A 57146-nucleotide genomic window follows, 5' to 3' on the forward strand; every position below is an offset into this window, starting at 1 on the left:
AACCACAGTCTGGCCCGCGCCATCTCGGACGCGGCCTGGCGGCAGTTCCGCACCATGCTGGGGTACAAGGCGCGCTGGTACGGCCGCGACCTGGTGGTCGTGGACCGCTGGTTCCCGTCGACCCGACGGTGCTCCGCGTGTGGCGAACTGGCTGAACACCTGCCGTTGACGGTCCGGTCGTGGACCTGCCGGTGCGGGCAGGCCCATGACCGGGACGTGAACGCGGTCCGCAACCTTCTCGCGGAGGGGCTCTCCGTGACTGCCTGTGGAGGCGGTGTAAGACCTCACCGGGAGTCCTCCTCTCGGACGGGGCGGTCGTCGGCGAAGCAGGAACCCCCTGGGGCGACCCAGGGAATCCCCGTTCCTTCAGGGCGGGGAGGAAATCAAGCCGCCGACTCCATCGACTCCGGCGCCACCGGGTCCTGCTCCTGGCCCAGCTCGGCGAGGACCGCAGAATTGTGCCGGTAGGCCACCGCCACCTCGCCGACCAGAGCCGCCTCGGCGGTGACGTCCAGCGGCAGGGCGTCCAGCCGGGCCCGGTACGCGTTCTTGTATCCGCGCGCATCGTCGATGCCGGCGAAGTGGTAGAACGCCACGCCGCCCTTTCCAGTCAGTTCGTACGTCTGCGCCACCTGACGGCCGATGAACAACCCGCCGGACAGGTCACCGAGGTACCGGGTGTAGTGGTGGGCGATGAACGCCGGCGCGAAGGTGAAGCAGACCTCCTGCATCCGGGCGACGTAGCGGCGGGTCGCCAGGTTCGGGGCGATCCGGCCGGCCCAGTCCGGGCCGAGCAGGTACGCCAGGTCGGCCTCCAACGCCGGCAACCGGGTCAACCGGTCGTCGACGAAGCCGCCGGCCAGCGCATCGTCGCGCATCGCGTCGGCCGCCTCCTCCAGCACCTGGTAGATGAAATAGTGCTGGGCGACCAGGTCGGCGTACCGCCGCCGGGGCAGCTCCCCGGCGACCAGCGCGGAGACGTACCGCTGGGACTCGGCCGCCTGGTGGTCCTGCCAGCTTGCCGCCCGGAGCCGGGCGGAGAAGGTGTCACTCATGTCGGGGGTTCCTTTCTTGCCGGGTCGGGTGCTGCCGTCGCGGAACGACCAGCGGAAGTCCGGTCTCGGGGTGCGGCAACACCTCGATGTCGTGCCGGTACACCTCGCTGAGCAGCGCACCGGTGAGAACCTGGTCGGGTGGTCCGACGGCCCGCAGCCGGCCGGCCGACAGCAACGCGATCCGGTCCGCGTACGCGCCGGCCAGGCCGAGGTCGTGCAGCACCACCACGACGGCGTCACCGGCGGCGGCCCGCTGCCGGGCGAGCCGCAGCACCAGCTCCTGGTGGTGCAGGTCGAGCGCGGCGGTCGGCTCGTCGAGTAGCAGCGCGGCGGCCCGCTGGGCGAGCACCCGGGCCAGCGCGGCGCGGGCCTGCTCGCCGCCGGACAGCGAGGTGAAGGTACGGTCCGCGAACTGCGCCATGTCGGTGGCGGCCAGACACTCCTCGACGATCGGGTCGTCGGACTCCTCGGCGGGCAGCCCGGCCCACGGTGCCCGGCCCATCCGGACCACCTCGGCGACGGTGAACGGGAAGGACAGCACACTGCGCTGGGTCAGCACCGCCCGGCGTAGCGCCAGCTCGGTCGAGGTCCAGGCGGACTGCGGCGCGCCGTCGATCCGGATCACGCCGGCGGCCGCCGCGACGTCACCGCCGATGGCGGCGAGCAGCGTCGACTTGCCGGCACCGTTGGGACCGACCAGGGCGACCACCTCGCCAGTGTGAACCACCAGGTCGACCTGGTCGAGCACCGCCCGCCCGCCGAGTTCGACCCGCAGCCGGTTGATCTCGATCAGCGCGGTGCCGGCCGGCCGGGCGGCCGGCACCCGGCCGGGCGTGCGCCGGCCGAGCAGCCGCCCCGTGCGCCGGCCGAGCAGCCGCCCCGGTGCCGGGGTCATCCCCAACCTCCGGCCCGGCGCCGGGTACGGCGCAGCAGCCAGAAGAAGGCCGGTCCGCCGACCACTGCGGTGAGCACCCCGAGCGGCAGTTCCTGGTACTCGACCAGGGTCCGGGCGGCCAGGTCGGCGGCGATCACCACCACCGCCCCGCCGAGCGCGCTGGCCGGCAGCAGCACCCGATGCCCGGGTCCGGCGACCATCCGGACCAGGTGCGGCACCACCAGACCGATGAAGCTGATCACGCCGGTGAAGGCCACCGCGGCGGCACCGAGCAGCGCGGTGACGACGATCATGCGTACCCGCAGCCGTTCCACGTCCACCCCGAGGTGACGTGCGGAGCGTTCGCCGAGGGCGAGCAGGTCCAGCTTGCCGGCCGAGGCGAGCGCGGCGGCCAACCCGACGACCAGGCAGGGTAGGGAGACAGCCACCGCGTTCCAGTTGGCCTGGGCCAGGCTGCCGAGGTTCCAGAAGGCGATCGCCTGCACCCCGGCCGCGTCGGTGACGAACATCAGCAGCCCGATCGCGGCGCCGGCGACGGCGTTGACCGCGATGCCGGTGAGCACCAGGGTGACCACCTCGGTCCGTCCGTCGGCGCGGGACAACGCGTACACCAGGTAGGTGGTGGCCAGTCCGCCGGCGAACGCGGCGGCGGCCAGCGTCCAGCCGCCGAGCGCGGAGATCCCGGTGACGATGGCCAGGGCGGCGCCGACCGCCGCGCCGGAGGAGACCCCGATGACCCCGGGTTCGGCCAGCGGGTTGCCGAAGATGCCCTGCATGACGGCACCGGCGCAGCCGAGCGACGCGCCGACGATCGCGGCCAGGACGACCCGGGGGAACCGGACGATCCACAGCGCGTTCTCGCCGTGCGGGGCGGTCGGCAGCGCGCCGATCTCCAGGCCGAGCCGGTGCAGCACCGAGGCGACCACCTCGGCCGGGGCGATCTGCACCTGGCCGGAGCCGGCGGCGACCACACCGACGACGAGCAACGTGCCGGCGAGGCCGGTGAGTAGCAGCGGCCGGCGGGCGGCGAGCACCGGGGCGGTCACGCCGTCACCGGCATTCGTGGACGGCGCGGGCGAGAGCCTGGATCGCCTTGCCGGTACGGGTGCCGAAGTTGAGCAGCACGGTGTCGTCCATGTCGATGATCCGCCGCTGCTGGCCGGCCGGGGTCTGGGCGACGCCGGGCATGGCGACCAGCCCGTCCACCCCGCCGACCGATTCGAGCCCCTTGGTCATCACCAGGATGACGTCCGGCGCGGCGTTGATCAGACCTTCGCTGGTCAGCGGCCGGAACCGGGCCAGGCCGATGGCGGTACCGGCGTCCTCGCCGCCGGCCGCAGCGATCATCGCGTCTGAGCCGGCGCCTTCGCCGCCCATCAGGTACACGCCGGCGGTGCCGCGCAGGTAGAGGAAGGCGACCCGGGGCCGCTCGGCGTCGTCCGGGACGCCGTCGCGGGCGGCGGCGATCTCGCCGTCGACCCGGGCGACGAGTGCCTCGCCGGCGTCGGCGACGCCGAGTGCGGCGGCCACCTCACGGATGTGCACCGGTACGGCGGCCAGGCTCTGCTCGTCGCCGATCCGTACCACCGGGATACCGGCGGCGCGGAGCTGGTCGAGCACCTCGGGTGGGCCGATGCTGTCGTCGAGCAGCACCACGCTGGGGTCCAGTGCCATGACCGCCTCGGTGGACAGGTCGTGCCCGCCGGGGGTGACCAGCGGCAGGTCGGCGGCGGCCGGGAAGTCGGTGGAGGTGTCCCGCCCGACGACCCGGTCACCGAGGCCGAGGCTGAAGACGATCTCGGCGATGGAGCCGTACAGGTTGACCGCGAGGATGCGGTCGGCGTCGGTCACCGTGACCCGGTCGCCGGCGGCGTCGGTGACGGTGACCGGCAACGCCGGCTGCGGCGCCGGGTCGAGCGGGGTCACCGCGTCGTCGCCGACGACGGCGGTGACCGGCCCGCAGGTCGCCGGTTCCGGGGCCGCGTCGGGGTTGCCGGCGCTGTCCGCGCAGGCAGCCACCGGGCCGGCGAGCAGCACGGCGACGAGCAGCCCGACCAGCGTCGGGCGGTTCACGACCAGTTTCGGGCGGTTCACGACCGGCTCCGGCGGTGCCGGCGGCGGACAGCGGACAGCCCGGCCAGCGCCAGTACGCCGAGCGCCAGCAGGATCAGCGTGCTGCTCCACCACCGACCGGCCGGGCCGACGGTGCTGACCCGGGTGACCGCCAACCCGGTCGGGTCGGTGCCGGCGACGGCGGTCGGGCCGGCGGTGCCGTCGGTCGGTTGGCCGGTGGCGTCACCGGCAGCTGGTGCGGAGCCGCTGAGCTGGCCAGGTTCGCCCGCCTCGCCGGATGAGCCCGGGGAGTCGCCGTCGGTGTCGGACGGGTTCGTGGTGTCACCGGTTGCCGGGGCCGGTGGCGCGGTGGTCCGGTCCGGGTTGCCGGCCGCCGGGGCGGCGCTGGTGCGGGCGGGCGCGGCGGCGGCCGCGAAGCTGATTGGCACGCGTACGTCCTGACTGCGGTCGCTGGTCCGGGTGTGGTCGGCGCGGGTGACCACCGAGCAGGTGCGCACGGTGCAGTCGACGTCGCCGATTCTCGTGGTCAGCGGGATTCGGACCTGGAACGAGCCGCCTTCGCCGTACGGCACGGCGAGTCCTTCGCCGTACGACGGGGGGTTGCTGGAGATCCAGTGCGAGCTGCCGCTGCCGCCGGAGGTGTCCACCCCGCCGCCGCACGGTGTCGGCAGCGCCCCGTCGCCGTTGTCCACACAGAACCCGACGTAGATGCCCTTGTTGGTGTCGTACCCGGTGCCGGTCACCGTGACGGTCGCGCCGGAGCGGCTGATGCCGGTGGAGTCGGAGACGGTGAGTCGCTGGCCGCCGGATCCGGTGGCGGAGGTGTCCGCGTGGGCCGGCGACGCCAACGGCGGTGCGGCGAGTACGGCGGCGGTCGCGGCGGTGGCGGTGACGACCGCCAAGGTCGCGGTGACCCGGCCGCTGAGCAGCGGCGTTGGCATGGGTGATCCCTCCGACGATCGTCGGTTGAGTTTTGAATGAAGGTTTGCCTAACCTAAGTCATCGCCGCAGATCGGGACAAGGGTCCGACCGGTTCGAAGATCAGGTACCCCTGCTGGAGCCATATCTTGTTAGGTATGGCTAACCTAATCTCGATCACATGCCGTGTCCACGGCAGAAGTGGAACACGGTGAGTAACTATCCGGAAAGGACCAGTCGATGATCACATCCAGAGCTGGTGCTCTGGGGCGACGGTCGGTGACCTGGGCGGCTGCGGCCGTACTCGGTGCCGCGGCCGCACTCGTCGGCGCCGCGCCCGCAGTGGCTGCCCCTGCCGACATCACCGAGGGAAGCCTGAACTGGGGCTTCAAGGAGTCGTTCCGCAACTACGTGTCGTCCGGCGACGGCAATCCGCCAATCGCGGCGAGTGACGGTGCGTCGATCAACGCCGATGGAACGTTCGCCTTCCCGTCCACCGGCGGCAGCTACGACGCCGAGACCGGTGAGACGAACGCCACGTACGGCGGCACGGTCGTCTTCTCATTCCCGGCGCACACGTTCACCATCACCCTCGCCAACCCGACGGTGGCCGTCTCCGGCGGCACCGCCGTCCTCAAGGCCGACGTCGAGCTGGTGAGCACCGCGTTCCCGTCGGTCGACGTCACCCAGGCGGTCATCGCCGAGCTCACCACCACCGACGCCAACCTGGTGGCCGATGCGGACGGCATCACCGGCACCGACCTGGCCGCCACCCTGACCGCTGAGGGCGCCACCGCCTTCGCCGGCTTCTACCCGGCCGGCCAGGTCCTCGACCCGCTGTCGTTCGAGGCGGTCACCTCCGGCGGCGGTGGACCGGCCGCTCCGTCCGTCGACGTCACCCCGGATACCGGCGTCGACCCGGCCGGCGCCACCATCACCGTCGCCGGCAGTGGCTTCGACCCGCAGGCCAACGACGCCGCCGGGATCTACGTGTCGTTTGGCCCGAAGGTCGACGAACACTGGACCAACGCCAGCGTCCTGCAGGTCACCAAGTGGGTGAGCAGCACCAACGAGCCGACCGACGCCCGGGACACGATGAACCCGGACGGCTCGTTCAGCACCGCGCTGCCGATCAGTGCCCAGTACACCGACCGCAACGGCAACGCGGTCGACTGCACCGTCACCCAGTGCTATGTGATCACCTTCGCGGCACGCGGATCCGCCGACCGCAGCCAGGACACCTTCACCCCGATCAGCTTCGCGGCCCCGGCCGGCGGCGGCGACGCCAGCCAGCAGATCGCCGCGACCGTGCTGGGCGGCGGCCCGCTCACGCTCAGCGTGGCCGGTTCGTCGGTCACCCTGCCGGCGACCGGCAACGGCGCCGTCACCAGCGGTGAGCTGAACGCCGCCAGCGTGTCCGACCTGCGCGGCACCAACGCCGGCTGGAGTCTGGTCGGCCAGGTGGGTGACTTCGTCGCCGCCGGCGGCGCGGTCATCGCGGCGGACAACCTCGGCTGGGCGCCCACCGCATCCGTGGTGGACGACCCGCTGGTCGGGCAGAGCGGCACGGTCACCCCAGGCGCGGTGGCCGACCCGGGCGCCGGACTCGGCACCGCCCGGGCGTTGTGCACCTCGGCGGCCGGCGCCAGCGCCGGCAGCTTCACCTGCGGCGCGCAGCTCAACCTCGGCGTACCCGCCGCGGCGGCGCCGGGCGACTACACCGCGACCCTGACGCTGACCCTGTCCTGAGGATCAGCCCGACCGGCCGGTGCGGGGCCGCGACGGTCCCGCACCGGCCACCGGCCCGACTGGAGCGCCCGATGTCCGCCCCGCCCACCCGTCGCCCGCACCGCCGCCGCGCCGCCATCGGCCTGCTGGCGACCGGCCTGCTCGTGACCGGCCTGCTCGCGTTGCCCGGCGCCACCCCGGCCGCCGCTCAGTCGGCCGGTCCGGCCCCGGCCGACGCGGTCACCTGGGCGGTGCAGCCGTCCAGCGCGGACGGGCCGACCGGACGCAACTACTTCGTCTACGACCTCGCCCCGGGCGCGGAGATCACCGACCACGTCGCGGTGCGCAACCTCGGCGACCAGGACCGGACGTTCACCGTGTACGGCACCGACGGGTTCCTCACCGACGACGGCGCGTTCGCCCTGCTCCCGGCCGACGAACCGGCCACCGACGTCGGCACCTGGATCCACTTCGACCAGCGGGAGTACGCAGTGCCGGCCGGGGAACGGCTGGACATCCCGTTCCGCCTGACGGTGCCGGCCAACGCGACACCCGGCGACCACGCCGGCGGGGTGATCGGCTCCATCGCCCAGCTCCGTACCGACGCCAGCGGCCAGCAGGTCAACGTCGACCAGCGGGTCGCCGCCCGGGTCTACCTGCGAGTCGACGGCCCGGTCCGGCCGGCGGTCGACGTCGAATCGATGAGCATCAGCTACGACGACCCGGTCAACCCGCTGGGCGACGGTGACGTGGAGGTCACCTACCAGGTGCGCAACACCGGGAACATCCGTGTCGGTGGTACGGGCGCCGTGCTGCTGGACGGCCCGCTGGGCTGGGAGCTGGCCCGCACCGATCCGGTCGACCTGCCCGAACTGCTGCCCGGCAGCACCTTCACGGTGACCGAGCGGATCACCGGCGTACCGCCGGCGCTGCGGCTGACCGCCACCGTCGACCTGGCCCCGACCACGGTGGACGAGGCGTTGCCACCGGTCACCCGTACCGCCGGTGTCTGGGCGCCGCCGTGGTTGCTGCTCGCCGCGATCGTCGCCCTCGCCGGGTGGTTCGGGGTACGCCGCTGGCGTACCCGCCGCACGGTCTCCGGCACCGCCCCGACCAGCACCGCGCCGTGACCGGCCGGCGAACCTCGGCGTGCGCCCTGGCCCTGATCCTGGCCGCCGGCGCCGGCGGCCTGCCGTCGACACCCGCGACCGCCACCGCGCCCCAGGTCGCCGTCGCACCGGCCGCCGCCCTCGTCGGTGCGACGGTGACCGTCACCCTGGCCGGCTGGCCGACCGGCACCGTGCAGCTGGAGATCTGCGGTAACCAGGCCCGCCGGGGCGCGCTCGACTGCGCCACCGGCTCGGCCCGGCAGCTGTACGTCGCCGACCGGCAGCCGGTCTCCGCCCGGCTCACCGTCGCCGCGCCGCCGGTGGCCTGCCCCTGCGTGGTCCGGGCCCGGGCCCTCGCCCCTCCGGCGACCGACGAGGTGGCCACGGTCACGGTGACCGGCACGGCCGCGATCGACGTCACCGACCTGGCCGCGCCGGTCGCCCCAGCCGGGCCCGACCGGACGGGGCTGCGACTGGCCGGGGTGAGCGTGGCGCCGGCCGAGCGGAACTGGCCGGCCCTGTTCGCGCTGCGTGGCGAGATCCGCATCGACGTCGACCTGCGCAACGACGGCACCGCCGAGGTCGGTGCGGCGCAGCTGTTCCTGCTGACCGGCCGGCCCGGCCGTGCGACATCGGTGGTCGAGGGAACCGACATCGCGTCGCTGCCGGCGGGGCATGCCACCACCGTCCGGATCGTGGTGCCGATCGACGGCCCGCTGTACGGCCGGTACGCCGTACTGGGGCGGTTGACCCCGGCGGAGATGGTTGGCGGCTCCGACGCGGTGGAGTTCGAGGTGCGGACCGAGCGGTACCCGTGGGGCTGGGCCGCCCTGGCCGGCCTGCTGATCCTGGTGCTGCTGGTACGGCAGTTCGTCGGGTGGCGGCGCGACGGTCAGCCGGGCGACTGAGCTGGCCGGCGTCTACCGTGGACCGGCGGCCACCCACCGTCGTCGTGGCGGGTGGCCGCCGGCAGCCGATGTCGTACGGCGTGCGGACCGGTCAGCAGCGGTTGATGGTCGAGTTGTTCAGCGCGATGTTGCGGATCACGATGTTCTGCCCGCACGGGTTCTCGTTGATCTGCGAATTGGTCAGCGTCAGGTTCTGCAGGGTGATGTCGCGCGACACCGGGAACTCGGTGCGCGAGGCGATCCGCACGTCCGAGCCGTTGACCGAACCGGAGACCGCCGCGATGTTCACGTTGTAGCAGTTCTCCAGCAGGATCGAGTTGCTGCCGGTGCCGGAGATGTCGATCCGGTCGATGACCGCGCCGCCGGATTCCGAGACGCAGAAGATGCCCCGGCCGCCACCCCGGGCGATCACCGTGCCGACCCGGATGTTCGTCGGATAGCTGTTGCCGACCCGGCCGTTGCGGTTGGCCATCCGGAACCCGGCGTACCCGGTGCCGGTGCCGGCGCCCTGCGCGTCGACGGTGCCGACGGTCGCGTTGATGGTGTCGTTGAGGATCAGGCCGGAGTAGCCGGTGTTGCGGGCGGTGACGGTGCCGACCGTCAGCCCGTCGACCCCGTACGTCTCGACGCCGTGCGCGCTGGTGCCCTGCACGTACACGTTGTCGATTCGCACGTTGCGGGACCGCTGGCTGCGGTCGCCGTGGTTGTCGATCCGGATGCCCAGGCCGGCGGTGACCCGGATGTCGATCTGGCCGAGGGTGATGTTGTTGCCGTTGCGGATGAAGATCCCGTACAGCGGGTTGCCGGTGATGTTGAGCCGGGTCACCTCGACGTCGGTGACGCCGCGGGCGTACACCACCGCCTGGTCACCGGAGCCGGAACCGGTCACGTTGACCGTGCCACAGACCTCCAGGACCGTGTACGACGGCAGCGACAGCCGGGAGCCGGCGCTGATCGACCCGGAGCCGCGGACGATCACCTTCTGCTTGCTGCTGCGCCCAGCCGACAGGCTGTTCACCGCCGCCTGCATCGCCGACAGCATGCTGGAGCCGGTGTAGACGGTGCTGCCGCCGTTGCGCGCCGTCCAGGTCGACCCGTTCTGTACGGCTTCGGCGTTGAACGAGCCGGACCCGCAGCCGCCGGACGGCGGCGGGGTGGTCGGCGGCGGGCCACCGCTGTCGACCCGGACCATCTGCCACTGCTGGTTCCAGCCGTTGAGGTCCTGGTACTGGGAGATGATCCCGCCGTCGTCGGTGGACCACTCCCACACGTCCAGCACCTTGCTGGTGTGCCGGTTGACGAACCGGACGTAGCCGCTGTCCGAGTCCAGCACCCCGAAGTGCTGACGGGTGGTGCCGTTGTCGGCGTTCTGGACGAGCTGGGTGCCGTCGCTGGCGTTGGGCAGCTCCAGATACTTGCCGCTGTGCCGGGACCGGATCTTGTAGTAGCCGTTGCCCGCGTCGACGAACTGCCACTGCTGTACGGCCTGGTCGTTGCGCGCCCACTGGACGATCGGTGCGCCGTCGTTGGTTGCCCAGTTGTACAGGTCGATCGCCTTGCCGCTGTGCCGGTTGACCAGCACGTACCAGGCGTTGGTGTCGACGGTGGCAGCTGCCGCGTGCTGGATGCCGACCGCCGCGCCGGTGGCGACCATGGCGGTCGTGGCGAGCGCCACGACGCCGGTACGCCAGCGCCGCCATCTGGTGGCTGTCATGGTACCTCCTGGTTGTCGGAGACTGCTTGTGCCTGGTCGCGCCCCCACGGCGACGCGGGGAAAGGGTTTTCCCAGTGTTACGGCAATGTATCGACCCTGTTCGATGGAGTCAACAAGTCTGCTGTTTGCTGGAAAAGCTGACGCCGGATGTCAGGTTTTGCTGGCACCGTCAACGGCATGACCACACCACTGAACGGCAGGACAGCACTGGTCGCCGGGGCGACCCGGGGCGCCGGCCGGCGGATCGCCATCGAACTCGGCGCCGCCGGTGCCACCGTCTACGTCACCGGCCGCAGCACCCGGCGGCAACGTTCCGAGATGGACCGCCCGGAAACGATCGAGGAGACCGCCGAACTGGTCGACGCCGCCGGCGGCACCGGCGTCGCGGTACCGACCGACCACCTGGAACCGGACCAGGTCCGCACCCTGGTGCAGCGGATCGACCGTGAACAGGGCCGGCTCGACGTGCTGGTCAACGACATCTGGGGGGCCGACCATCTGACCGACTTCGAGTCGCCGATCTGGGAGCAGCCGCTGGACCGCGGCCTACGGACGCTACGACTCGCCATCGACACCCACCTGATCACCAGCCACTACGCGCTGCCGCTGCTGATCCGCCAGCCGGGCGGGCTGGTGGTGGAGATGACCGACGGCACCGCCGACTACAACGGCACCCACTACCGCGAGTCGGTCTTCTACGACACGGCCAAGAACGCCGTCATCCGACTGGCCTTCGCCCAGGCCGAGGAACTGCGGCCGTACGGCGCGACAGCGGTGGCGCTCAGCCCGGGCTGGATCCGGTCCGAGGCCATGCTGGACCACTTCGGGGTGACCGAGGCGAACTGGCGCGACGGCACCGCCAAGGACCCGCACTTCGCCATCTCCGAGACACCGGCGCTGGTCGGTCGGGCAGTGGTCGCGCTCGCCGCCGATCCGCAGGTGTCCCGGTTCACCGGGCGGTCGCTGTCCAGTGGGCAGCTGGCCCGCGAGTACGGCTTCACCGACGTCGACGGCAGCAGCCCGGACGCGTTCCGCTACATCGTCGAGGTCGTCGAGACCGGCCGGCCGGCGGACACCACCGGTTACCGCTGACCATCGGCGTCGCACCGCTGACCGGCGGCGTCGTCGTACAGCGCGGCGAGCCGGCGGGCGGCGTCGCGCATCCGGTCCCGCAGCGCGGGCGGGGCGAGTACCTCCACCTCCGGACCGAGCGCATGCAGTTGGCTGTACGCCACGTGGGGCGACTCGACCGGCAGTCGGGTATGCACCCAGCCTTGCCCGTCGGGTGGCCCGGCCGCCTCGCGCGCCGCCTGGGCGGCCGGCGCCTCCACCGCCCAGCGCAGCGCCCGCAGCCCGGCCGGACTCAGCCGTACGGTGACCTCGTCGACCAGGACGCTGCGGACGAAGTCGGCGGTGCCGGCCGCCCACACGTCGGCCAGGTCGAAGCGGTGGTCGCGGTCGAAGACGTCGCCGGTCGGGTCGACTGCGGCGACCCGGTCCACCCGGTAGATCCGGTGTCCGTCGTCGACCCGGTCTACGTCGGGGACCCGGCCAACCAGGTACCAGGTGCCGTTCTTCAGCACTAGACCGTACGGCTGCACCGTTCTGACCACCTCGGAGCCGCTCCGCCGGTAGCTCAGTCGGACCACCTGGTCCTGCCAGGTGGCGCGGGCCAGGTCGGCCAGCGCCGGCGGCGGATCGGCCTGCCGGAACCAGCCGGGCGCGTCCAGATGGAACCGCTGCCGGGCCCGGCCGGCGGCGTCGCGCAGCCCGACCGGCAGCGCGGCGGTCACCTTGAGCTGGGCTACCCCGAGTACGTCGGCGAGGCCCATCTCGTCGGCCGGTCCGGGCAGCCCGGACAGGAACAGCGTCTCCGCCTCGGCCCGGCTCAACCCGGTGAGCCGGGTCCGGTAACCGTCCAGCAGCCGGTACCCGCCGGCCCGGCCCTGGTCGGCGTAGACCGGCACCCCGGCGGCGGACAGCGCCAGCACGTCGCGGTAGATGGTGCGCTCGGAAACCTCCAGCTCGCGGGCCAGCTCCGCAGCGGTCATCGTCTCCCGGGACTGCAGCAACAGGACCAGGGAGATCAACCGGGCGACCCGCACGGTCAGCGCCCGGCGGGTGAGCGCAGCGGGGATCCGTCGGCCACCCGCAACTGGTACGCCCGGTGCGGCGCCCAGTTGGCGACCAGGCTGAACCGGTCGCCGCGGACGAACGTCTCCCGCCATTCGACGGGTCGCCCATCGGCCCGGCCGATCCGTTCGACGGCGAGCAGACCGACGCCCCGGCCGATGCCCAGCAGCCGGCGCTGCCCGGCGGTCGGCACGATGGCGTGGATGCGTTCCTCGCCGTCGGTGACCCGGACCCCGCGCCGGGCCAGCTCACTGTAGATGCCGGTGCTGGTCAGATCGGCGGTCAGCAGCGGCCGGGCCAGCTCGGCCAGCAGCCAGACCCGGTCGGTGGCCAACGGTTCGTCGTCGGCGAACCGGAGCCGCTCCAGATGCACGAAGCGGGTGTCCGGGTCCAGCCCGAGCCGGGCCGCGACGGCGACGTCGACCCGCAGGTCGCGGGCGAGCGCCTCGCTGCGCTGGCGCATTCCCCGCGCCTGCACCTCGTCGAAGAGTGAGTAGAGGGCGCCGAGCGGCTGCTCGATCCGCTGCTGGTGGACGGCGGTACGCCGGCCCCGGGCCGAGTCCAGCACCCCGGCCTGGCGTAGCCGGCGCAATGCCTCCCGTACCGTGTGCCGGCTGACGCCGTACTCGTCGACCAGCTCGTGCTCGCCGGGGAAGCCGGCGGCGAACCCGCCGGCGGTCAACCGGCGGACCAGGTCGTCGTGCAGCTGGGCCCACAGCGGCATCGGGCTGTCCCGGTCGACCGGCCGGGCCTGGTCAGTCATCGGCTACCTGATCGTCTCGCGTCTGCTGTCCGGTTTTCTGGTGCTGTCCGGTTGTCTGGACAAGAGTACGCCGCAGCAGGTACGTGTCCATGATCCAGCCCTTGCGGCGGCGGGCCTCGGTACGTGCGGTGACGATCCGGTCGGCGACCTGGTGCACCGGGCCGGCGATCAGGATTTCGTCTCCGGTGCCGAGGTACGCGCCCCAGTAGATGTCGATGCTGTCGGCGGCGGTGAACCGGGTGAAGGCGCACTGGGCGTCGAGCATCACCACCAGATCGTCCACGCCGGCCGGGAAGCCCTCGTCGGCGAGCCGCCGGCCGGTGGTGATCTGCACCGGGCGGCCGATCCGGTTCAGCGCGATCCGGTGCCGGGCGGTCAGCACGGCGACGCTGCTGATCCCCGGGATCACCTGATGGTCGAACTCGACGACGTCGCGTTCCCGCAGGTCGTCGAGGATGGCGAGGGTGCTGTCGTACAGCGCGGGGTCGCCCCAGACCAGGAAGGCGCCGCAGCCGCCGTCGGGTAGTTCATCGCGGATCAGCTCGGCGAAGCGGTCGGCGCGGCGGCGGCGCCAGTCCTCGACCGCGGCCCGGTAGTCCGCCGCGGTCCGGTCCCGCTCCGGGTCGGCGATCTCGACCGCCCGGTACGCCCCGGTGGTGTGCCGGCGCAGGATCTCCTGCCGCAACGCCGCTAGGTCCTGCTTGACCGCGCCCTTGTCGAGCAGGAAGAACACATCGACCCGACGCAGCGCCTCGATCGCCTGCACGGTCAGGTGGTCGGGATCGCCGGCCCCGATCCCGATGATCAGTATCTCTCGCACCCGGGGGAGTGTGCCGCACCTTGACCGGGCGGCGGTAGTCGCGGGCAGCAGCGAGCAGCGCAACGCGTGTCGGCGGGACTGCCGCCAAGATCCGCCCGTCTTAACCGTTTCCTTACGCCTCTTACGTATTTATTACCGATCATCACTGTATGTGGGCTAGTGGCCACTTGCGCGGTTCGATGGAGGGGAAGCGCACCGTCCTCCTTGGCCGGTGCCCCGACATCGAGAAAGGGGCAGTCATGCCACAGCGAGGTTCCGCCCTCCCGGCGACCCGCTCCCGGGCCAGCGCCGTGCGGCAACGCGGCATTCCCGGCACCGCCGCCGCTGCGGTCGGTACCGGACCGTTGGCCAGCCTGTCCGAGCAGGACAGACAATTGTTCCGCCGATTCGGCTACGGCCCTGCTGAGCCGATCGGCTCCACCCACATCCAGCACGCGATCGAACAGTGGGCCGTCCTCACTCCCGACACGGTCGCCGTCGAGCACCTCGACGAACGCATCAGCTACCGACAGCTGGACCGGCAGGCGGACCGTCTCGCTGCCCGGCTGATCGCCCACGGGGTACGCCCGGGCGACCGGGTCGGCGTGTTCATGCGCCGGTCGATCCCCATGGTGGTCGGCATCCTCGCCACCCTGAAGACCGGCGCGGCGTACGTGCCCCAGCACGCCGGGGTGGCCACCGAGGCCCATCTGCGGCACGTCACCGACACCGCCGGCATCCGGATCGTGCTGACCAGCACCGAGACGGCCAGCGAGCTGCCGCACCTGCCGGGCCAGGTGCTGATCGCCGTCGACGAACTGCTCACCGAGCCGCTGGCGGATTCGGCGTACCCGGTCGTCCCGGCCGGTCCGACCAGCCCGGACGACGGCTGCTACGTGCTGTTCACCTCCGGCACCACCGGCCGGCCCAACGGCGTGACCGTCACCCACCGCAACGTGTGCAATCTGCTCCTGACCGCCCCCGGCGACCTCGGCATCCAACCGGGATGGCGGGTCGGGCAGATTCTCAACATCGCCTTCGACATGGCCGCCTGGGAGATCCTCGGATGCCTCAGCCACGGCGGCACCCTGGTCGTCCGGGGACGGGACATCGCGGCGACGGTCGAGACGGTGGACGTGGTGATCGCCACCCCGAGCGTGCTGGGCACCGTCGACCCGGACCGGTGCCGCCGGGTCAAGGTGGTCGCCGTGGCGGGTGAACCCTGCCCACGGGAGTTGGCCGACCGGTGGGCCCGGCAGGCGGTCTTCTACAACGGCTGCGGACCGACCGAGACCACCATCGTCAACACCATGCACCGGCACGACCCCGCCTCCGTGCGGCTCACCATCGGCCGGCCGACCCCGAACAACACGGTGTACGTGCTGGACGCCGACCGCCGGCCCTGTGCGATTGGCGAGGTGGGGGAGTCGTGGGCGGGTGGTGACTGCGTGTCGGTCGGCTACCTCGGCGATCCCGAGCTGACCGGGCAGCGGTACGTGCCGGATCCCTTCCTCGGCGGTGGACGGATGATGTTCCGTACCCGGGATCTCGGACGCTGGACCCCCGACGGCGAGTTGGAGCATCTCGGCCGCACCGACGACCAGGTCAAGGTCCGTGGGTTCCGGGTCGAGCTGGATTCGGTCTCCGCCGTGCTGGAGTCGGTGCCGGGGTGCCGTCGGGCGGCGACGATCAAGGTCGACGACCGTACGCTCGTGTCGTTCGTCGCCCCGGCGACCGTGGACCCGACGGCGGCGCGGGACGCGGTCGCCCGGACCCTGCCGTACTACTGCGTGCCCGAGCGGGTGCACGCCATCGAGTCGCTGCCGGTGACCGACCGGGGCAAGATCGACAAGGCGGCGCTGCGCCGGGCGTTGCCTGACCGCCGGGCGTTGCCTGACCGCCCGGCGTTGCCTGACCGCCCGGCGCTGCCTGACCGCCCGGCCCCGCCCGACCAATCGGCCCATCCGGCTCTGCCCGACCTGCCGGCTCCGCTGCCGTGGCCGCGCCGGATCCTCAGCCATCCCCGACTGATGCCGTACCACCGGCTGGTGGCACTGGTCCTGGCCGGCAACGCCGCGCTGCTGTACTACGCGCTGACCAACGGCGGCTGGTGGCAGGCGGCCGACGACGGCCTGGCGAACCTGTCGTACGTCGCCCTGGCCAACGTCGCCCTGGCCGTGGTGATCCGCCAGCAGTACGTGATCAACCTGCTGTTCTGGCTGGCCACCCGGGCACCGACCCGGTGGCCGCTGCGCCTGCGCTGGGGGCTGGGCAAGGTGTACCACTTCGGTGGGTTGCACGTCGGTGGCGCACTCGCCGGCACCGCCTGGTTCGCCGGGTACGTCGCCGAACTGACCCGGCAGGCGCTGGCCGACCGGGCCGTCACCGCCGTACTGGTGCTGTCCTACCTGCTGGTCGCGCTGCTGCTGGCGATGGTGGCGACCGCGCTGCCGCCGGTCCGCGGCCGCCGGCACGACCTGTTCGAGCGGGTCCACCGGTTCGGCGGGTGGACCGCGTTGATCATCCTGTGGGCCCAGACGGTGCTCGTCGTCGACGGGGCCCGCGCCGGTACGCCGTTGGCCGCCGCGCTGCTCGGCTCGCCGACGCTGTGGACCCTGGCCCTGCTCACCGTGAGCGTCGCCCTACCGTGGCTGCGGCTGCGTCGGGTGCCGGTGCAGGTGGTCCGGCCCTCGAACCACGTGGCCCTGCTGGCGTTCGGCCACACCACCCCGTTCGCCGGCTCGTCCACCGCGATCAGCCGCCGCCCGCTGCTCGAATGGCACTCGTTCGCCAACGTGCCGGCACCCGGTGAGCGTGGCTTCCGACTGACCGTCTCCCGGGCCGGCGACTGGACCGGCGCGTTGATCGACGACCCGCCGAACCGGATCTGGGTCAAGGGCATCACCACCGCCGGCGTAGCCAACATCGAAACGCTGTTCACCCGGGTGGTGTACGTCGCCACCGGCAGCGGCATCGGGCCGGTGCTGCCGCACCTGCTGGCCGGCAAGGTGCCGGCGCACCTGGTCTGGTCCACCCGCAGCCCGCGGACGACCTACGGCGACGAACTGGTCGACGAGATCCTGCGGGTGCAGCCCGACGCCACCATCTGGGACACCGCACGGCGTGGCAAGCCGGACATGGTGGCCCTGGCCTACCAGGCGTGGCGGGCCACCGGTGCCGAAGCGGTGATCTGCATCGCCAACCAGAAGCTCACCCGGCAGGTGGTGCACGGGCTGGAGCACCGAGGCATCCCCGCTTACGGCGCGATCTGGGACTCGTGAACCGGGACCGGCCGACCCACCATCCTACGACCTGACTGGAGGAACCGACATGCACCTGACGACCGAGCGGGACGGTGGCGTGGTCACCGTACGGCTGCACCGGCCCGCGACCCGCAACGCGCTCAGCACCGCGCTCTGCGACGAACTTCTTGCGACCCTGCGACCGCTGGACCGGGATCCGGACATCGGCTGTTTCGTGATCACCGGGTCAGAGGGCTTCTTCTCCGCCGGTGCCGACATCCGGGAGATGGCGGCGACGAGCCCGGTGCAGGCGATGACGGCCGACCTCTTCGCCAGCTGGGAGGAGTTCGCTGCGTTTCGGACACCGAAGATCGCCGCGGTCGCCGGCTACGCGCTCGGCGGCGGCTGCGAACTGGCCATGATGTGCGACCTGGTGTTCGCCGCCGAGGACGCCCGGTTCGGTCAGCCGGAGATCACCCTCGGGGTGATTCCCGGGATCGGCGGCACCCAGCGGCTGACCCGGCTGGTCGGCACGGCGAAGGCGATGGATCTGATCCTCACCGGGCGGATGATGCCGGCCCGGGAGGCGGAGCAGTGCGGCCTGGTGTCCCGGATCGTGCCGGCCGACCAGCTGCTCGCCGAGGCCCGGTCGGCGGCGGCGGTGATCGCCGGGCACAGCCGGCTCGCGGTCACCGCCGCCCGCGAGGCGGTCCAGCGGTCGCAGGAGGTCGGACTGCGTGAGGGGCTGCTGTTCGAACGGAGGGTCTTTCACGGACTGTTCGCCACCGCCGACCGGGCGGAGGGGATGTCCGCGTTCCTGGAGAAACGGGCGCCGCGGTTCACCGGCAGCTGAGCCTGCCGGCCCGCTGCGACGGACGGATCCGGCGGGATTTGATAGTTATTGTGCGTACGGATGAGGCGCGGGCTGGCTGAACCGGCAAGGATCGGCATATGAAGGTTCTCTTCCTGGGTGGCCCGTGGCATGACCAACGTCGCGAGGTGACGCCCCGCCGCCTCGCCGCTGCCGCGGACACCTTGCCAACGCAGTACACGGTGCCGCTCCGACCCGGGGTCGAGCCCGTCACCTACACCCGCCGTTACGCCCGCAGTCAGGGCGAGCGGCTGCCGGTATACGTCGCCCCCGACTATTCCGGCCCGGCCCGCGCCTGACAACTGCGGCGCCGATGTTCGAGCCGGCCGCCGTCACCGGTCGAGCCCTCGCAACCGGTCGGCCAGCTCTCGTTCGAAGAAGTCCAGGAAACCGTCCGGGTCGGGCCCGGCGTTCTGCAGCACGATGTGGTCGAAACCGGCGTCGACGTACGGTTCGACCGCTTCGAGGTGCACCGCCGGGTCCGGCCCGACGCTGAAATGCGCGGCGATGTCGTCGGCGTCGACCATCGCCGAGGCCGCCTCGAAGTTCACCGGGTTGGGCAGCTCGCTCATCACCTTCCAGCCGGTCAGCGCCCAACGGCTGGACTCCCAGGCGGCCTTGATCGCCTGCTCCTCGTCCACCGCCCAGGCCATCGGCACCTCGGCGTAGCGCGGCCCGGCGCCGCCGGCCCGCCGGTAGTGCTCGACGATCGAGCCCTTCGGCTCGGTGGCGAACAGTCCGTCGCCGAGTTCGGCGGCGAGCCGGGCGGACTCCGAGCCGCTGGCGGCCACCGCGATCACCGGCGGGGTCGGCGGCAGGTCGAACACTCGCGCGTCGTCGAGCTGCAGGTGCTTTCCCTGGTACGTGTGGTAGCCGCCGGACCAGAGCAGCCGGATGATCTCCAGCGCCTCGCGTAGCCGCTCGTGTCGCCCGTGCACACTCGGGAACGGCTCCCCGGTGACGTGCTCGTTGAGGCGTTCGCCGGCACCCACCCCGAGGGTGAACCGGCCATCGGACAGCAACGCCACGGTCGCCGCGGCCTGGGCCACGATCGCCGGGTGGTAGCGCAGGCTCGGGCAGGTGACGCCGGTGGCCAGCCCGATCCGGTCGGTACGGGCGGCGATCGCGCCCAGCACGCTCCAGGTGAACGGCGAGTGGCCCTGGGAGTCCAGCCACGGGTGGAAGTGGTCGCTCATCTCGACGAAGTCGAACCCGGCCTGCTCGGCCCGTACCGCCTGGGCGATCAGGTCGGCCGGTCCGAACGCCTCGGTCGCCAGCTTGTAGCCGATCCGCATGTGTCTGCCCTCCCGGAATGCCGCTGACAGCCCGGTCGAGTCCGCCGCCGGGCACTCTCACCGGGTTACCCGGAACCGGCCGGGCCATGCGGGGCCGAGCATCGACACCCGCCTGCCTGGTAGTGCCCACGGGCTTGATGCACCTGTGGCATCAAGATGCCACAGGTGCATCAAGCCCGTGCAGTGTCATTGGTCCGGCACCGGGTCGACGGACACCGGGGCACCCGACGCGCAGCCATCACTCCCAGTCCTCGTCGCGGCGCAGCACCAGGGCGCTGTTGAAGCCGTCGAAGCCACGGGCGGCGACCAGCGCGGCGTGCCCCGCGCACTCCCGTGGCGTACGGACGAAGTCCAGGTCGCAGCCGGGGGCCGGGCGGCGCGGCGCGGCGGTCGGCGGCAGCAGCCGGTACCGCAGCGCCAGCAGCGCCGTCGCCACGTCCACCGCCGCACTGCCCTGGTGCGCCCGCCCGGTCAGCGGCTTCGGCGTGGTCACCGGCGGCGGCGCCGGGCCGAAGACCGCCCGCACCGCGCCGGCCTCGGCCCGGTCGAAACGCGGTACGCCGAGCGCGTCCGGCAGGCAGACGGCCACCTGGGCCGGAGCCACCCCGGCGGTCGCCAACGCCCGACGCATCGCCCGGGCGTACTGGTCGACATCCCCGCCGGTGTGCCGGTCGGTGTGCCGGGCGTCGTGGCTGGCACCCCAGCCGGCGACCTCGCCGTAGATCACCGGGGCGCCCCGGGCCAGCGCGTGCCCCAGTTCCTCGACGACCAGCACCGCGCCGCCCTCGCCCGGCAGGTAGCCGGCGGCGTCAACGTCGAACGGCAAGTACGCCGACTCCGGGTCGGTGCCGGTGCTCAACAGCCCGCTACGCAGCTGACAGGCCAGCGCGTACGGGCTCAGCGCGCACTCGGTGGCACCGGCCAGCACCACGTCGGCGCCCCGGCGGATGGTCCGGGTGGCGTGCGCCAGGCTGTCCAGCCCGCCGGCCGCCTCGGCGACCAGCACTCCGCAGGCGCCCTTGAACTGGTGGGCGATGGAGAGCTGGCCGACGCTGGCGGCGTAGAACCAGGCGATCGACTGGTACGCCCCGACGGTACGGCCGGGCCGGCTCCACAGCCGCTGCAGCTCGCGCTGGCCGAACAGGTTGCCGCCGGACGAGCTGGCCAGCGCCACCGCGTACCGGTCGGGGTCGTCGGCGGTGTCCGGCAGCCCGGCGTCGGCCAGCGCCAGCCGGGTGCCGGCGAAGCCGAGATGGGTCCACCGGTCGGTCTGCACCACCCGCCGGTTGTCGGTCCACTGCAGGGCGTCGAAGTCGGCCACCTCGCCGGCCAGGGTGACCGGGTACGGCTCCGGGTCGAACAGGGTGATCCGGCCGGTGCGTACCTGCCCGGCCAGGGTCGCCTTCCAGTGCGCGTCGGCACCGAGTCCGGTCGGCGCCACCACGCCGATCCCGGTGACCACCGCCCGCCGCCCGGGTGCAGCGGCCCGCTGACCGGGCACCGCGGCCCGGGTGCTGTCGGCGTTCACCGTACTGTCCTGTCCGGTCGGGCGAAGACCATCGCCGACTGGAACCCGCCGAATCCGCTGCCGACCGACAACGCGACGTCGACCGGTAGCTCACGCGCGGTGTTCGGGACGTAGTCCAGGTCGCATTCCGGGTCCCGGGTGCGCCAGTTCGCGGTCGGCGGGACCACCTCGTGCGCCATGGCGAGCGCGCAGGCCGCCATCTCGATCGAGCCGATCGCGCCGAGTGAATGCCCGATCATCGACTTGATCGAACTGACCGGCACCCGGTACGCCGCGTCCCCGAGCGCCCGTTTGAACGCGGCCGTCTCGTGCCGGTCGTTCTGTCGGGTGCCGGAGCCGTGCGCGCTGACGTACGACACGTCGTCCGGGTTGAGCCGGGCCTGGTCCAGTGCGTCCACGATGGCCAGTCCCATCTCCGCGCCGTCCGGGCGCAGCCCGGTCATGTGGTAGCCGTTGCTGCGGGTTGCGTACCCCCCGATCTCGCAGTAGATCCGCGCGCCGCGCCGCCGCGCGTGGCCCAGCTCCTCCAGCACCAGCACGGCGGCCCCCTCGGCGAGCACGAACCCGTGCCGGTCGTTGTCGAACGGCCGACTGGCGTGCGCTGGGTCGTCGTTGTCCGGGCTGGTCGCCCCGATCGCGTCGAACGACGCGACGGTGACCGGGGAGATCGGCGAGTCGGCGGCACCGGCGAGCATCACGTCCGCGTCGTCGTCGACGATCAACTGGTGGGCGTAGCCGATCGCGTCGATGCCGGAGGTGCAGCCGGTGGAGATTACCTGCGCCGGCCCGTGCAGGCCGTGCCGGCAGGCCACGTCGGCGGCCAGGCTGCTGGGCACCAGCGCCTGATAGAGGTACGGCATGGTGCAGTCCGGGTCGACCAGCCAGCGGCTGCCCGCGTCACTGGCCACCACGTACTCCTGCTCCAGGGCCACGGTGCCGCCGACCGCCGAGCCGAGCGCGACCCCGGCCCGCTGCCGGCCGGCGTCGTCGAGGCGCAGCCCGGCGTCGGCGACCGCCTCGATCGAGCAGGCGAGAGCGAACTGGACGTACCGGTCGGCCCGTCGTCGTTCGCGCGGGCCGAGCCCGGCGCCCGCCGGGTCGAAGTCGCATTCGGCGGCGATCTGGGACCGGAACGGGGCCGGGTCGAAGAAGGTGATCCGGCGGGTCGCCGTACGTCCAGCGGTGATCGTCGCCCAGAACGCGTCCCGGGTGGCACCGCCGGGGGCGACCACCCCGACCCCGGTCACGACGGTACGCCGGGGCGACCCGACCCCGGTCACGGCCGGTGCCCGTTGGGTGTGGTGGTCCGGGTGCGCGGCACCGGTCGGCGACCGGGCCTGGCGGCGTCCGGACGGGGGCCGCCGGCGTCCGGACCGGGACCCAGCACCGCCGGTCCCTCGGTGTCGACGTGGCCGAGTTCGGGGCGCGGCGCCAGCGGGCTGAGGTGAAAGACCACTTCAGCCGGCCCTCTGCTGACGTTGCGCAGCCGGTGCCGGGTGTTCATCGGCACGAACAGCCCTTCGGCGCGGCGTACCGCCACCGGCAGGTCGTCCAGGTCGACGACGATCTCACCGCGCGCGACGTAGAGGAACTCCTCGCTGTACGGATGGTAGTGCTCGGCGATGCGTTCACCGGGGCGCAGCACCGCCAGACCGAGGAAGCCGGAGGTGCTGCCGACCGTCCGTGGACCGAGTAGGACGCGCAGTTCGCCGCCGCGTCGACGGTCGGCGGCGAGGTCACGGGCGGCGACGAGCCGTGGATCGTTCATCGGGTTCCTCCGGCGGGGTCTGCGGTGCGGGCCAGGGTTTCGATCCGGTCGCGAATGATGTCCAGCTGGATCCGGCTGTTGGTGTTGATCCGTTCGGTCATGCCGGCGTTGTCGAGCGGCGCGGTCGGCCGCATGGCGAAGTCCTGCACCCAGGTCATCCGGGTGCCGCCGGGAACCTCCGCGTAGTCCCAGCGGATCCGCATGTACTCGAACGGTCCGGTCTCCACCCGGTGGGCCAGCACCCGGCGACGGTCCCGGTCGGCGGTGCGTTCGCTGACCCAGCTCCAGACGGTCCCGTTCTCGTCCGGGTGCATGGTCAGCCGGAACCGCACGGTGTCCCCGTGCCGGTGCACGATCTGCACCGACGCGTACTCGGTGAACAGGTCGGGCCAGTGCTCGACGTCGTTGGTGACCGCCCAGACGAGATCCACCGGGGCGGCGATCACCACGCTGTTCTCGGTGTGTCCGGGGGGCGGCCCGGTGGCGTCCGCGTCGGCCCTGGCGGCAGGGCCGGTGCCGGTGGCCGAGGTGGCTTCGCCGGCGATTTCGTCGGCGACCAGCTCGGCGATCTCGACGATGGACAGGTCCACGCTCTCCGGCGGGATCCGCACCTGGTACCGGTCGGCCACCACGGCCTGCAACTCCAGCAGCGCCAGCGAGTCCAGGCCGAGTTCGGCCAGGGACGCCGCCGGGGAATCGGCGGCGCCGGCCGGGTCGAGCCCGCAGTTGCGTACCAGGATCGCGGTGATGTCCGCGGCGGTGACCTTCGGCTGATCGTCGGTGATGCTCATCCGCTCCTCCTCGGGCGTGTGTGGTCAGGCCGTACGGGTCTGCGACGGCTCGTCGAGCAGCCGGCCGACCAGGCCGGTCGAGAGCCGTCCCTTGCGGAACATGGCGTCGTCCAGCACCCGGCGCAGGAACGGCACAGTGGTGTGGACGCCGGGTCCGCGTACGTCGAACTCGCTCAGCGCGCGCTCCATCCGGTTGAGCGCCTGCTCCCGGTCCGGCGCCCAGACCACCACCTTGGCCAGCAGCGGGTCGTAGTGCGGTCCGACGACGTACCCGGTGTGGCCGTGGGTGTCGACCCGGGTGAACGGGCCGCCGGGGATCTCGAAGCGGTCCAACCGGCCAGGCGTCGGGGTGAACCCGCGCTGCGGGTCCTCGGCGTTGACCCGGCATTCGACCGCGACGCCTCGGGGCCGGATGTCCGGCTGGCGCAGCCGCAGCGGCGTGCCGCAGGCGATGTGGATCTGTTCCTGCACCAGGTCCACCCCGGTGATCATTTCGGTGACCGGGTGTTCCACCTGAATCCGGCAGTTGATCTCGATGAAGTGGAACTGGTCGTTCTCGTCGACCAGGAACTCGAAGGTGCCGGCGCCGACGTAGCCGACCGCGAGCGCGCCGCGCAGCGCCACCGAGGCCATCTCGTCGAGCATCGCCGCCGGCAGCGTCGGTGCCGGACCCTCCTCGATCAGCTTCTGATGCCGCCGCTGCACCGAACAGTCCCGGGTGCCCAGGTGCACCCCGTTGCCATGGCCGTCGCAGAGCACCTGCACCTCGACGTGCCGGGCCTGGGTGAGGAACCGTTCCAGGTAGACCCGGTCGTCGCCGAAGACCGCCCGGGCGGTCTGCCGGGTCCGGTGGTACGCCGGTGCCAGGTCCGCTTCGTCGGTGACCACGGTCATGCCCCGCCCACCGCCGCCGGCCGCCGCTTTGATGATCACCGGATAGCCGATCTCAGCGGCGACTGCGGCGGCGTCGGCGCTGCTGGTCACCGGCTCCCGGCTGCCCGGCGACAGCGGCAGGCCGGCCGCGCCGAGCACGTCCCGGGCCTTGGCCTTGTCCCCGAGGGCCAGCATGATCTGCGGCGGCGGGCCGATGAAGACCAGGCCGTTCTCCGCGCAGATGTCGGCGAAGTCGGCGTCCTCGGAGAGGAATCCGTATCCGGGGTGGACGGCCTGCGCGCCGGTGCGCCGGGCCGCTTCGACGATCGCCGCCGCGTTGAGATAGCTGGCGCGGCTCGGCGGCGGGCCGATCTGCACCGCCTCGTCGGCGAACCGGACCACCGCCGAGTCGCGGTCCGCGGTGGAGTGCACCGCTACGGTCCGTACGCCGAGTTCCCGGCAGGCCCGGGCGACCCGCAGCGCGATCTCTCCCCGGTTGGCGATCAGGATCTTCTCGAACACGGTCACCGCCTCCTCAGCCCGGTGCCACGGTGATCAGCGGCTGGTCGAACTCGACCGGTTCGCCGTCGCCGGCCAGAATCTCCACGACGACCCCTGGCCGGTCGGTGGTGATCTCGTTCATCAGCTTCATCGCCTCGACGATCCCGATCACCTGACCCGGCTCGATCGAGTCGCCGACCTCGACGAACGGTGTTCCGCCGGGCTCTGCGGCCCGGTAGAACGTGCCGACGATCGGCGACCCGATCCGGTGCCCGGCCGCCGGTGCGGCCTGGTCGGCCGCTGGGGTCGGTCCGGCCGCCGGCGTGTCGGCCGGGGACGACGGTGCGGCCGCGACCGACGTCGTCCGGTCGTGCCACTCGATCTCGATCACCGTGTCACCGTGCCGGACCTGGACCCGGCGCAGCGGACCGGCGAGTTCACCGACCAGCGTCCGGGTCTGCTCGGCGAGCCGGCGCAGCTGACCGGCCGGCTCCGGCCCGGCCGGGGTTCCGTTTGCGGCGGCAGTGGTCATCTCGGCATCACCTGGATCGTCCGGTCGGTGTCGGGCTGCGGTGCGCGGGCGTCGACGGTGCCCGCCCCGTACCGGCGGAACCGTCGGGAACGTCGACGCACCAGGTCGGCAGTGGGTACGGCGAGCAGGTCGGACAACGCGGCGGTCAGCGCCGCCCGTACCCGGTCTGCGGCGCCGGCCGGGTCGCGCTGCGCGCCGCCCGGCGGTTCGCCGACGATGCCGTCGGCGACGCCGAGGCGTACCAGGTCGGGCGCGGTGAGCTGGAGCGCGGCGGCGGCCCGGGGCGCGGCGGCCCGGTCGTGGAACAGGATCGCGGCGCAACCCTCCGGGCTGATCACCGAGTAGACGGCGTTCTGCAGCATCAACACCCGGTCGGCGACGGCCAGTGCGAGCGCTCCGCCGCTGCCGCCCTCGCCGGTGACGACGGCGACCACCGGGGTGGGCAGCCGGGCCAGGGTGCGCAGGCAGGTGGCGATCGCGGCGGCCTGGCCTTGTTCCTCGGCGTCGACCCCCGGGTGCGCTCCCGGGGTGTCGATCAGGGTGACCACCGGCAGTCCGAGCCGGGCGGCGAGCCCCATCACCCGCAACGCCTTGCGGTAGCCGGCCGGGCTGGCCATGCCGAAGTTGCGGGCGAGCATCTCCCGGGCGTCGTGGCCCTTCTGCTGCCCGATGACGGCGACCGGCTGGTCACCGAGCCGGGCCAGTCCGGCGACGATCGCCGGGCAGTCCGCGCCGAGCCGGTCGCCGTGCAGTTCGACGAAGCCGTCGAACGCCGTCCGCAGATAGTCCAGCGTGGTAGGTCGGGCCAGGTCCCGGGCGGTACGCACCGACTGCCAGGCGGCCGGCGTCGCGTCGGCCCGGTGCGTCGGCCTGGGCCGCGGAATCGGCCCGGTCCCCGCCACCGTCGGCCCGGCCGGCGGCACCGTATGCCCGGCCGGCGGACCTGCTCCGGCCCGGTCACCCGCGGCCAGCGCGAGCAGGGCGCGCAGCCGAGGGCGTAGGTCGTGGCGTTCGACGACCATGTCGACCTGGCCGTGCCGGAGCAGGAACTCCGCGGTCTGGAAACCGGCGGGCAACGCCTGGCGGATCGTCTCCCGGATCACCCGGGGGCCGGCGAACCCCATCCGGGCGCCGCGTTCGGCGACCACCAGGTCGGTGTTGGTGGCGAACGAGGCGGCGACGCCGCCGTACGTCGGATCGGTGACGACGCTGACGGTGAGCAGCCCGGCGGCGCGCAGCTCGGCGATCGCGCAGCTGACCATCGCCATCTGCATCAGCGACAGGACGCCCTCCTGCATCCGCGCCCCGCCGGAGGCGGTCACCAGCACCAGCGGATCCCGGGCGGCGAGTGCCTCCTCGGCGGCGCGGGAGATCAGCTCGCCGGTGGCGCAGCCGAGGCTGCCGCCGAGGAACCGGAAGTCCATCACCGCCAGGACGGCGCGCAGCCCGCCGATCCGAGCGGTGCCGCACACCACGGCCTCCGCCAGGCCGGTCGCGGCCCGTGCCTGGGCCAGCCGTCGCCGGTACGGCATCGAGTCGACGAACCCCAACGGGTCCGCCTCGGCGGCTCGGTCGGCGAGCGCGGTGAAGCTGTCCGGGTCGACCAGCTGTCCGATCCGTTCCGCTGCGGTCAACCGCTGGTGGTGTCCACACTCGGGGCAGACCTCCAGGTTGCGGCGCATCCGTCGTCGGTAGACCAGTGCGTGGCAGGCGCGGCAGCGCAGCCAGCGGTTGCGGCCCGGGGCCGCCACGGCGGTCATCGGGGCCGACCGGTGGGTGCGTCCCAGTGGTAGAACCGGTGCGCCATCGCGTCCCGGGGTGAGCGCCAGGTCGCCAGGTACGGGCTGATGTAGCTGGCGAGCCGGCGGCTGACCTCGTCGAACTCGGGGTGTCGCCGGGCGGCGGCCACCGCGTCCGGTCCGGTCTCGTCGGTCTCGATCAGGTGCACGTACAGGTCGTGCAGCCGGTAGAGCGATCGGTGCCGTACCCCGGCCAGGTGGGGCAGGTCGGTCAGGTCCGATTCGGCGAAGATCTCCGCGACCTGCTGCTCCGCGTCGGGGACCACCTTGGCGATGATCAGCGAGCGATCCATGGTTCCTCCCAGCGGCGTCGGGCCCGGTCCTGGCCAACCATGCCGCCGTCGGCGTCACCGGCGCGTTGTCCGGGCCGCCCGGTTCACCGCTCGTCGATAACGCCGACGTGACGGACTGTGAGTACAGTGCGTGATCGTTCTCGATGTGCGGCGGCGTCGCCGCGGCGGCCGTCGACGGCGGCAAAATGCCAGGTCAGGCGGAATGGAATCGGCAAGTCAAGCGGATCGGGTAGCCGACTGTATGTTGACTGAGAGTAATCATGATTGATAATCTTCGTGACGCGATGACGTGATGCAAGGGCGGCGACCGGTGACTGACGTGTGCAGGGGGTTCGGCCGTGACGTCAGAGGCAGGCAACGCGGGGGCATCAGTCCGGCTGCTGCTGCTCGGCGGCTTCCGTTTGATCCACCAGCAGGAGACCGTGTCGATCCCTCGTGGACTGCAACGGATCGTCGCGGTGATCGGGCTGCGACCCGGCACCACTCGTGCCCACCTGGCCGGTCTGCTCTGGCCGGAGGCCGCCGAGGACCGCGCACTGTCCTCGCTGCGTACCGCACTGTGGCGGCTGCGCCAGGAGCCGAACTGCCCGCTGCGGACCGCCGGCGACACCGTCCGGCTCGACCAGCAGGTCCAGGTCGACGTCGACGACCTGGTCCGGACCGCCGCGCGGGTGCGCGACGGTGGGGATCCGCGGCTGGCCGACGCGGTGCTCACCGCCGCCCGGCACGACCTGCTGCCCGGCTGGTACGACGACTGGGTGCTGCTGGAACGGGAACGGCTGCGGCAGTTGCGGCTGCACCTGCTCGAGCACATCGCCCGCTCCCATCTGGACGCCGGTCGGCACGACGAGGCGCTGCAGGCCGCACTGGAAGCGGTCGGTGCCGAACCGTTGCGGGAGACCCCGCACCGGCTGATCGTGCAGATCCATCTCGCCGAGGGCAACGCCTACGAGGCGCTGCACGCCTTCTACGCGTACCGCGATCTGGCCCTGCGGGAGCTGCAGCTGGAACCGTCCCCGGCGATGGCCGCGCTGCTCGGCGACATCCTCACCCCGATCCGGGACGCGCCGGCCCGGCGCACCCTCGACCGGCGTCGGCCGGGTGAGTCGACGTCCGGCCCGGTCAGCCCTCGCCCGGCCCGCTGACCCGTCCGGCGTCACCGCCGAGCGAGACCCGGACCAGGGCGGCGGCGAACCGGGGCAGGTCGCGCTCACCCACCAGGGCGGCCAGCCGCTGCGGCGCGGTCGGCAGATCCAGCTTGCGGGCCCCGGTGACCACCCGCTTGTCCAGGTACGGACGCAGTCCGGGCCAGACCGCCTGCGCCTCGCGCAGGAAGATGTCCGCTCCGGTCGGGCCGATGCCGGGGAACGCGGTGAGCAACCTTCGCAGCACGGCTGGATCGTCACCACCCTCGGCGTGCAGCCGCCGCAGGTCACCGCCCCACCGCTGGTGGCACAGTTCGGCGCCGTCGCCGAGCATCGTGGCGGTCCGTTCATCGTACCGCCGGTAGTGGCCCCGACCGAGCGCGTCGACCCGGTCCTGCCAACCGGCCGCGCGCATCGCCGCCGGCGTGCGGTAGCCGGCCGCGAACAGCTCCCGGGCGCCGGCAACCGCGACCGCGGCCGAGATCCGGGCGCTGAGCAGGGTGGCCAGCACCAGCAGCTGGTACAGCGGGGCCGGCCGGTCGGCCAGGGCGATACCCGCCTCGACGCTGAACGTCCGGCCCTGCCGGTCGAGCAGCGCGTCGACCGCGCGTGCCTGCCGATCCGCCATCGTGGCAACCCTCCGTTCCCGGCCGACGAGGTACCCCAGGCGGTGCGCATGAAACGGAGCAGCTCGCCGTGCCTCCCGACGGCGTCGTCGGTCGCTTCCGGCGTCGGGTCAGCCCACGTCGCTCGGCACCAGCTCCCCGGTGCCGACGCGGTCACCGTGCACCGGCCCGCCGGCCTGGGCGATCCGCAGCGCCTCCACCAGGTCGCGGTACAGCTCGTCGGTGGCCAACAGCGTCTGGTGGTCGCCGTACGCCCGGATCCGCCCGCTGTCCATCACCACGATGGTGTCGGCGTCGATGACGGTGGAGAGCCGGTGCGCGATGGTGACCACCGCGCCGTTGCCGGCCTGCTCCCGGATGCAGTCGTGGATGGCCGCCTCGGTGAGTCCGTCGACCTGGGCCGTCGCCTCGTCGAGCAGCAGGACATCCGGCCGCCGCAGGATCGCCCGGGCCAGCGCGATCCGCTGCCGCTGCCCGCCGGACATCGACGACGGGGTGAGCAGGGTGTCCAGCCCGTCGCCGAGCGAGTCGATCTTCTCGGTCAGCCGGACCGCGTGCAGCGCGCGGCGGATCTCCCCGTCGGTGGCGTCCGGATGGGTGAACAGCAGGTTCTCCCGGATGGTGCCGGGGATCACCGGGGTGTCCTGCTCGACGTACGCCAGCCGGCTCCGGACCTGTTCGTAGCGCAGCGACGGGTACGGTCGACCGTCGAGCAGCAGTTCGCCCTGCTGCGGTGCGAGAAACCGCAGGATCAGCGAGAAGAGGGTGGTCTTGCCGGCGCCGGAGGGGCCGACGATGGCCAGGTGCCCACGGCGTGGCACGGCGAGGTCGATGTCGCGTACCGCGGCCGGTAGGTCGGGTCCGTAGCCGGCGGTGACCTGCCGCAGTTCCAGTACCGGCCGGTCGGCGTCGTCGGTCGCCCGACCCGCCCGGCGGGCAGCCGGCTCCGGGCTTGTCCCCGGCGCCGGGGTAGCGGTCGGGTCGGCCTCGGCCGGCATCGCCTCGACCTGCCGGATTCGACCGGCCGCGGCGATCCCGGACTGCAGTGCGGTGAGGTGCCGGCTCAGCGTGGTGACCGGCTCCATCAGTCCGAACGCGTACAGCAGGAACGCGATCAGGCTGGAGACCGGCAGCGCGCCGGTGCCGACCCGCCAGGCACCGAGACCGAGGATCGTGATGATGGCCAACTGGATGCCGGCCCAGGCGACTGTCCAGGCCACGGCCTCGCGACGGATGGCGCGGATGCTCTGCCGGGCCGACTCGCGGGCCTCGCCGACGATTCGTTCCGACTGGCGCTGCTCGGCCCGGCTCACCTTGACCGTGCGGATCGCCCGCAACGTGCCCTCCAGTGCCGCGCCCAACATGCCGACGTGCTCCTGGGCACGTTCCTGCGCCTTGGCGATGCCCGGCATCAACAGGCCGAACAGGACGGCCATCGCGGCGACCGAGGCGACGGTGGCACCGAGCAGCACCAGGTCGAGCACGGCCATCAGCGCCAGCGTGCCGACGAGCATCACCGAGCCGTTGATCAGGCCGATGACGCTCGACGAGGCGGCTTCGCGCAGCAGCACCGTGTCCGAGGTGACCCGGGTGACGAACTCGCCGGTGGGCCGGGCGGTGACGGCCGGCACGGTGGCCCGGAACAGTCGGCGCACCATCGACTGGCGGGCGTCGAGGATCACCCGTTCACCGACGGTGCCGAGCAGGATCCACTGCCACAGCCAGATCACCACACCCAGGACGAGCAGCCCGAGCAGCGCGAGCACCGGGCCGCGCAGCGACGCCGCCCCGGTCAGGGTGTCCAGCACCCATTTGGTGACCATCGGGGTGGCGAGGCCGGCGGCGGAGCCGACCAGGGCGAGGAACAGGCCGAGGCCCAGCGCGCGGCGGTGCGGCCGGGCGAACGACCAGAGCAGGCGGAGCCGGGGCAACCGGCGGTCGGCGACGGGGGATTCGGCGGTCTGCGCGACGGTCACACCATCAAGTGGACCACGGGCCGCTCCAGTTGGACCCCGGCGGTCGGTGGCGGGCGCGGCCTGGGCTGCATCCAGGTGCCCCATCTGACTAGCATCTGCAAGTTGAAATGGTCTTCCGCATCGCAGGTGCGAGAGGATAGCGTCTGGTTCGTGACGACCTACCGGATCGGCGACGCCGCCGAACTGCTCGGCGTGAGCGTCGACACCGTGCGGCGCTGGGTGGACGCCGGAAAACTCGCCGCTGCCCGGGACGGCAACGGTCACCGGATGATCGCCGGCGTCGATCTGGCGGCCTTCGCCCGCGCCCTCGCCGACGACCCCGACGAGGGCGTCGGTCGGTCGTCGGCCCGTAACCGGATGCGCGGCATCGTCACCGCGGTCACCCGTGACACCGTGATGGCCCAGGTCGACATCCAGGCGGGCCCGTTCCGGATCGTCTCGCTGATGAGCAGCGAAGCCGTCGATGAACTCGGCCTGACCGTCGGCACCACCGCCACCGCCGTCGTCAAGTCCACCAATGTCGTCGTCGAACGGGGCAACTGATGCACCGCCGCGCGGGCTCCCCAGCCCTGGTGGCCGCCACCGCGCTGCTGGCCACCGGCTGCGCCACCGGCACCGGATCAGTTTCCGACGGTGCCCGGGACGACGCCGTACCCGGTGTCACCGGCACACTCACCGTGCTGGCCGCCGCCTCGCTCACCGACGCGTTCACCCGGATCGGGGCCGACTTCGAGGCGGCCAACCCCGGGGTTTCCGTCACCTTCAGCTTCGCCGGCAGCTCCCAGCTCGCCCAGCAGATCACCGCCGGGGCACCCGCCGACGTGTTCGCCGCCGCCAGCCCGGCGACCATGGCAACGGTCGTCTCCGCCGGTGAGGCAGCCGGCGAACCCGCTGTCTTCGCCCGCAACCAGTTGGTCATCGCGGTGCCGGACGGCAACCCGGCCGGGGTCACCGGGCTGGCCGACCTCACCAGGTCCGGCGTCAAGGTCGCCCGCTGCGCCGATCAGGTGCCATGCGGGGCGGCCGCCCGTACCGCGCTCGACGCCGCCGGGCGCGACCTCGTCCCGGTCACCTTCGAACGGGACGTCCGCGCCGCGTTGTCCAAGGTCCGCCTCGGCGAGGTCGACGCCGCCGTCGTCTACCGCACCGACGCCGTCGTCGCCGCAGACGAGGTCGACGCCGTCGAGTTCGCCGAGTCCGCCCAGGCGATCAACGAATACCCGATCGTCACCCTGGCCGCCGCCACCAACCCGCAGGCCGGAGAGGCCTTCGTCGGGTACGTCCGCTCCGCCGCCGGCCAGGCTGTCCTGACCGACGCCGGATTCCAGCGTCCGTGACCGCGCCCGCGCCGCCCGCCGTCAGCCGGCGACGTCGCCGTACCCACCGGCGGCTGCCGGTCTTCCTCGCCCTGCCCGCCCTGGCCGGGCTGGCCTTCCTGACGCTACCGCCGGCCGGCCTGCTGCTGCGTACCCCGTGGGCGCAGCTGCCGGCCCGGCTCACCGCGCCCGGCGTGCTCGACGCGCTGCGGCTGTCCCTGCTGACCGCCACTGCCGCCACCGTGCTCTGCCTGCTGCTCGGCGTACCGCTGGCCTGGTTGCTGGCCCGCACCCGGTTTCCCGGCCGGGGCCTGATCCGCGCCCTGGTCACCGTGCCGCTGGTGCTGCCGCCGGTGGTCGGCGGCGTCGCGCTGCTGCTCGTCTACGGCCGGCGTGGCCTGGTCGGCGGCTGGCTGGACGCCACCTTCGGGGTGACCCTGCCGTTCACCACCGCCGCCGTCGTGCTCGCCGAAGCGTTCGTCGCCATGCCGTTCCTGATCATTGCGGTCGAGGGCGCGCTGCGTGGCGCCGACCCCCGATACGAGGAGGCCGCCACCACCCTCGGGGCCAGCCGGTGGACCACGTTTCGCCGGGTCACCCTGCCGATCGTCGCCCCCGGGATCGCCGCCGGTTCGGTGCTGTGCTGGGCGCGGGCGCTCGGCGAGTTCGGAGCCACCATCACCTTCGCCGGCAACTTCCCCGGCCGTACGCAGACCATGCCGCTCGCCGTCTACCTCGCCCTGGAGCAGGACTTCGACGCCGCGATCGTGCTGAGCCTGCTGCTGCTGACCGTGTCAGTGGTGATTCTCGCCGGGCTGCGGGAGCGCTGGGTCGGTGGTCTGCGGTGACCACGCAGCGACGGGCCGGCCCCGGCCCCGGCCCCGGCCCAGGGCCGGCGGCGGCGCTCGACGCACATCTGGTGGTCCGCCGCACCGGGTTCACCCTCGACCTGCGGCTGACCGTCGCCGCTGGGGAGGTGGTCGCGCTGCTCGGGCCCAACGGCGCCGGCAAGACCACGGCGTTGCGGGCCCTCGCCGGACTGCAGCCGCTGCACGCCGGCCACCTGCGCCTCGGCGACCGGGTACTGGACCAGCCGGACACGGGGTTGCTGGTGGCACCGGAGCACCGGCCGATCGGCGTGGTCTTCCAGGACTATCTGCTGTTCCCGCACCTGAGCGCACTGGAGAATGTGGCGTTCGGGCCGCGTAGCCACGGCGTGCCGCGTCGCGTCGCGCGGGACGCGGCGGCTGGCTGGCTGGACCGGGTCGGGCTGACCGGACACGCCCGACGCCGGCCCCGGGAACTGTCCGGCGGGCAGGCGCAGCGGGTCGCGTTGGCCCGAGCGCTCGCCGTACGCCCGCAACTGCTGCTGCTCGACGAGCCGCTCGCCGCGCTCGACGCCCGGACCCGGGCGGAGACCCGCGCCCACCTGCGGCAGCACCTCGCCGCGCACACCGGCGTCGCCATGCTGGTCAGCCACGACCCGTTGGACGCGATGATGCTCGCCGACCGGCTGGTGATCGTCGAGGACGGTCGGCTGGTGCAGTCGGGTGACGCGGCCACCGTCACCGCCCGCCCGCGCAGTGACTACGTGGCCCGGCTGGTCGGGCTCAACCTCTACCGGGGCAGCGGGGACGGGAGCAGCGTCACGCTGCCCGGCGGCTTCCGGCTGGTCGCCGCCGAGCCGCAGCGCGGCGACGTGTTCGTGGCGTTCCCACCGTCGGCGGTGGCGCTCTACCGGCAGCGTCCGGACGGCAGCCCGCGCAACTCGTGGCCGGCCACCGTCAGCAGTGTCGCCCGCAACGGCGACCGGCTGCGGGTCGAGCTGGCCGGGCCGTTACCAGTAGGAGTGGACGTCACCGCGGCGGCGGCCGCGCACCTCGACCTGCGTCGCGGCGAGCGGGTGTGGGCGACCCTCAAAGCGACCGAGGTGGCCGGGTATCCGGCAGACCCGGACCGTACGATTCTCGGTGGAAGCCATGCTTCCGACGGCAATTCGTCTCCAGGAGGGAATCCAGGTGAGCACCGGGGTCGAGACGCGTGAGTTCCAGGCCGAGGCACGCCAGCTCTTGCAGCTGATGGTTCATTCGATCTACTCGAACAAGGACATCTTCCTGCGCGAGTTGATCTCGAACGCCTCCGACGCGCTGGACAAACTGCGCTTGCAGGCGCTGGTCGACAAGGATCTCGACGTCGACACGTCGGACCTGCACATCGAGGTCGAGGCCGACCGCGAACAGCGCACCCTCACTGTGCGGGACAACGGCATCGGCATGTCGCGGGACGAGGTGGTCAGCCTGATCGGCACGATCGCCAAGTCCGGCACGGCCGAGCTGCTGCGCAAGATGAAGGAATCCAAGGAAGCCGCCGCGCAGGAGCTGATCGGGCAGTTCGGCGTCGGCTTCTACGCCACCTTCATGGTCGCCGACCGGGTCGTCCTGACCACCCGGCGGGCCGGGGAGACCGAGGCGACCCGCTGGGAGTCGTCCGGCGAGGGCACCTACACCATCGAGACGCTCGACGGGGCGCCCCAGGGCACCACGGTCACCCTGCACCTCAAGCCCGAGGACAAGGACGACCAGCTGCACGACTACACCGACGAGTGGAAGATCCGGGAAATCGTCAAACGGTACTCGGACTTCATCGCCTGGCCGATCCGCACCACTACCGAGCGTCCCGGTGAAGCCGACGGTGAGACCACCAGCGAGGTGGTCACCCTCAATTCGATGAAGGCGCTGTGGGCGCGGCCCCGTTCCGAGGTCACCGACGACGAGTACAAGGAGTTCTACAAGCACGTCAGCCACGACTGGAACGATCCGCTCGACATCATCCACATGAAGGCCGAAGGCACCTTCGAGTACGAGGCGTTGCTGTTCGTGCCGGCGCAGGCGCCGTTCGACCTGTTCATGCGGGATGCCCGGCGCGGCGTGCAGCTGTACGTCAAGCGCGTGTTCATCATGGACGACTGCGAGGCGCTGATCCCGGAGTACCTGCGGTTCATCAAGGGTGTCGTCGACGCGCAGGACCTTTCGTTGAACATCAGCCGGGAGATCCTGCAGCAGGACCGGCAGATCCAACTGATCCGGCGTCGGCTGGTGAAGAAGGTGCTCTCCTCGCTCAAGGAGCTGATGGACAACGACGCCGACCGGTACCGCACGTTCTGGACCCAGCTCGGCCGGGCGGTGAAGGAAGGCCTGCTCAACGACTACGAGAACCAGCGGGCGATCCTGGACATCTCGTCGTTCGCCTCGACCCACGACCCGGAGCAGTTGACCACCCTGGCCGGGTACATCGAGCGGATGAAGGACGGCCAGGGGGACATCTACTACATGACCGGCGAGTCCCGGACGATGATCGAGAACTCGCCGCACATGGAGGCGTTCAAGGCCAAGGGGTACGAGGTCCTGCTGCTCACCGACCCGGTCGACGAGATGTGGGTCGAGTCGGTCGCAGACTACGACGGCAAGAAGCTGCGGTCGATCGCCAAGGGCCAGGTCGACCTGGCCGGCGACGACGACACCGCCGAGTCCGACCCGGAGCGGGAACAGCAGAAGGAAACGTACGCTCCGCTGCTGTCCTGGTTGGGCAAGACGCTCGACGAGCAGGTCAAGGAGGTACGGCTCTCCACCCGGCTGACCACCTCGCCGGCCTGCCTGGTCGGCGACGCCGCGGACATGACCCCGGCGCTGGAACGGATGTACCGGGCGATGGGCCAGGACGGGCCGAAGATCAAGCGGATTCTGGAGCTGAACCCGACCCACCCACTGGTCACCGGGCTGCGTGAGGCGTACGGTGCCCGCGCCGACGATCCGGCGCTGGCCGAGACCGCCGAGCTGCTGTACGGCACCGCGCTGCTCGCCGAGGGCGGTGAACTCGACGACCCGGCCCGGTTCGCCAAGCTGCTCGCCGACCGACTGGCCCGTACCGTCTGAACCGCCGCACGTCGGGGTCCCCCGGTGGGTAGATGCCCGCCGGGGGACGCCCGCCGGACGGGACCGCCACGGCTCAGGCGGTGATCGTCGCTTCGGCGGCGATCGCCTGGTCGACGGCGGCGGCGACGTGCAGCCGGCTGGTCGGGAAGAGCAGCAGCGGGGTGTCCTCCTGACGGACCAGCAGCTCGATCTCGGTGCAGCCGAGCACCACGCCCTGCGCGCCGGCGGCGATCAGCCGCTCGATCACCTTGAGGTACCTGGCCCGGGACGACTCGCTGACCACTCCGAGGCACAGCTCGTCGTAGATGACCGAGTGGACCATCTTGCGGTCTGCGGCGTCGGGCACCAGGACGGTCAGGCCGTGGCCGGCCAGCCGGTTACGTAGGAAGTCCTGCTCCATGGTGAAGGCGGTGCCGAGCAGACCGACCGTGTGCAGCCCGTGGCTGCGGACCGCGTCAGCGGTGACGTCGGCGATGTGCAGCAACGGGATGTCGATCGCGGCGGCGACCTGGTCGGCGACCTTGTGCATGGTGTTGGTGCACAGCAGCAGCAGGTCGGCGCCGGCCGCTTCGACCCGCCGGGCCGCGTCAGCGAGCAGGTCGGCGGCTTCGTCCCACTCGCCGACCGCCTGCCGTCGTTCGATGTCGGCGAAGTCGACCGAGTAGAGCACGCACCGTGCCGAATGGTGCCCACCCAGCCGGTCACGGACCAGCTCGTTGGCGAGCCGGTAGTAGTGTGCGCTGCTTTCCCAGCTCATGCCGCCGAGCATGCCGATCGTCATCATGCTGCCATCGTGCCACCGGGTGCCCGGGTACCGGGCGGATATTCGTCGGCGGACATCGACCCGGTTGGCGGCTGTCGCGGACGTCCGGGTATTGACTATTGTGGACTCATCTTTCGCGGACTACCGGCAGCTGTCCGAACATCAGGCGTGCCACCTGCGATGACCCAGCGACGGGCGGGAGGGACCGTGGTGCCCAGGGACGTACCGGTACGGCGGATCGGCATGCGTGAGGTCGCTCGGGCTGCTGGCGTATCGGTCTCCACCGTGGCCAACGTGCTGAGCCGACCGTCGATCGTCGCGCCGGCGACCCGCCGCCGGGTGGAGGCCGTCATCGAGTCCGTCGGCTATGTGCCGAACGGTCCGGCCCGGCAGCTGCGCGGCCGGCCCAGCCCGATCGTCGCCAGCGTCACCCTTGACCTGGCCAACCCGTTCTACGCCGAGGTCAACCGGGGCATCGAGGACGAGCTCGCCGAGCACGGCTGTCTGGTGCTGGCCTGCAGCACAGACCTGCGCCCAACCAAGGAGCGGCAGCTGCTGAAACTGCTGCAGACCCAGGCCGTACGGGGCGTCATCATCGCGCCGGTCGGTGCGGACCCGGCGCCGCTGTTGTGGATGAGCCAGCACGGGATGGCGGTCGTGCTGATCGACCATCCGCGCGCAGGGCTTGATTTGTGCGCGGTCGCGGTCGACGACGTCGCCGGTGGCCGGCTGGCCGGTGAGCATCTGGTCGGGCTGGGGCACCGCAGGATCGCGTTCCTCGGCGGCACCCGGGACGCCGGGCCGGTGGCCCGCCGTCGCGACGGCGTACGCAGGGCGCTGGCCGCCGCCGGTCTCGACCCGGCGACGGGGTTGCTGGACGTCCGCGTACCGCTGCATCCGCCGCCGCTGGTCGAAGCCGCCGCCTCGGCGTCGGCGCTGATTCTCGCCGCGACCCCGCCGGTGACCGCGGTGGTCTGTCTCAACGACACGGCGGCGCTGGGCCTGCTGGACGGGTTTGCCGCAGCCGGTGTCCGGGTGCCGGCGGACATCTCGGTCGTCGGCTACGACGACCTGCCGTTCGCCCGCCGGCTGGCGCCTGCGTTGACCACGGTCAGCCAGCCGAAGTATCGGCTGGGCCGGGCCGCCGCCGAACTGCTGATGGACGAGGCCAGGCCGGGGCACGTTCACCGGGAGATCGGGTTCCGCCCGACGCTGGTGGTCCGCGCCTCGACCGCCCCGCCGTCCGACGCGTCGAAACGCATCGACTGATAGCTATTGCCTCCGGCCGGGGTGCGGACGTAGCTTGTTGGCACACCGTAGAGCGCCGAGCCGGTCCTCGTACCCCCGGTTTACAAACGTTGCAACAGCGCGCCGCGCACGCCCCCGCTCCGGGTCCGTGCGCTCGGGCAGGCGCGCCTCGCCCCGGGACTTCCCGGGCTCAACCTGAGGTAGGTCATGAGAAGAAGACTCTTTGTCCTCGGCGCTGCCCTGATTACCTTCGTCGCGTCGATCCTGCTCGTCGTGCGGCCGGCCAGCGCGGCCGTCGGCCTGCACATCAGCGGCACCGACATCGTCGAGGCCAACGGCCAGCCGTTCATCATGCGCGGGGTCAACCACCCGCACGTCTGGTACACCGGCGAGACCGACTCGTTCGCCGACATCAAGGCGCTCGGTGCCAACACCGTACGGGTGGTGCTGGGCAGCGGCCAGCGCTGGGGTCCGTCCAACGACGTCGCCGACGTGATCGACCTGTGCAAGCGGAACCGGATGATCTGCGTGCTCGAGGTGCACGACACCACCGGGTACGGCGAGGAAGGTGCCGCCGCCTCGCTCGACCAGGCCGTCGACTACTGGATCAGCCAGAAGAGCGCGCTGGTCGGCGAGGAGAACTACGTCGTCATCAACATCGGCAACGAGCCGATCGGCAACGTCGACGCCGGCCAGTGGACCGCCGCCACGGTCGACGCCATCGGACGGATGCGGGCCAACGGCTTCGAACACCTGCTGATGGTCGACGCGCCGAACTGGGGCCAGGACTGGCAGAACGTCATGCGGGCCGACGCCCAGACGGTGCTGGACGCGGACAGCCACGGCAATACCGTGCTGTCGATCCACATGTACGCGGTCTACAGCAGCGCCTCGTCGATCGTGAGTTATCTCGACGACTTCGAGGCCAACGGGTGGCCGCTGGTGATCGGCGAGTTCGGCTGGCAGTTCAACTCCGGCGAGGTGGACCACGACACGATCCTGGCTGAGGCGCAGGCCCGTGGCCTCGGCTACCTCGGCTGGTCGTGGAGCGGCAACACCGACCCGATCCTCGACATGGTGCTCAACTTCGACCCGAACCAGATGACCACCTGGGGTGAGCGGATCTTCAACGGACCGAATGGCATCAGCTCCACCTCCCAGGAGGCCAGCATCTTCGGCGGTACGCCGCCGACGACTGCCCCGCCGACGACTGCCCCGCCGACGACTGCCCCGCCGACCACTGCCCCGCCCGGCGGCGGAGCCTGCACTGCCAGCTACCGGGTCGTCGGCCAGTGGCCGGGTGGTTTCCAGGGTGACGTCCGGGTCACCGCCGGCAGTTCGGCGATCAGCGGCTGGGTGGTGACCTGGAGCTTCGCCGACGGCCAGACCGTCAATCAGGCCTGGAACGCTACCGTCACCAACAGCGGGTCCAACGTGACTGCCCGCAATGTCAGCTACAACGGCAGCCTCGGCGCCGGGGCCGGCACGACGTTCGGCTTCATCGGGTCCTGGAACGGCACCAACAGCGTTCCGACGCTGACCTGCGCCGCGGCCTGACACAACAGCGCGGCACGCGGCCTGACGTGCAGCCTGGCCACCAGGAGCTGGTGGGTCGGGGACGACAGTCGTCCCCGACCCACCAGCTCAGCCGCCGAGCGTGGTCAGCTCGGACACCACCACGTTGGCCAGTGCCCGGCCGTCGCGGCGGACCTGGCGCAGGTACCACTTCTGGATCGGGGCGTGGGTGGTCTTGGCGAACTGCCAGGGCCCGCGCGGGCTGGTGAGCTGCCCCAGCCCGGCGATCGCCGTGTTGATCTCCGCCGGTGTCGGGTTGACCCCGGCCGCGGTGATCGCCCGGTCCAGCACGGCCGCCGCGTCGTACGACGCCATCACGATCGAGGTGGGGGTCCGGCCGGGGTAGGTGGCGTTCCAGGCGGCGACGAACTCCCGGTTGGCCGCGTTGTCCAGGTCGGGGGAGTAGTTCAGCCCGTTGTAGATTCCTTCCGCCGCAGTGCCCTGCGCATCGAGGCTCGCCGGTTCGGTCACGAAGCCCGCCGCGTAGAGCGGCAGGTCGGCGACGTCCGACTCGGCGTACTGCTGGACGAAGGAGATGGCGCTCTGGGCGTCGAAGAAGCAGTAGATCGCGTCGGCACCGGTCTGGGCGATCTCGTCGAGGTACGGCCCGAAGTCGGTGGTGCCCGGGAACGGGGAGAAGACGGCCTGCCCGGTGGGGTTGGCGATCCGGCCACCAAGCGACTTGAAGGTGTCGACGAAGCCGCGCAGCTCGTCGCGGCCACCCTGGAAGTCCGGCCCGATGGCGTACACGCGGCCGTTGCCGACCTCCTGCTTGACGAACGGTGCCATGGCGACGCCGGGCTCTTCGGAGAGCAGGTTGGTGTGCCAGACGTACGTCACGTCGTCCAGCTCGGGCCGGCCCAGCCCGCCGACGAGCGGCACCTGGTGTTCGTTGATCAGCGGCAGGATCGCGGTGACGTTTCCGCCGTTGATGATGCCGGTGATCGCGGAGACGCCGTCCTGCTCCAACAGCCGGGTGGCCGACTCGACGGCCACCCCGCTCTCGTACCCCTCGTCGCCGATGACCATTTCGGCCGGGTGGCCGCCGAGCTGGCCATCGTGCATGTCCAGGTAGAGCTGGAACCCGTCGCGTAGCTCGTCACCGGGTGCTTCGAGCTGGCCGTCGATGTTGGCGAGCATGCCGACCTTGATCAGCTGCGGCGTTTCGCCCGATCCGCCGAAGCATCCGGCGGTGCTGACGGCCAGGACGCCGGTCAGGCCGGCGGCGAGCAGCCGACGACGGGCGGAGCGGGCGGCGGCGTGGGGGCGTGTCCACCAGGTCGGGCGTCGCATGCCGATCACAGGGCCCGCAGCAGTTCGGCACGGACCGCCGGGGTGAGCGCCTCGCCCATCCGGTTCGCCAGGTCGGTCATCTCATACGAGACCTGGCCGACGTCACACGTGGGGGAGGCGAGCACGAGCAGCGACGCCCCGTCGCTGAACGACATGCAGAACATGAATCCGCCGTCCATCTGGGTCACGTTGGAAATCACCGTTCCCGCCTCGAAGAAGCGGGCCGCCCCGACGAGCAGGGCGATGAGGCCGCTGCCGGTGGCGGCGAGCTGGTCGGCCCGGTCCCGGGGCAGGCCGTAGTTGTGCGCGAGGACCAGCCCGTCGGTCGAGATGGCAAGGGCATGGCTGACCTCTGGGGTCTGACTGACGAAGTTCTGCAACAACCAGCTCAGATCGTTCGGGCTCGTCACGGTGGCGCTCCAGGTCGGGGAAGGTGGGAGGGTCGACGTCAGGCGGAGGTGGGGGCGCGACGCCCGGCCACGCCCTTGGCGTAGGCCGACATCGCCGCCGACACGGCGCCCGGGTCGAGCTTGCGGGGCGCGTCGGATGCGGGCTGCGGCGCGTCGGGGATCAGGTGGTGCTGCGGCACGCGGCGCGGCAACCCGACCTGGTCGGCTGCGCTCGTGGCGGTGGTGGTCGCGGCGGTGGTGACTGCGGTCGTGGCAGCCGTCCACCGTTCACCTTCGTCGTTCGGCCAGGTGACGATCACCGAATCGCCGTCCATCGCCGTCTTGAACCAGCCGTTGACCGAACGCCGCGCCTCGGCCACCGCCGTTCCCGCTGCTGCGGCCGTCGGTAGGGCGGACACCGGCCGCGTGGGGGCGGGTACGGACGCCGACGCGGATGCCGCTGCCGGCACCGGCGGGGGTGGGGGTGACGGCGCGGGCGGGGGTGCCGGCGCCGACTCGGGTGCGGGTGTCGGGCGGAACAGCGGCGCTGGCGCCTTCACCGTGGCCCGGCCGGCGTTGATCACCGGCCGGTCGCCGCCGAAGGCCGCCGGTACGGTCGGCCGACCGCCGACCAGCGACGGCCGGGCATGCCCGGTGAGGGCCGGCGTCGGCTCGGGAGTCTGCACCGGCCGGCGGGTGATGACCGAGGCGGGCATCATGATCTCGGCGACCGTGCCACCGGATGCTCCGGGACGCAGCTCGACCCGGACGCCGTGCCGGGCGGCCAGCCGGGCGACGACGCTGAGACCCATCGCCCGTACGCCCGACACGTCCACCGTCCCAGGGCTGGCGAGCTGGGCACTGAGCTGGGCACACCGCTGCTCGGAGAGCCCGACCCCCTGGTCGACCACCTCGACGATGGCCCGGTCGGACAGCGCGTGCCCGGTGACCATCACCTCGGTCTCCGGCGGCGAGTACCTGGTCGCGTTGTCCAGCAGTTCGGCGAGCAGATGCGCGACCTCGTCGACGGCCGCACCGGCGACGGACAGCTCCCGGTCGACCGTGCCGATCCGTACCCGGGTGTAGTGCTCGATCTGGGAGAGCGCGGCCTGGATCACGTTGTCCAGCGGTACCGCTTCCCGCCGTACCCGGGAAATGCCGGAGCCACCGAGCACCAGCAGGCTCTGGTTGATCCGCGCCATCCGGGTGGCGAGGTGGTCCAGTTGGTAGAGCTGTTCGAGCCGGTCCGGGTCGGTCTCGTCGCGCTCCACGCGGTCGACCTGCGCCAGCATCGCGTCGACCAGTCGCTGCTCGCGTCGGGACAGGTGGACGAAGATCTCCGAGACGTTGGCCCGCAGCACCGCCTGTACGCCGGCGACCCGTACCGCCTCGCGGTGCAGCGCGCGGGTCGCGGTCGCCACCTCGGCGATCTCGTCGGTGCCGGTGATCGGGAACTCCGACACCGACCGGTCGGCCACCTCGTCGGGCTGGACGGTGCCGGGCGCGGCGGCGTCGAGTTCGCGGACCACGGCCGGCAGCCGGTCGTACGCCACGGTGGTCACGATGTTGCGGAGGCTGCGGAGCCGCTTGGTGATCCGCCGGGCCACCACACCGGTGAGCGCTGCGGTGAGGACCAGCACGAGGAGGATGCCGACACCCTGCAGCACTGCGGCGTAGAGCCGCTGCTGACGCTCGGCCGCCACCGCGTCGGCCACCGCGGCGTCCATCTGGCGCTGGATCCCGAACAGCTGACCGATCCACCCCTCGGTGGCCTCGACCCAGGCGTCCGCGTTGATCCCGAACCGCTCGCCGGGCAGGGTCCGCCCCACCTGGTCCTGCAGGCGCTGACCGGCGACGACCTGCGGGTCGGTGCCGATCTGCTCCCAGCGCACCACCCATTCCTGATCGGCGAGCTCGAGGAACGAGTTGCTGGCCTCGACGAACCGGGCCTGCGCCTCGGCGCTCTCCTGCTGACCCGCGGCGGTCAGCGGGCTGCCGAGACTGCGCAGCACGATGATTTGCTGCTGCCCGATGGCCTCGCTCGCCTCCGACACCGCGACCGCCGCCCGGACCAGGTCGGCGGTGGCCGCCGAGTTCTCGGCGACCACCGAGGTGCGGAAGGCGAGCAGGTCGGCGATGAGGATCCGGTAGCTGAAGGCGATTGCCGACAGTGACACGCGTGGGCTGGAGCGGACCTGTTCGCGAACGGTGGTCAGCGCGTCCAGCCCGGCGTCGACCCGGCGTAGGACCGGGTTGTCCCCCGTCACCTCGGTCCGCTGCTGCTGGAACGTGGCGACCGCCGCGTCGGTCCGGGCGACCTGCTGCGCGTAGCTGTCGCTGGCAGTCTCCCGGTCGGCGGTCAGCTCCACGGCGGCGACCACCCGCTCGGCCTGCAACGCGCGGGCGAGCGTGCCCGCCTCTGCGGATAGCTGTACCAGGTCGGTGACCCGGTTCGTGTTGATCACCTGCCGGACGGTGCCCTGCAGGGCGATTCCGGCGAATCCGATGACGGCGACCAATGGTACGGCCACCAGGAGCCGGAGCAGGCGGACGATGCTGCCGCGGGTCAACCACCGGCGGCGGTGGTCACCGGAGCGGGTGTGCGCCGCGCCTGCTGACAAGGCCCGTGTCACGCGAACTCCGTCCTCTTGCGTTTGCGTTGTCGACGTCGGCCACCGCAGGCGCCAGGTAAGGATGGGGCGAGGGCCCAACGGCTCGTCTACCCATGTCAGGGCGCATTCCTACCATGGCGTTGATGACACCTTCTAGACTCCTGGTCGGCTGCTGGCGCGGATTGACGCGCTGGTCACCTCCGCGACGCGCAACGGCTGATGTCCGCCTGCACTGATCGATAGATCGATTGGCCGTACGGGTGATTACGTGCTGGCTGCGATCTTGTACGTCGGTGCCTGCCGGTAGGTCCTACGCTGCCGCAGGTGCGCAGGGCGAACAGTCCGGTCGTCGGTTCGTGGCAGGCGCCCACCCTCGACATCGGACGGCGGCGGATGTTCGGCCTGCGGGTGCGGGCGTCTTGCCCACCGGCGTCAGTGCGGGACCAGGCCGTTCTGGTACGCCCACACCACGGTCTGCAGCCGGTCCCGTACCCCGATCTTTGCCATCGCCCGCCCCAGATGCGACTTGACGGTGCTGGTCTCGATGAACAGCTCGTCGGCGATCTCGTTGTTGGACAGGCCCTTGGCGAGCAGCCGGACGATCTCCGCCTCCCGGGGGGTCAGCTGCTGCGCGGCCGCCGACTCGGGTGACGTCGCCGGACGTCGCCGGGCGAACTCGGCGATCACCCGGCGGGTCACCGTCTGGTCGACCAGACCGTAGCCGGCCGCCAGCCGGCGGATCGCGTCGATCAGGTCCTCGGGCTCGCAGTCCTTGAGGATGAAGCCGCTGGCCCCGGCCTCGAGCGCGCCGAAGACGTACTCGTCGAGGTCGAACGTGGTCACCACCAGGATGGCCGGTGCCGACCCGGCCGCGTCGGCGAGGATCTGCCGGGTCGCGGTGAGCCCGTCCCCGCCGGGCATCCGCACGTCCATGCAGATCACGTCGGGGCGAAGCCGCCGGGCGGCGGTGACCGCCGATGACCCGCTCGACGCCTCCGCCACCACCTCGATGTCGGCGGCCTGCTCCAGCAGCACCCGGAAACCGGCCCGGACCACCGCCTGGTCGTCCACCAGCATCACCCGGATCGTCCCGGCACCGGCGTCAGCCCCGGCCTCCGCAGTGGTCACGACCGCTCACCTTCGTTGTCCGTCAGCGTCACAGTGACAGACCAGCCGCCCTCAGCGGTCGGCCCGGCCGCGAACCGGGCACCGATCGCCTGGGCCCGTTCCCGCATGCCGACCAGCCCGACGCCGCTGCTGGTCCGTACCGCCGGCTCCGGGCGTCGGGCCGGCGGGGCGTTCACCACCGCCAGCGACACCTCACGCGGCAAGTACCGCAGCGTGACCCGGACCGGCGCGCCCGGCGCGTGCTGCCGGGCGTTGGACAGCGCCTCCTGCACCGTCCGGTAGAGCGCCACGTCGGCGATCGGCGGCACCGGGCGGGGCGTCCCGTCGACAGTGAACTCGACCGGCGTACCCAGGTTCCGGGCGGTCCGGAGCAGCTCGTCGAGTACAGCCAGCCCGGGTACCGGAATGGTGACCTCGCCGTCGGTGTCCTGGCCGTCACCGTCGGTCCGGTCCGCCGGGCCGGCCCGCAGCACCCCGACGACCAGTCGCAGATTGTCCAACGTCGCCTTGCCCTGCGTCCGGATCCAGGCCACCCCCTCCTTTGCCGCAGCCGGATCCCGGTCGATCAGCTGCTGCACCGCCGCCGCCTGCACCACCATGCCGGACAGATGGTGCGCGGCGACGTCGTGCAGTTCCCGGGCCATCTGGGTGCGTTCCGCACCGATCGCCGCCCGTACCTTCGCCTGCTGGGTCCGGGCCGCCTCGGCGGCCTGCTGACGGAGCAACCGCACGTAGCGTCGGTGGGTGGCCACGTAGCTGCCGACGAACGCGCCGCCGAGGTAGGACAGCGCGCTCGACCCGGCCGGGCCGACCGCCGGCAGCAGCAGGCCGGACGATGCCGCCGCGGCGGTGCCGACCGCCGCCGCGGTCTCGACAGCGGCCGCCGCGCCGACCAGCGCGAAGGACCGCCGGGCCGGCAGCAGACCCCCGATGGTGTACGCCACGACGAACGGCGCGAACCCCCGGATCGTCGCGTCCGGTGGCGACGACGCGATCATCACGACCTGGACGCCGACCACGGCGGCCAGGCAGACCAGCGGGCGGACCCGGCGCAGACACAGCAGCAGGGCCTGCCCGACGCCGAGGGAGATCAGCAGCCACTCCCGCGCCGGGGTGAGCGCCAACGCGTCCGGCGGCGTCACCACCCAGAACAGCGCCGCCAGCATCGTGAACGTCAGCACGGCGACGCCAGCCGCGAGCAGAAAGTCACGGACAAACGGCCGGCCCTCGATGTGGTCGTTCATCGTCGGCATCCTCTGTTCCAGGTCGTGACGGGCCGCGACAGGGGGTCTGGCCGGCGTCGGGTTGACGGTTCGTGCTGTCAGTAGGAGATGTTCGGCGCGAGCAGCATGAACTCGATAGCGAACCACCCCGTACCGGCGAGGGCCAGCAGAACCAGGGTGCTGCCGGCGGTGCGCGACCAGCCGACCCGACGACGGACGTCGTCGACCAGGCGGACCGCCGCCGGGATGACCCCGAGCAGGCCGATCAGCTGGAACAGCTGCACGGTACGCAGCGGGACGGCGGAGAGATCCTCCAGGTTCATGATCAGCACCAGACCCACCGCCCAGCTGGCCAGCGCGAGCAGGGCACTGCCGACAGCGACCCGGCTCAGCACCCGAGCGGTGCGTCCGGCCCGGTCGCGGGGCGCCCGGCGCAGGACCCGCCGGCCGATCGCCCCGACCGGCCAGGCGAGGACGGTGAGCAGCAGGACCACCGCCGACGCCCCGATCACGCCGAGGGCCAGCACGGTGCCACGGGCCGGTTCGACCGGCAGCAGCGTGAACGCGGAGTCGAAGGCGATCGCCTCCACCTTGCCGCCGGCCGCCCGCATCGCGACGGTGTGCTGACCGCCCACCTTACGCCAGACCCACGGCTCGATCTCTTCGTAGACGGCAGCGGAATCGGACAGCGGACGCGGCTCGAACAGCAGGTGGCCGTCGTCACGGACGCTCACCGTGGTCCGCCCGGTCAGGCCGATCAGGGTCAGGAAGTTGCTCCGGACGGTGCGGGAGCTTTCGTACGTGCCGGCGGCCATCGCGGCCCGCTCGGCGGAGCCGGCCGGCGCGTTGGACACCGCCGCCGCTGCTTCTGCAGCCGGCGTCGCCGCCGGGAAGTAGCGGTCGGCGAACTGTTCGGTCAGGGCCCGCCGCAGCTCGTGGTTGGCCAGCGCCGACGTACCGGTGCTGTTCAGCGAGACGAAGAAGCCGGCGCCTTCCTCCGGGTAGATCTGCAGGTGGCTGTGGAAGTAAAGGGTGTCGCCGCCGTGCCCGATGATCCGCCGGCCGTTGCGGCTCTCGTCGAAGAACCCGAGAGTCATGCGGGGGCCGGCGGCGAGCGTACCGAGCGACGCGGCGTCCAGCGCCGGTCGGTGCATCAGGTCGAGCGTCGCCGCGTCCAGCAAGGGCTGGTCACCGACCGGTTCACCCAGGTGGGCGAGCATGAACCGGGCCATGTCCGGGGCGGAGGCGCTCATCGCCCCGGCCGGCGGGGTGCCGACGATCTCGAACGGGCCGGCTGGGGCGGACGCGGTGGCGTACCCCTGCGACATGCGGCCGGCCAGCGGCGCGGGCAGCGGCTGGGCGAAGGACGACGACGTCATGCCGAGCCGGTCGAAGATGTTGCGCTGGACGTACTCCTCGAACGGGACGCCGCTGACCCGCTCGACGATGTAGCCGGCCAGCGAGTTGCCGTAGTTGGAGTACGCCGGCACGGTGCCCGGCCGGAAGATCTGCTCCGGCGGGTCGGTGACCAGCGCTTCGCGCAGATCGGCCCGGGTGCCTTCCTGCCCGATCAGGCCGGCGATCCGCTCCTCGAAGCCGGGGGTGTGGGTCAGCAGGTGCCGCAGGGTGATCGGCTCGTCGAAGCTGCGGGGGAGGTCGAAGTCGAGGTAGCGGTCGATGTCGGTGTCGAGGTCGAGACGGCCGTCCTGAACGAGTCGCATGACGGCGGTGGCGGTGGCGAGTTTCGACACCGAGCCGATCCGGAACAGGTGCTGCTCCGGATCGACCGGCACCGCTGTGTCGCCGGTGCCGGTGTCGGCGTGGCCGTACCCCCGGGTGGTGACGATCTTGCCGTCGTGGACGACGGCGACGGTGGCCCCGGCGATGTCGTTACGCTCCAGCGCGGCCGGGAGCACGTCGTCGAGCCATGCGTCGACGTCACCGCCGTCCAGCGCGGCCGGTTCGACGGCTGCGGCCGGGGTGCCGGTCGTCGGGGCGGCGTCGGGCGGGGCGGCGCCCGCACCGCACCCGGCGACGCTCGCGCCGACGGCGACCGCGATCGCCAGGGCGGCGCCGACGCGCCGCAGTCGGCCGGTGGGCCAAGGCAGGTACGACCGGTATGCGGTCTGCTCTGATGCATTGCTCTGGGTCATGCACAACAGCCTGCTGTGGCGGCCCGGCCAGGCCATCTGACGCAGGGCCACATTCGACTTACGACCTTGGTAGGAGGTCGGATCAGCCTCCGGTAGGCGGCTCGGGTCGTGGCTGCGCCGGCCCGGGCCGGTCTGATCGCCGGGTGAACAGGTCGAGCAGGTCGCCGATCTGCCGGCTTGCTTCGGCGGGGTGTCGGAAGTGCCCGGTCGGATCGACGGTGTACTGGTTCCGGCGGCCGACCCGGGTGCGGTGCAGGTAGCCGGCGGCCTCCAGGTCGGCGACGATGCCCTGGGCCGCGCGTTCGGTGATCCCGACGGACGTGGCGACGTCACGCAGCCGCACCGTCGGGTCCCGGGCGATGGCAAGCAGCACGTGCGCATGGTTGGTGAGGAAGGTCCAGCCGCGGGTGGTTGGCCGCGCGCCGGGCTCGGCTGATGCTGGCACCGACATCACAGACCCGCCGTCCCCTCGTCGTCGCGCGGCCTCTCAGACGCAATATACGTAGGACAGTACGTGAAAGTGGGATCGTAGGTCCGGCCGTTCGCCGCCTGTCGGGGGGCTGGTCGGCCCTTGACATGCGAACCACGCTTCGCGAATACTTGTGCGTAGTTCGAGGGGGAGTACCCGCGTACCACCGCGTCGTCGTCAGCACGGGCCCGGACCTGCCGCGCCCCGGCGACGCAGCCACCACCGTCTGGTGGCCCGGGGAGACCTTCGTCCAGTAGCGCCGGCCCTGACCACGGGCCGGTCGGGCGAAAGGTCTGTCCGTTGACCGTTTCCTGGTGGGTCTGGGCCGCGCTGATGCTCGCGGTCGCCGCGATGCTGGCCGTCGACCTGTTCCTGCACCGTGACAACCACGTCATCGGCTTCCGTGAAGCCGCCGCCTGGTCCGGCGTCTGGATCGCCGCCGGCCTGCTGTTCGGCGTACTGTTGTGGGCCTGGCAGGGCGGCGAGGTCGCCGGCACCTACTACGCCGGCTACCTGATCGAGAAGGCGCTGTCGATCGACAACGTGTTCGTCTTCGCGCTGGTATTCAGCTACTTCGCGGTCCCCGCCGCCTACCAGCACAAGGTGCTGTTCTGGGGCGTCATCGGCGCCCTCGCGTTCCGGCTGGTGTTCATCTTCGTCGGTGCCGAGCTGCTGGAGACGTTCTTCTGGACCGCGTACCTGTTCGGCGCGTTCCTCATCTACACCGGCTACAAGATGGCCTTCCGGCACGACGAGCAGACCCCACCGGACCGCAACCCGGTGGTCCGCCTGGTCCGCCGCGTCATCCCCACCGACCCGGCGTACCACGGCGAGAAGTTCTTCACCCGGGTCGACGGCAAGCGTGTCGCGACCCTGCTGTTCGTCGTCCTCATCGCGGTCGAGGCCACCGACCTGATCTTCGCCATCGACTCGATCGCGGCGATCCTGGCCATCAGCACCAGTACGTTCATCGTCTGGACGGCGAACGCCTTCGCCATCCTCGGGCTCCGCAGCCTCTACTTCTGCCTCGCCGGCCTGCTGCGCCGCTTCGTGCACCTGCACTACGGCCTGGCGGTGCTGCTCGCCTTCGCCGGCGTCAAGCTGATCCTCTCCGAGACCCCGGTCGGCAAACTGCCCATCCCGGTCACCCTCGGGGTCATCGTCGCCACCATCGCGGTGTCGATCATCTGGAGCCTGCGCAGCACCAGCGGAACCGGCGACGCCATCGGTGGTGGCGACGGCGTCAGCGGGCCGGGCACCGGTGCCTCCGGTGCCCGACCCGCTGAACCAGCTGATCAACCTGACCGTTCAGTTGTCAGGTGACGGTCCGGCCCGTCGTCAGACGACGGTGCAGGGCGTTCCGTTCAGGGTGAACGCGGTCGGCTCCGCGGTCCCGGAACCGTTGCCGTTGAACCCGATGCTCGCCGTGCCCTGCGGCAGCAGCGTCGAGTTCCACGTCAACGAGGTCGCGGTGACGTCCTGGCCGCTCGTACCGTAGGTGGCGGACCACCCGCTGCCGAACGAGTGCCCGCTGGGCAGGGTGAAGGCCAGGGTCCAGCCGTTGATCGTGCTGGAGCCGGTGTTCGTGATGACGATGTTGCTGGTGAACGTGGAGCCACCGCTGTTGATCGCGTAGGAGACCTGGCAGGTGCCCGCCCCCGTCGGGGTGTTGACGGTGACCGCCGACGAGAACGACGACAGGTTGCCTGCGGCGTCCTCAGCCCGTACCCGGAACTGGTAGCTGGTCCCCGGGGTCAGCCCGGTCGCCGCGAACGAGTTCGTCGCCGAGGTGCCGGCCGGCGCGAACGTACCGCCGCCGGTGGCCCGCTCGAGCTCATAGCCGACCACCCCGACGTTGTCGGTCGACGCGGTCCAGGTGAGCGTGGCCGAGGTCGCGGTCACGCCCGACGCCACCGGGGTGCCGGGGGTCGACGGCGCGACAGTGTCGGTCGACGTGCTACCCGGGTCGGCGTACAGCAGCAGGTTCGGCGACCCGGTGCCGATGCCGGTCAGCACGTTGCTGGTGGCCGCGCTCAGCAGCGCCGCCTTGGCCTGCGCCATCGTCGCGCTCGGGTTGGCCTCCAGATAGCGGGCCACCCAGCCGGTCACGTGCGGAGCGGCCATCGAGGTGCCCGACCAGTTGGAGGCGACCGCGCTGTCGCTGCTGTTGCCGGCCGAGGTGATGTTGTTGCCCGGAGCGAAGACGTCGATGCAGGAGCCGTAGTTGGAGCTGGACCACCGGCCGTCGGTGATGGTGGTCGCGCCCACCACGATGCCGTCCGCCGACCGAGGGTTGTTGCTGCAGGCGTCGCTGTTGTTGTTGCCCGCCGCGAACACCGCCAGCACCCCGGCGTCGATCATGTTCTGGGCGGCCGTGTTCACCACGACACCGTAGTTCTGCAGGCTGAGATTCGCCACCGAGCGCGGCGGTGCGTTCGTCGCCACCCAGTCGATGCCCTCGATCAGGTCCGCGTTGGTGCCGAAGTTGAAGCAGTCCAACACCCGAACGTCGCGGATCTGCACGTCCTTGGCGACGCCGTACGTCGTGCCGCCGACGGTGCCGGCGACGTGCGTGCCGTGGCCGTGGCAGTCCCCCGGACTGTTGCCGTCGTTGACGGCGTCGTAGGCCCACTGCGCCCGGGTGCCGAAATCGTCGTGCGTGGTCCGGATCCCGCTGTCCAGGACGAACACGGTGGTCCCGGTGCCGTCGGTGTCGTAGCTGAACTCCTGGTCGAGCGGGAGGTTCCGCTGGTCGACGCGGTCCAGACCCCACGACGGGGGATTGGGCTGGGTGGTCGCGCCACCGCCGGTCACCACGGGCTCGACGGCCTGGATCACCGCGTCGGCCTGGACGTACTCGACGTTCGGGTTGGCGCGCACCGCCTCAAGGGCGTCGGCGTCAAGCTTCGCGGAGAAGCCGTTCAGCACCGTCGCGTACGGGTGAACCTCCCGGCCACCGGCCCGCTCGGCGACCACCACAGGGTCGTTCGCCGCGCCGCCGGTGAGTGGCTGGTCCTTGAGAACGACAATGTAGCCGCCATTCGGCGTGCCATTCTCGGCAGGCAGCAGGGGAGCAAGAGAAGTCGTCGGTTGTGCCATCGCTGGAGTGGCACCGAAAACTACCAGAAGTGCGGACGTCGCGGCTGTCGCGATTGCCTGGCGACGGTATCGATGCGATCTGGACATAGGAGAAACTGGCCTCCTGGGCGCGGTGACGCATGGACTACCGGTGAATTGACGGCTTGCCCGGCTCGTCAGCCGCCGGGATCACCGGGCGCTGTGGCCGGACAGAGTGCTCGAGCCCCGTCTGCTGCAATGAGAGCACGGGTGTCGGTGTTCGCCAATGCCCAGACTGTTTGAAACCTGAATGAACTATGTTAAGGATGCGGTGTGGCCAGCGACTGTTCACAGGATCGAAAAAAGCGACCGCCCACGTGATTGCTCTCACGTTGCCAAATGATGCACTGGTCGATCTGCACCGGTCGTGCGCCCTCTCGGGGCTGCCGGGCCACGGTGCCGCCGGGGTTGTCATTGAGAGCGGGGGTGGGTCGCCGGCTGCGGGCACCAGCAGCTCAGCAGGGTAGGTGATCCGTCGATCCCGCGACCACCGGTGCTGTCGCAAGTCCGAGAACATCGGCTCAGCCCGGTCGCGGACATAGGGGTCACCGGTACTTTCGGCGCAGTCCGGGGCGGGGTGCATGCCCGTTCACAGTGCGAGTGGTGTCGGGAGTCGGCGATGAGTGGCGAGCAGGTACTGGTGACAGGAGGCTCCGGCTTCGTCGGGGCGCACTGCGTCGTACGGCTGCTGCTGCAGGGGTACCGGGTGCGTACTACGGTGCGTTCGTCGCGTCGTGCCGCCGACGTACGCACGATGCTGCAGGCGGGGGGAGCGGAACCGGGTGACGCGCTCAGCTTCGCCGTGGCCGACCTCACTTCCGATGACGGCTGGGCCGAGGCGGTGACCGGATGCGACTACGTACTCCACGTCGCCTCTCCGGTGCCGCTGGCCGAGCCCCGCGACGAGAACGAACTCATCGGCCCGGCACGCGACGGCGTGCTGCGGGTGCTGGGCGCGGCACGTACGGCCGGGGTCAAACGTACGGTGCTGACGTCGTCAATCGTGACGGTGAAGTACGGTCACCCGGCAGACAAGCGGCTGTTCACCGAACAGGACTGGACCGATCCGGAACAGGGTCAGGTCTCCGCGTACGCGAAGTCGAAGCTGCTCGCCGAACGCGCCGCCTGGGACTTCGTGCGTAACGACGGCCAAGGCATGGAGCTGACGGTGGTGAACCCGGTCGGCATCTTCGGTCCGGCCCTCGGACCGGACAAGTCCCTGTGGTCAGAACAGATCGACCGGATGCTGACCGGACGCCAGCCCGTCCTGGCCCAGATCCACATCGGTGTGGTCGACGTACGGGACGTCGCAGACCTGCACGTACGGGCGATGACCGATCCGGCGGCGGCCGGGGAGCGGTTCCTGGCCAGCGCCGGCACCATGTCGATGCGGGACATCGCGGTATTGCTGCGTACCCGGCTCGGTGACACAGCTGACCGGGTGTCGACGCGGGTGCTGCCGGACTGGGCGGTGCGTCTCGCCGCCAGGTTCAGCCCGCGGATCGCGTTCGTGTTGCCTGAGCTCGGTGCGGTACGCGAGGCGTCGAGCGAGAAGGCTCGTCGGATGTTGGGCTGGCAGCCCCGGCCGGCTGAGGAGGCCGTCATCGACATGGCGAACAGCCTGATCCAACGCTGAGCCCGCTCCCCGCTGCCCGGGTCAGTTCAATAGCCGCTCGGCCCAGTAGATCTGCCGGTCGGGGCCGACGCTGACGAGGGCGACCATCAGGTCGTCGACGGTGGCGGGAGCGGACGCGATCGCGAACTCCGGCGGGGTCTCCGGATGTGCCGGGTGCAGGACGAAGGAGTACGTGACCGGTGTGGCGTCGACCGACGTGACGATGACGACGTCGCCGGAGGAGTAGAAGGCACCATTGACCTCGCGGTCACCGACGCCCTGCAGCCAGGGGTAGCGCTGTTGGACGGCGTTGAGGACGCCGTCCGAGCCTGATCCGACCTGGTCCGGTCTATTCGACCTGGTGGAGATGATCCCGGGCAGGGTGCGGGTCCGTTTGTCGAGCACCGCGATGATCAGCATCGCGCCGGGTTTCGGCTGCGGTGGCGGCGTCCACCTGACCTGGCCGAGGAAGACCTGGGCGCCGTCGGATGGAACTACCAGCTGTTGACCGTCGAAGGCGGCGTCCGCGGTTGCCTGGTCGACCAGCCGCAGTGTCGCAGTTGGCTTCAGGATCTCCGGCCCGTACGGCGACCGATGATGCCACCACCGCCACCCGCCGATGCCGCCTACCAGAGCGAGCACCAGGACGAGCGAGCTGAGCATCCAGGCCGAGCGATGTCTCATGCCGGCCAGTGCAGCACACGAAGGCGAGAACTCGCCAGATCCGACGCCACGGTCACAACTACTGCACCAGCCTGCTCTGCGATCACATCTTCAGGTAGAAGTGATCCTGGGTAGGTTAGGCCATGCCTATGGTTCGGGTATGGGGGAGAAGGAGCAAAGCGGGAAGGGTAGTGATTCCGGTGCCGACACGGCATCGGAGGCAGGGGCTGCCTGGAGTGCGTGGAGTTTCGGGGGAGCTTGGCGGCAGCATGCGCTCGCCCGAGCTCTTTACCTTGAGCACCAAAATCGGCTCCTCTATTCAGACAAAGATGATCCTGGTCTGCAGGAAGCATGCCGGTTCGTCGGTGCCGATGTGGCCCTCGCGCGCCAAGCCGCTGGAAGCGTCTGGCCCTTCAGGGGCTCACCCGAACGGACCTGGTCACACATCCACGCAGCTGAGCTTGTGCTGCTCAAGGTTGCCGATGAGGAGAGGCTGAAGGGCTGGTCGTCATCCGTACTGGAGCTGGCCAAGAAGCGTCTCCACGAGAGTGACTGCAGACTGGTAAAGCTCCGTGAGCTGTGCGGACGAGACGGCATCGGGAGCCGTGAGCACAGGGCGGCGGGCGGTTGGCGTCGGATCTTCACCCGTAAGGCAAGGTGTGCCGAGGCCAACGAACTTCGCTATGCCATGATGGCTGCCCTGATCGGAAGCTACACCGCGATAAATAGTTGGTATTCCCGGGTGCGCGGCGTGCGGAATATCTTGATTTCCGTGACGATGCTCGCCCTGGGGTGTCGGTATCACGTATGACCGGCCGGGTTGTGGTGCGTCGGATTGCACTCTCTACAGTGCGTCGGTGGCGGAGTCGGTGCATGGCCAGTGGCGGCAGCACGCCTCGACCCTAGCCGAGCAGACCTACTCCTACGACCCGTCGGGTCGGTTAACGACGGTCGAGGACACTATCGGCGGCCAGTGCACCACCCGTGGCTACGGTTTCTCGACCAGCAGCAACCGCACTAGTCTGGTCGAGTACGCCCCGGCAGGTGATGGCACCTGCCAGACCGGGACCGCCGCCTCCACCATCACCCACTCGTACGACACGGCGGACCGAATCACGACCGCTGGCACGGTGTATGACGGGCTGGGGCGTACGACGACGGTGCCAGCAGCCGACACCGCCATCTTGGCCGCTGGTGACGTCACGGTCGGCTATCACGTGACCGACCTCGTTGACACGATCAGTCAGGCGGGTCGGACGGTGGACTACGCCTTGGACGTGACCGGCGAACGGGTGCGGTCGTTCACCGACAGTGCTGATGGCACGCCGGTGACGACGGTGCATCACTACGACGACGATGGTGACAATCCGGTCTGGACGCAGGAGAACGTCGACACCTGGACCCGGATCGTGTCTGGCGTCTCCGGGATGGGTGGCATCTGGAACAGCGACAACGGGCAGGTGACGTGGAGGTTGGCCAACCTGCACGGCGACCTGGTCGCCACCATCAACCCCGACGACGCTGGTCTGTCCGCGACCACCGACGCCAGTGAGTACGGCACCCCTCGCAACCCGGACGCGGTCGGCGGTGAGCGGTACGGCTGGCTGGGCGCGAAGCAACGCGCGGCCGACCCCGCCACCGGGCTGATCCTGATGGGCGTCCGCCTCTACAACACCACCACCGGACGGTTCCTCACCGTCGACCCCGTCTACGGCGGCAACGCCAACCCGTACGACTACTGTGCCGGTGACCCGGTCAACTGCTTCGACCTTGATGGAAAGGTCGCCTGGGGCAAGTGGATCGACAGGGTCGGGACTGGCCTCGCGGTGGCGGCACTCTTCGGCTGCGCAGCGTGCGCGGTCGGGGCTGCGGCCATCTCGCTTGGCCGGGGCGCCTACAGAATTTCCAGAGGTGACCGCAGCGGATGGTGGGACGTTGCCGCAGCAGGCTCCTTCGGAATAGGCCGGGGCCTGCGATACGCTAACAACGCCCGCAAGGCAGCCAGGATTGGGAAGGCTCCGAAGGGCGTTTCGAATCGGTCAGCTCAGAACAAGCGGTTCCGGCAAAAGGCAGCCGCACAGCATCGCAAGTTCAAGCGCACCGTAATCCGGCGACACAGCCGACTCGACCGAGCATACTCGAGCTACCTGATCGGGCGTTCGGCCTACGGCGAGTGGCGGGACTGGAGGCGCAGGTGATGGTTCGGTGAGTACGCATGCCAGTGGCCGACGTGTCTCGGTGCCTTTCCTGATGACCGTCCTGGTCGTGCGTGTGCTTAACGCAGCGAGTGGTGGCCGGATGCCTTGGGCCGAGCC

General features: G+C 71.4%; 50 protein-coding genes and 2 pseudogenes (1 of these 52 running past the window's edge). 22 read left to right on the forward strand and 30 right to left on the reverse strand.

The features are described from left to right. Window positions 1-21: 21 nt before the first annotated feature. On the forward strand, window positions 22-468 hold the full coding sequence (locus ACFHWT_RS05775) for an RNA-guided endonuclease InsQ/TnpB family protein (RefSeq protein ID WP_416593669.1): 447 nt from the start codon (window positions 22-24) through the stop codon (window positions 466-468). On the opposite strand, the gene ACFHWT_RS05780 is transcribed toward ACFHWT_RS05775, so the two are convergent. The 5 genes from ACFHWT_RS05780 to ACFHWT_RS05800 are packed head-to-tail and all read right to left on the reverse strand — an operon-like array spanning window position 384 to window position 4964. Then, a complete protein-coding gene (locus tag ACFHWT_RS05780; RefSeq protein WP_416593525.1) occupies window positions 384-1055 on the reverse strand; it encodes a heme oxygenase (biliverdin-producing) in 672 nt (223 codons plus the stop codon). The two genes, ACFHWT_RS05775 and ACFHWT_RS05780, sit on opposite strands and share 85 nt — an antisense overlap. After that, complete coding sequence (locus ACFHWT_RS05785) at window positions 1048-1950, reverse strand: heme ABC transporter ATP-binding protein (protein ID WP_416593526.1); 903 nt, start codon at window positions 1948-1950, stop codon at window positions 1048-1050. The genes ACFHWT_RS05780 and ACFHWT_RS05785 overlap by 8 nt, the downstream gene beginning before the upstream one ends. Next, window positions 1947-2996: a FecCD family ABC transporter permease gene (locus tag ACFHWT_RS05790; protein ID WP_416593527.1), complete on the reverse strand. Its 1050-nt coding sequence runs from the start codon at window positions 2994-2996 to the stop codon at window positions 1947-1949. Before ACFHWT_RS05790 ends, ACFHWT_RS05785 begins: the two co-directional genes overlap by 4 nt. Before the next feature lie 4 nt (window positions 2997-3000). Beyond that, window positions 3001-4044: a heme/hemin ABC transporter substrate-binding protein gene (locus ACFHWT_RS05795; protein ID WP_416593528.1), complete on the reverse strand. Its 1044-nt coding sequence runs from the start codon at window positions 4042-4044 to the stop codon at window positions 3001-3003. After that, on the reverse strand, window positions 4041-4964 hold the full coding sequence (locus ACFHWT_RS05800; RefSeq protein ID WP_416593529.1) for a hypothetical protein: 924 nt from the start codon (window positions 4962-4964) through the stop codon (window positions 4041-4043). Before ACFHWT_RS05800 ends, ACFHWT_RS05795 begins: the two co-directional genes overlap by 4 nt. A gap of 217 nt (window positions 4965-5181) precedes the next feature. On the opposite strand from ACFHWT_RS05800, the gene ACFHWT_RS05805 reads away from it, so the two are divergent. The 3 genes from ACFHWT_RS05805 (at window position 5182) to ACFHWT_RS05815 (ending at window position 8686) form a co-directional block, all read left to right on the forward strand. Next, on the forward strand, window positions 5182-6690 hold the full coding sequence (locus ACFHWT_RS05805) for an HtaA domain-containing protein (protein WP_416593530.1): 1509 nt from the start codon (window positions 5182-5184) through the stop codon (window positions 6688-6690). Window positions 6691-6761: 71 nt separating this feature from the next. Beyond that, complete coding sequence (locus ACFHWT_RS05810) at window positions 6762-7799, forward strand: WxL protein peptidoglycan domain-containing protein (RefSeq protein WP_416593531.1); 1038 nt, start codon at window positions 6762-6764, stop codon at window positions 7797-7799. Then, window positions 7796-8686 (forward strand): hypothetical protein, encoded by an 891-nt coding sequence (locus ACFHWT_RS05815; protein WP_416593532.1) that lies wholly within the window; start codon window positions 7796-7798, stop codon window positions 8684-8686. The genes ACFHWT_RS05810 and ACFHWT_RS05815 overlap by 4 nt, the downstream gene beginning before the upstream one ends. A gap of 91 nt (window positions 8687-8777) precedes the next feature. Here the strand turns inward: ACFHWT_RS05815 and ACFHWT_RS05820 are convergent, their stop codons facing one another. After that, window positions 8778-10400 (reverse strand): RICIN domain-containing protein, encoded by a 1623-nt coding sequence (locus tag ACFHWT_RS05820; protein WP_416593533.1) that lies wholly within the window; start codon window positions 10398-10400, stop codon window positions 8778-8780. Between the two features lie 177 nt (window positions 10401-10577). Here ACFHWT_RS05820 and ACFHWT_RS05825 point away from each other — a divergent pair, with 177 nt between their 5' ends. After that, window positions 10578-11492 carry an SDR family oxidoreductase gene (locus ACFHWT_RS05825; protein ID WP_416593534.1) on the forward strand — a complete coding sequence of 305 codons (915 nt, stop codon included), beginning with the start codon at window positions 10578-10580 and terminating at the stop codon, window positions 11490-11492. On the opposite strand, the gene ACFHWT_RS05830 is transcribed toward ACFHWT_RS05825, so the two are convergent. The 3 genes from ACFHWT_RS05830 to cobF are packed head-to-tail and all read right to left on the reverse strand — an operon-like array spanning window position 11483 to window position 14116. Next, a complete protein-coding gene (locus ACFHWT_RS05830) occupies window positions 11483-12505 on the reverse strand; it encodes a helix-turn-helix transcriptional regulator (protein ID WP_416593535.1) in 1023 nt (340 codons plus the stop codon). The two genes, ACFHWT_RS05825 and ACFHWT_RS05830, sit on opposite strands and share 10 nt — an antisense overlap. Before the next feature lie 2 nt (window positions 12506-12507). After that, window positions 12508-13296: a GntR family transcriptional regulator gene (locus ACFHWT_RS05835; protein ID WP_416593536.1), complete on the reverse strand. Its 789-nt coding sequence runs from the start codon at window positions 13294-13296 to the stop codon at window positions 12508-12510. Then, window positions 13289-14116 (reverse strand): precorrin-6A synthase (deacetylating), encoded by an 828-nt coding sequence (gene cobF, locus ACFHWT_RS05840; RefSeq protein WP_416593537.1) that lies wholly within the window; start codon window positions 14114-14116, stop codon window positions 13289-13291. Before cobF ends, ACFHWT_RS05835 begins: the two co-directional genes overlap by 8 nt. Before the next feature lie 239 nt (window positions 14117-14355). On the opposite strand from cobF, the pseudogene ACFHWT_RS05845 reads away from it, so the two are divergent. The 4 genes and pseudogenes from ACFHWT_RS05845 to ACFHWT_RS05860 form a co-directional block, all read left to right on the forward strand. Further along, window positions 14356-15963 (forward strand): annotated as a pseudogene (locus tag ACFHWT_RS05845) (amino acid adenylation domain-containing protein); the annotation flags it as partial. A gap of 39 nt (window positions 15964-16002) precedes the next feature. Continuing rightward, window positions 16003-17376 carry a hypothetical protein gene (locus ACFHWT_RS05850; protein ID WP_416593670.1) on the forward strand — a complete coding sequence of 458 codons (1374 nt, stop codon included), beginning with the start codon at window positions 16003-16005 and terminating at the stop codon, window positions 17374-17376. A 49-nt stretch (window positions 17377-17425) separates the two neighbouring features. Next, window positions 17426-18190 carry an enoyl-CoA hydratase-related protein gene (locus tag ACFHWT_RS05855; protein ID WP_416593538.1) on the forward strand — a complete coding sequence of 255 codons (765 nt, stop codon included), beginning with the start codon at window positions 17426-17428 and terminating at the stop codon, window positions 18188-18190. 98 nt (window positions 18191-18288) lie between these two features. Beyond that, on the forward strand, window positions 18289-18507 hold the full coding sequence (locus ACFHWT_RS05860; RefSeq protein ID WP_416593539.1) for a hypothetical protein: 219 nt from the start codon (window positions 18289-18291) through the stop codon (window positions 18505-18507). 33 nt (window positions 18508-18540) lie between these two features. On the opposite strand, the gene ACFHWT_RS05865 is transcribed toward ACFHWT_RS05860, so the two are convergent. The 9 genes and pseudogenes from ACFHWT_RS05865 to ACFHWT_RS05905 form a co-directional block, all read right to left on the reverse strand. Next, window positions 18541-19503 carry a TIGR03557 family F420-dependent LLM class oxidoreductase gene (locus tag ACFHWT_RS05865; protein ID WP_416593540.1) on the reverse strand — a complete coding sequence of 321 codons (963 nt, stop codon included), beginning with the start codon at window positions 19501-19503 and terminating at the stop codon, window positions 18541-18543. A gap of 238 nt (window positions 19504-19741) precedes the next feature. Next, window positions 19742-21004 carry a beta-ketoacyl synthase N-terminal-like domain-containing protein gene (locus tag ACFHWT_RS05870; protein WP_416593671.1) on the reverse strand — a complete coding sequence of 421 codons (1263 nt, stop codon included), beginning with the start codon at window positions 21002-21004 and terminating at the stop codon, window positions 19742-19744. A 23-nt stretch (window positions 21005-21027) separates the two neighbouring features. Beyond that, window positions 21028-22311, reverse strand: a complete 1284-nt coding sequence (locus tag ACFHWT_RS05875; RefSeq protein WP_416593541.1) for a beta-ketoacyl-[acyl-carrier-protein] synthase family protein — start codon at window positions 22309-22311, stop codon at window positions 21028-21030. 116 nt (window positions 22312-22427) lie between these two features. After that, window positions 22428-22799: pseudogene (locus ACFHWT_RS05880) on the reverse strand (cupin domain-containing protein); the annotation flags it as partial. Next, a complete protein-coding gene (locus tag ACFHWT_RS05885; RefSeq protein ID WP_416593542.1) occupies window positions 22796-23590 on the reverse strand; it encodes an SRPBCC family protein in 795 nt (264 codons plus the stop codon). The gene ACFHWT_RS05885 and the pseudogene ACFHWT_RS05880, both read right to left, overlap by 4 nt. Before the next feature lie 24 nt (window positions 23591-23614). Further along, window positions 23615-24985, reverse strand: coding sequence for an acetyl-CoA carboxylase biotin carboxylase subunit (locus ACFHWT_RS05890; RefSeq protein WP_416593672.1), 1371 nt, complete (start codon window positions 24983-24985; stop codon window positions 23615-23617). Between the two features lie 13 nt (window positions 24986-24998). After that, entirely contained in the window at window positions 24999-25496 is a 498-nt protein-coding gene (gene accB, locus ACFHWT_RS05895; protein WP_416593543.1) for an acetyl-CoA carboxylase biotin carboxyl carrier protein, read from the reverse strand. Next, a complete protein-coding gene (locus tag ACFHWT_RS05900) occupies window positions 25493-27256 on the reverse strand; it encodes an acetyl-CoA carboxylase carboxyltransferase subunit alpha (protein ID WP_416593544.1) in 1764 nt (587 codons plus the stop codon). Before ACFHWT_RS05900 ends, accB begins: the two co-directional genes overlap by 4 nt. After that, complete coding sequence (locus ACFHWT_RS05905; protein WP_416593545.1) at window positions 27253-27588, reverse strand: TcmI family type II polyketide cyclase; 336 nt, start codon at window positions 27586-27588, stop codon at window positions 27253-27255. Before ACFHWT_RS05905 ends, ACFHWT_RS05900 begins: the two co-directional genes overlap by 4 nt. A 338-nt stretch (window positions 27589-27926) precedes the next feature. Here ACFHWT_RS05905 and ACFHWT_RS05910 point away from each other — a divergent pair, with 338 nt between their 5' ends. Then, window positions 27927-28733 carry an AfsR/SARP family transcriptional regulator gene (locus tag ACFHWT_RS05910; RefSeq protein WP_416593546.1) on the forward strand — a complete coding sequence of 269 codons (807 nt, stop codon included), beginning with the start codon at window positions 27927-27929 and terminating at the stop codon, window positions 28731-28733. On the opposite strand, the gene ACFHWT_RS05915 is transcribed toward ACFHWT_RS05910, so the two are convergent. After that, entirely contained in the window at window positions 28711-29361 is a 651-nt protein-coding gene (locus ACFHWT_RS05915; protein ID WP_416593547.1) for a hypothetical protein, read from the reverse strand. The genes ACFHWT_RS05910 and ACFHWT_RS05915 overlap by 23 nt on opposite strands. A 108-nt stretch (window positions 29362-29469) precedes the next feature. Next, the gene (locus tag ACFHWT_RS05920) at window positions 29470-31335 is read right to left on the reverse strand and encodes an ABC transporter ATP-binding protein (protein ID WP_416593548.1); all 1866 of its coding nucleotides are present in this window, start codon (window positions 31333-31335) and stop codon (window positions 29470-29472) included. 150 nt (window positions 31336-31485) lie between these two features. Between ACFHWT_RS05920 and ACFHWT_RS05925 the strand changes: the two genes are divergently transcribed. Genes ACFHWT_RS05925 through htpG form a run of 5 tightly spaced genes read left to right on the forward strand, consistent with a single transcriptional unit; the run spans window position 31486 to window position 36583 of the window. Further along, window positions 31486-31878 (forward strand): TOBE domain-containing protein, encoded by a 393-nt coding sequence (locus ACFHWT_RS05925; RefSeq protein ID WP_416593549.1) that lies wholly within the window; start codon window positions 31486-31488, stop codon window positions 31876-31878. Continuing rightward, window positions 31878-32672, forward strand: coding sequence for a molybdate ABC transporter substrate-binding protein (gene modA, locus ACFHWT_RS05930; RefSeq protein ID WP_416593550.1), 795 nt, complete (start codon window positions 31878-31880; stop codon window positions 32670-32672). The genes ACFHWT_RS05925 and modA overlap by 1 nt, the downstream gene beginning before the upstream one ends. Next, the gene (locus ACFHWT_RS05935) at window positions 32669-33499 is read left to right on the forward strand and encodes an ABC transporter permease (protein ID WP_416593551.1); all 831 of its coding nucleotides are present in this window, start codon (window positions 32669-32671) and stop codon (window positions 33497-33499) included. Before modA ends, ACFHWT_RS05935 begins: the two co-directional genes overlap by 4 nt. After that, entirely contained in the window at window positions 33496-34695 is a 1200-nt protein-coding gene (locus tag ACFHWT_RS05940) for an ABC transporter ATP-binding protein (RefSeq protein ID WP_416593552.1), read from the forward strand. The genes ACFHWT_RS05935 and ACFHWT_RS05940 overlap by 4 nt, the downstream gene beginning before the upstream one ends. Further along, complete coding sequence (gene htpG, locus ACFHWT_RS05945; RefSeq protein WP_416593553.1) at window positions 34631-36583, forward strand: molecular chaperone HtpG; 1953 nt, start codon at window positions 34631-34633, stop codon at window positions 36581-36583. The genes ACFHWT_RS05940 and htpG overlap by 65 nt, the downstream gene beginning before the upstream one ends. A 73-nt stretch (window positions 36584-36656) precedes the next feature. On the opposite strand, the gene ACFHWT_RS05950 is transcribed toward htpG, so the two are convergent. After that, on the reverse strand, window positions 36657-37367 hold the full coding sequence (locus ACFHWT_RS05950; protein ID WP_282233844.1) for an aspartate/glutamate racemase family protein: 711 nt from the start codon (window positions 37365-37367) through the stop codon (window positions 36657-36659). A gap of 189 nt (window positions 37368-37556) precedes the next feature. Here ACFHWT_RS05950 and ACFHWT_RS05955 point away from each other — a divergent pair, with 189 nt between their 5' ends. After that, complete coding sequence (locus tag ACFHWT_RS05955) at window positions 37557-38615, forward strand: LacI family DNA-binding transcriptional regulator (protein ID WP_416593554.1); 1059 nt, start codon at window positions 37557-37559, stop codon at window positions 38613-38615. 186 nt (window positions 38616-38801) lie between these two features. Then, window positions 38802-40151 carry a cellulase family glycosylhydrolase gene (locus ACFHWT_RS05960; protein WP_416593555.1) on the forward strand — a complete coding sequence of 450 codons (1350 nt, stop codon included), beginning with the start codon at window positions 38802-38804 and terminating at the stop codon, window positions 40149-40151. Between the two features lie 87 nt (window positions 40152-40238). Here the strand turns inward: ACFHWT_RS05960 and ACFHWT_RS05965 are convergent, their stop codons facing one another. From ACFHWT_RS05965 to ACFHWT_RS05995, 7 genes are all read right to left on the reverse strand, one after another. Continuing rightward, a complete protein-coding gene (locus tag ACFHWT_RS05965; RefSeq protein WP_416593556.1) occupies window positions 40239-41462 on the reverse strand; it encodes an ABC transporter substrate-binding protein in 1224 nt (407 codons plus the stop codon). Window positions 41463-41467: 5 nt separating this feature from the next. After that, window positions 41468-41872: a roadblock/LC7 domain-containing protein gene (locus ACFHWT_RS05970; RefSeq protein ID WP_123603540.1), complete on the reverse strand. Its 405-nt coding sequence runs from the start codon at window positions 41870-41872 to the stop codon at window positions 41468-41470. 38 nt (window positions 41873-41910) lie between these two features. Next, the gene (locus ACFHWT_RS05975; protein ID WP_416593557.1) at window positions 41911-44484 is read right to left on the reverse strand and encodes a nitrate- and nitrite sensing domain-containing protein; all 2574 of its coding nucleotides are present in this window, start codon (window positions 44482-44484) and stop codon (window positions 41911-41913) included. A gap of 411 nt (window positions 44485-44895) precedes the next feature. After that, window positions 44896-45540: a response regulator gene (locus ACFHWT_RS05980; protein ID WP_416593673.1), complete on the reverse strand. Its 645-nt coding sequence runs from the start codon at window positions 45538-45540 to the stop codon at window positions 44896-44898. Between the two features lie 47 nt (window positions 45541-45587). After that, the gene (locus ACFHWT_RS05985; protein ID WP_416593558.1) at window positions 45588-46835 is read right to left on the reverse strand and encodes a sensor histidine kinase; all 1248 of its coding nucleotides are present in this window, start codon (window positions 46833-46835) and stop codon (window positions 45588-45590) included. A 77-nt stretch (window positions 46836-46912) separates the two neighbouring features. After that, window positions 46913-48967 carry a serine hydrolase domain-containing protein gene (locus ACFHWT_RS05990; RefSeq protein WP_416593559.1) on the reverse strand — a complete coding sequence of 685 codons (2055 nt, stop codon included), beginning with the start codon at window positions 48965-48967 and terminating at the stop codon, window positions 46913-46915. Window positions 48968-49049: 82 nt separating this feature from the next. Continuing rightward, complete coding sequence (locus ACFHWT_RS05995) at window positions 49050-49418, reverse strand: helix-turn-helix transcriptional regulator (protein WP_416593560.1); 369 nt, start codon at window positions 49416-49418, stop codon at window positions 49050-49052. A gap of 318 nt (window positions 49419-49736) precedes the next feature. On the opposite strand from ACFHWT_RS05995, the gene ACFHWT_RS06000 reads away from it, so the two are divergent. Continuing rightward, window positions 49737-50759, forward strand: coding sequence for a TerC family protein (locus ACFHWT_RS06000; RefSeq protein ID WP_416593561.1), 1023 nt, complete (start codon window positions 49737-49739; stop codon window positions 50757-50759). A 15-nt stretch (window positions 50760-50774) separates the two neighbouring features. Here the strand turns inward: ACFHWT_RS06000 and ACFHWT_RS06005 are convergent, their stop codons facing one another. Further along, complete coding sequence (locus ACFHWT_RS06005; RefSeq protein ID WP_416593562.1) at window positions 50775-52535, reverse strand: S8 family serine peptidase; 1761 nt, start codon at window positions 52533-52535, stop codon at window positions 50775-50777. 637 nt (window positions 52536-53172) lie between these two features. On the opposite strand from ACFHWT_RS06005, the gene ACFHWT_RS06010 reads away from it, so the two are divergent. Further along, window positions 53173-54189, forward strand: a complete 1017-nt coding sequence (locus ACFHWT_RS06010; RefSeq protein ID WP_416593563.1) for an SDR family oxidoreductase — start codon at window positions 53173-53175, stop codon at window positions 54187-54189. A gap of 21 nt (window positions 54190-54210) precedes the next feature. On the opposite strand, the gene ACFHWT_RS06015 is transcribed toward ACFHWT_RS06010, so the two are convergent. After that, window positions 54211-54852: a hypothetical protein gene (locus ACFHWT_RS06015; protein WP_416593564.1), complete on the reverse strand. Its 642-nt coding sequence runs from the start codon at window positions 54850-54852 to the stop codon at window positions 54211-54213. 139 nt (window positions 54853-54991) lie between these two features. Here ACFHWT_RS06015 and ACFHWT_RS06020 point away from each other — a divergent pair, with 139 nt between their 5' ends. The 3 genes in view from ACFHWT_RS06020 to ACFHWT_RS06030 are tightly spaced (at most 46 nt apart) and all read left to right on the forward strand, a layout consistent with a single transcriptional unit that may run on beyond the window. Then, entirely contained in the window at window positions 54992-55642 is a 651-nt protein-coding gene (locus ACFHWT_RS06020) for a hypothetical protein (RefSeq protein ID WP_416593565.1), read from the forward strand. Between the two features lie 46 nt (window positions 55643-55688). Then, complete coding sequence (locus ACFHWT_RS06025) at window positions 55689-57029, forward strand: RHS repeat-associated core domain-containing protein (protein ID WP_416593566.1); 1341 nt, start codon at window positions 55689-55691, stop codon at window positions 57027-57029. A 7-nt stretch (window positions 57030-57036) separates the two neighbouring features. Then, a protein-coding gene (locus ACFHWT_RS06030) for a hypothetical protein (RefSeq protein WP_416593567.1) crosses the window boundary here: on the forward strand, window positions 57037-57146 show its 5' portion. The gene runs 349 nt beyond the window's last position; the window shows 110 of its 459 coding nt (coding positions 1-110); the start codon lies at window positions 57037-57039; its stop codon lies off the right edge, out of view.

Origin of the sequence: Micromonospora sp. LOL_021 (assembly GCF_048060215.1) — a bacterium.
Lineage (GTDB): Bacteria > Actinomycetota > Actinomycetes > Mycobacteriales > Micromonosporaceae > Micromonospora_E.

What these genes read in the sequence shown, in the direction of transcription:
- ACFHWT_RS05780 (WP_416593525.1), bottom strand. Translation starts at nt 1,055, where the DNA reads ATGAGTGACACCTTCTCCGCCCGGCTCCGGGCGGCAAGCTGGCAGGAC.
- ACFHWT_RS05785 (WP_416593526.1), bottom strand. Translation starts at nt 1,950, where the DNA reads ATGACCCCGGCACCGGGGCGGCTGCTCGGCCGGCGCACGGGGCGGCTG.
- ACFHWT_RS05800 (WP_416593529.1), bottom strand. Translation starts at nt 4,964, where the DNA reads ATGCCAACGCCGCTGCTCAGCGGCCGGGTCACCGCGACCTTGGCGGTC.
- ACFHWT_RS05805 (WP_416593530.1), top strand. Translation starts at nt 5,182, where the DNA reads ATGATCACATCCAGAGCTGGTGCTCTGGGGCGACGGTCGGTGACCTGG.
- ACFHWT_RS05810 (WP_416593531.1), top strand. Translation starts at nt 6,762, where the DNA reads ATGTCCGCCCCGCCCACCCGTCGCCCGCACCGCCGCCGCGCCGCCATC.
- ACFHWT_RS05820 (WP_416593533.1), bottom strand. Translation starts at nt 10,400, where the DNA reads ATGACAGCCACCAGATGGCGGCGCTGGCGTACCGGCGTCGTGGCGCTC.
- ACFHWT_RS05825 (WP_416593534.1), top strand. Translation starts at nt 10,578, where the DNA reads ATGACCACACCACTGAACGGCAGGACAGCACTGGTCGCCGGGGCGACC.
- ACFHWT_RS05835 (WP_416593536.1), bottom strand. Translation starts at nt 13,296, where the DNA reads ATGACTGACCAGGCCCGGCCGGTCGACCGGGACAGCCCGATGCCGCTG.
- ACFHWT_RS05855 (WP_416593538.1), top strand. Translation starts at nt 17,426, where the DNA reads ATGCACCTGACGACCGAGCGGGACGGTGGCGTGGTCACCGTACGGCTG.
- ACFHWT_RS05860 (WP_416593539.1), top strand. Translation starts at nt 18,289, where the DNA reads ATGAAGGTTCTCTTCCTGGGTGGCCCGTGGCATGACCAACGTCGCGAG.
- ACFHWT_RS05865 (WP_416593540.1), bottom strand. Translation starts at nt 19,503, where the DNA reads ATGCGGATCGGCTACAAGCTGGCGACCGAGGCGTTCGGACCGGCCGAC.
- ACFHWT_RS05885 (WP_416593542.1), bottom strand. Translation starts at nt 23,590, where the DNA reads ATGAGCATCACCGACGATCAGCCGAAGGTCACCGCCGCGGACATCACC.
- accB (WP_416593543.1), bottom strand. Translation starts at nt 25,496, where the DNA reads ATGACCACTGCCGCCGCAAACGGAACCCCGGCCGGGCCGGAGCCGGCC.
- ACFHWT_RS05900 (WP_416593544.1), bottom strand. Translation starts at nt 27,256, where the DNA reads ATGACCGCCGTGGCGGCCCCGGGCCGCAACCGCTGGCTGCGCTGCCGC.
- ACFHWT_RS05905 (WP_416593545.1), bottom strand. Translation starts at nt 27,588, where the DNA reads ATGGATCGCTCGCTGATCATCGCCAAGGTGGTCCCCGACGCGGAGCAG.
- ACFHWT_RS05915 (WP_416593547.1), bottom strand. Translation starts at nt 29,361, where the DNA reads ATGGCGGATCGGCAGGCACGCGCGGTCGACGCGCTGCTCGACCGGCAG.
- modA (WP_416593550.1), top strand. Translation starts at nt 31,878, where the DNA reads ATGCACCGCCGCGCGGGCTCCCCAGCCCTGGTGGCCGCCACCGCGCTG.
- htpG (WP_416593553.1), top strand. Translation starts at nt 34,631, where the DNA reads ATGCTTCCGACGGCAATTCGTCTCCAGGAGGGAATCCAGGTGAGCACC.
- ACFHWT_RS05950 (WP_282233844.1), bottom strand. Translation starts at nt 37,367, where the DNA reads ATGATGACGATCGGCATGCTCGGCGGCATGAGCTGGGAAAGCAGCGCA.
- ACFHWT_RS05960 (WP_416593555.1), top strand. Translation starts at nt 38,802, where the DNA reads ATGAGAAGAAGACTCTTTGTCCTCGGCGCTGCCCTGATTACCTTCGTC.
- ACFHWT_RS05965 (WP_416593556.1), bottom strand. Translation starts at nt 41,462, where the DNA reads ATGCGACGCCCGACCTGGTGGACACGCCCCCACGCCGCCGCCCGCTCC.
- ACFHWT_RS05980 (WP_416593673.1), bottom strand. Translation starts at nt 45,540, where the DNA reads ATGCTGGTGGACGACCAGGCGGTGGTCCGGGCCGGTTTCCGGGTGCTG.
- ACFHWT_RS05985 (WP_416593558.1), bottom strand. Translation starts at nt 46,835, where the DNA reads ATGAACGACCACATCGAGGGCCGGCCGTTTGTCCGTGACTTTCTGCTC.
- ACFHWT_RS05990 (WP_416593559.1), bottom strand. Translation starts at nt 48,967, where the DNA reads ATGACCCAGAGCAATGCATCAGAGCAGACCGCATACCGGTCGTACCTG.
- ACFHWT_RS05995 (WP_416593560.1), bottom strand. Translation starts at nt 49,418, where the DNA reads ATGTCGGTGCCAGCATCAGCCGAGCCCGGCGCGCGGCCAACCACCCGC.
- ACFHWT_RS06005 (WP_416593562.1), bottom strand. Translation starts at nt 52,535, where the DNA reads ATGGCACAACCGACGACTTCTCTTGCTCCCCTGCTGCCTGCCGAGAAT.
- ACFHWT_RS06010 (WP_416593563.1), top strand. Translation starts at nt 53,173, where the DNA reads ATGAGTGGCGAGCAGGTACTGGTGACAGGAGGCTCCGGCTTCGTCGGG.
- ACFHWT_RS06015 (WP_416593564.1), bottom strand. Translation starts at nt 54,852, where the DNA reads ATGAGACATCGCTCGGCCTGGATGCTCAGCTCGCTCGTCCTGGTGCTC.
- ACFHWT_RS06020 (WP_416593565.1), top strand. Translation starts at nt 54,992, where the DNA reads ATGGGGGAGAAGGAGCAAAGCGGGAAGGGTAGTGATTCCGGTGCCGAC.